52 protein-coding genes, 1 tRNA gene and 1 pseudogene (1 of these 54 cut by a window edge) are annotated in these 56,976 nt (G+C 45.2%); 25 read left to right on the plus strand and 29 right to left on the minus strand.

All coding sequences use genetic code 11. From position 1 onward, the window contains the following. Positions 1–665, minus strand: partial view of a sensor histidine kinase gene (locus R7Z77_RS00260; protein ID WP_064354481.1) — the 5' portion only. 1,396 nt of this gene lie to the left of the window's left edge; only the first 665 of its 2,061 coding nucleotides appear in the window; it begins with the start codon at positions 663–665; its stop codon lies off the left edge, out of view. 171 nt (positions 666–836) lie between these two features. Between R7Z77_RS00260 and R7Z77_RS00265 the strand changes: the two genes are divergently transcribed. After that, a complete protein-coding gene (locus R7Z77_RS00265; protein WP_064354482.1) occupies positions 837–2,186 on the plus strand; it encodes a sigma-54-dependent transcriptional regulator in 1,350 nt (449 codons plus the stop codon). Between the two features lie 43 nt (positions 2,187–2,229). Here R7Z77_RS00265 and R7Z77_RS00270 read toward each other — a convergent pair whose 3' ends face one another. Both R7Z77_RS00270 and brnQ read right to left on the minus strand, forming a co-directional pair. Then, complete coding sequence (locus R7Z77_RS00270) at positions 2,230–3,438, minus strand: GGDEF domain-containing protein (protein ID WP_064354483.1); 1,209 nt, start codon at positions 3,436–3,438, stop codon at positions 2,230–2,232. 103 nt (positions 3,439–3,541) lie between these two features. Continuing rightward, positions 3,542–4,852, minus strand: coding sequence for a branched-chain amino acid transport system II carrier protein (gene brnQ, locus R7Z77_RS00275; protein WP_064354484.1), 1,311 nt, complete (start codon positions 4,850–4,852; stop codon positions 3,542–3,544). Between the two features lie 836 nt (positions 4,853–5,688). On the opposite strand from brnQ, the gene R7Z77_RS00280 reads away from it, so the two are divergent. The 5 genes from R7Z77_RS00280 (at position 5,689) to R7Z77_RS00300 (ending at position 11,093) form a co-directional block, all read left to right on the plus strand. Continuing rightward, positions 5,689–6,699: a TAXI family TRAP transporter solute-binding subunit gene (locus tag R7Z77_RS00280; protein ID WP_005374185.1), complete on the plus strand. Its 1,011-nt coding sequence runs from the start codon at positions 5,689–5,691 to the stop codon at positions 6,697–6,699. 88 nt (positions 6,700–6,787) lie between these two features. Then, the gene (locus R7Z77_RS00285) at positions 6,788–8,911 is read left to right on the plus strand and encodes a TRAP transporter permease (RefSeq protein WP_009705104.1); all 2,124 of its coding nucleotides are present in this window, start codon (positions 6,788–6,790) and stop codon (positions 8,909–8,911) included. Between the two features lie 8 nt (positions 8,912–8,919). Beyond that, positions 8,920–10,152 (plus strand): L-2-hydroxyglutarate oxidase, encoded by a 1,233-nt coding sequence (gene lhgO / locus R7Z77_RS00290; RefSeq protein WP_053307131.1) that lies wholly within the window; start codon positions 8,920–8,922, stop codon positions 10,150–10,152. A 144-nt stretch (positions 10,153–10,296) separates the two neighbouring features. Next, the gene (locus R7Z77_RS00295; protein ID WP_033906247.1) at positions 10,297–10,614 is read left to right on the plus strand and encodes a GrpB family protein; all 318 of its coding nucleotides are present in this window, start codon (positions 10,297–10,299) and stop codon (positions 10,612–10,614) included. After that, positions 10,611–11,093, plus strand: coding sequence for a hypothetical protein (locus tag R7Z77_RS00300; protein WP_033906248.1), 483 nt, complete (start codon positions 10,611–10,613; stop codon positions 11,091–11,093). The genes R7Z77_RS00295 and R7Z77_RS00300 overlap by 4 nt, the downstream gene beginning before the upstream one ends. A 46-nt stretch (positions 11,094–11,139) precedes the next feature. Here R7Z77_RS00300 and R7Z77_RS00305 read toward each other — a convergent pair whose 3' ends face one another. The 3 genes from R7Z77_RS00305 to R7Z77_RS00315 form a co-directional block, all read right to left on the minus strand. After that, positions 11,140–11,532, minus strand: coding sequence for a cystatin (locus tag R7Z77_RS00305; protein WP_151515831.1), 393 nt, complete (start codon positions 11,530–11,532; stop codon positions 11,140–11,142). 173 nt (positions 11,533–11,705) lie between these two features. Continuing rightward, positions 11,706–12,704, minus strand: a complete 999-nt coding sequence (cydB, locus tag R7Z77_RS00310) for a cytochrome d ubiquinol oxidase subunit II (protein ID WP_005374173.1) — start codon at positions 12,702–12,704, stop codon at positions 11,706–11,708. A 10-nt stretch (positions 12,705–12,714) separates the two neighbouring features. Beyond that, entirely contained in the window at positions 12,715–14,103 is a 1,389-nt protein-coding gene (locus R7Z77_RS00315) for a cytochrome ubiquinol oxidase subunit I (RefSeq protein ID WP_017635517.1), read from the minus strand. 159 nt (positions 14,104–14,262) lie between these two features. Between R7Z77_RS00315 and R7Z77_RS00320 the strand changes: the two are divergent. Together R7Z77_RS00320 and R7Z77_RS00325 are read left to right on the plus strand one after the other, a co-directional pair. After that, positions 14,263–15,506: pseudogene (locus R7Z77_RS00320) on the plus strand (NADH:ubiquinone reductase (Na(+)-transporting) subunit B). 298 nt (positions 15,507–15,804) lie between these two features. Next, positions 15,805–17,205: a tryptophanase gene (locus tag R7Z77_RS00325; protein WP_104976313.1), complete on the plus strand. Its 1,401-nt coding sequence runs from the start codon at positions 15,805–15,807 to the stop codon at positions 17,203–17,205. A gap of 78 nt (positions 17,206–17,283) precedes the next feature. Here R7Z77_RS00325 and R7Z77_RS00330 read toward each other — a convergent pair whose 3' ends face one another. Beyond that, complete coding sequence (locus R7Z77_RS00330; RefSeq protein ID WP_005374167.1) at positions 17,284–17,895, minus strand: DUF2913 family protein; 612 nt, start codon at positions 17,893–17,895, stop codon at positions 17,284–17,286. A gap of 32 nt (positions 17,896–17,927) precedes the next feature. Next, positions 17,928–18,011, minus strand: a tRNA-Leu gene (locus tag R7Z77_RS00335). A 559-nt stretch (positions 18,012–18,570) separates the two neighbouring features. Between R7Z77_RS00335 and R7Z77_RS00340 the strand changes: the two genes are divergently transcribed. Further along, positions 18,571–19,779 carry a NupC/NupG family nucleoside CNT transporter gene (locus R7Z77_RS00340; RefSeq protein WP_262645169.1) on the plus strand — a complete coding sequence of 403 codons (1,209 nt, stop codon included), beginning with the start codon at positions 18,571–18,573 and terminating at the stop codon, positions 19,777–19,779. Positions 19,780–19,833: 54 nt separating this feature from the next. Here the strand turns inward: R7Z77_RS00340 and R7Z77_RS00345 are convergent, their stop codons facing one another. Continuing rightward, positions 19,834–20,922, minus strand: a complete 1,089-nt coding sequence (locus R7Z77_RS00345; protein ID WP_064354488.1) for a DUF3541 domain-containing protein — start codon at positions 20,920–20,922, stop codon at positions 19,834–19,836. A gap of 69 nt (positions 20,923–20,991) precedes the next feature. Next, positions 20,992–21,597 carry an alpha-ketoglutarate-dependent dioxygenase AlkB family protein gene (locus tag R7Z77_RS00350; RefSeq protein WP_005374161.1) on the minus strand — a complete coding sequence of 202 codons (606 nt, stop codon included), beginning with the start codon at positions 21,595–21,597 and terminating at the stop codon, positions 20,992–20,994. A gap of 132 nt (positions 21,598–21,729) precedes the next feature. Here R7Z77_RS00350 and R7Z77_RS00355 point away from each other — a divergent pair, with 132 nt between their 5' ends. Next, a complete protein-coding gene (locus R7Z77_RS00355) occupies positions 21,730–23,085 on the plus strand; it encodes a diguanylate cyclase (RefSeq protein WP_213967481.1) in 1,356 nt (451 codons plus the stop codon). 387 nt (positions 23,086–23,472) lie between these two features. Here the strand turns inward: R7Z77_RS00355 and R7Z77_RS00360 are convergent, their stop codons facing one another. Next, complete coding sequence (locus R7Z77_RS00360; RefSeq protein WP_104980353.1) at positions 23,473–25,029, minus strand: DUF3612 domain-containing protein; 1,557 nt, start codon at positions 25,027–25,029, stop codon at positions 23,473–23,475. 174 nt (positions 25,030–25,203) lie between these two features. Here R7Z77_RS00360 and R7Z77_RS00365 point away from each other — a divergent pair, with 174 nt between their 5' ends. Next, complete coding sequence (locus R7Z77_RS00365) at positions 25,204–25,782, plus strand: malate synthase (RefSeq protein WP_005374156.1); 579 nt, start codon at positions 25,204–25,206, stop codon at positions 25,780–25,782. Positions 25,783–25,872: 90 nt separating this feature from the next. Here R7Z77_RS00365 and R7Z77_RS00370 read toward each other — a convergent pair whose 3' ends face one another. Continuing rightward, positions 25,873–26,886 carry a GGDEF domain-containing protein gene (locus R7Z77_RS00370; RefSeq protein ID WP_213967480.1) on the minus strand — a complete coding sequence of 338 codons (1,014 nt, stop codon included), beginning with the start codon at positions 26,884–26,886 and terminating at the stop codon, positions 25,873–25,875. 349 nt (positions 26,887–27,235) lie between these two features. Between R7Z77_RS00370 and R7Z77_RS00375 the strand changes: the two genes are divergently transcribed. Genes R7Z77_RS00375 through R7Z77_RS00385 form a run of 3 tightly spaced genes read left to right on the plus strand, consistent with a single transcriptional unit; the run spans position 27,236 to position 30,839 of the window. Then, positions 27,236–28,588, plus strand: coding sequence for a DASH family cryptochrome (locus R7Z77_RS00375; protein ID WP_064354491.1), 1,353 nt, complete (start codon positions 27,236–27,238; stop codon positions 28,586–28,588). Further along, positions 28,588–30,132 (plus strand): cryptochrome/photolyase family protein, encoded by a 1,545-nt coding sequence (locus R7Z77_RS00380; protein WP_005374147.1) that lies wholly within the window; start codon positions 28,588–28,590, stop codon positions 30,130–30,132. The genes R7Z77_RS00375 and R7Z77_RS00380 overlap by 1 nt, the downstream gene beginning before the upstream one ends. Continuing rightward, positions 30,132–30,839 (plus strand): SDR family oxidoreductase, encoded by a 708-nt coding sequence (locus R7Z77_RS00385; protein WP_064354492.1) that lies wholly within the window; start codon positions 30,132–30,134, stop codon positions 30,837–30,839. The genes R7Z77_RS00380 and R7Z77_RS00385 overlap by 1 nt, the downstream gene beginning before the upstream one ends. A gap of 61 nt (positions 30,840–30,900) precedes the next feature. Here R7Z77_RS00385 and R7Z77_RS00390 read toward each other — a convergent pair whose 3' ends face one another. Further along, on the minus strand, positions 30,901–31,047 hold the full coding sequence (locus R7Z77_RS00390; protein WP_005374142.1) for a DUF2256 domain-containing protein: 147 nt from the start codon (positions 31,045–31,047) through the stop codon (positions 30,901–30,903). A gap of 33 nt (positions 31,048–31,080) precedes the next feature. Then, positions 31,081–32,223, minus strand: coding sequence for a peptide-methionine (R)-S-oxide reductase MsrB (gene msrB, locus R7Z77_RS00395; RefSeq protein WP_005374134.1), 1,143 nt, complete (start codon positions 32,221–32,223; stop codon positions 31,081–31,083). Positions 32,224–32,425: 202 nt separating this feature from the next. On the opposite strand from msrB, the gene R7Z77_RS00400 reads away from it, so the two are divergent. Beyond that, a complete protein-coding gene (locus tag R7Z77_RS00400; RefSeq protein WP_005374132.1) occupies positions 32,426–32,824 on the plus strand; it encodes an OsmC family protein in 399 nt (132 codons plus the stop codon). Positions 32,825–32,953: 129 nt separating this feature from the next. Then, positions 32,954–33,508, plus strand: coding sequence for a sugar O-acetyltransferase (locus tag R7Z77_RS00405; RefSeq protein WP_031780875.1), 555 nt, complete (start codon positions 32,954–32,956; stop codon positions 33,506–33,508). Between the two features lie 87 nt (positions 33,509–33,595). Here R7Z77_RS00405 and R7Z77_RS00410 read toward each other — a convergent pair whose 3' ends face one another. From R7Z77_RS00410 to R7Z77_RS00435, 6 genes are all read right to left on the minus strand, one after another. Beyond that, entirely contained in the window at positions 33,596–33,976 is a 381-nt protein-coding gene (locus tag R7Z77_RS00410) for a hypothetical protein (protein ID WP_005374128.1), read from the minus strand. Further along, a complete protein-coding gene (locus R7Z77_RS00415; protein ID WP_235213034.1) occupies positions 33,964–34,281 on the minus strand; it encodes a hypothetical protein in 318 nt (105 codons plus the stop codon). Before R7Z77_RS00415 ends, R7Z77_RS00410 begins: the two co-directional genes overlap by 13 nt. A 1,064-nt stretch (positions 34,282–35,345) precedes the next feature. Next, a complete protein-coding gene (locus R7Z77_RS00420; protein WP_021035913.1) occupies positions 35,346–35,528 on the minus strand; it encodes a hypothetical protein in 183 nt (60 codons plus the stop codon). Positions 35,529–35,692: 164 nt separating this feature from the next. Next, on the minus strand, positions 35,693–36,379 hold the full coding sequence (locus R7Z77_RS00425) for a helix-turn-helix transcriptional regulator (RefSeq protein WP_005497912.1): 687 nt from the start codon (positions 36,377–36,379) through the stop codon (positions 35,693–35,695). 47 nt (positions 36,380–36,426) lie between these two features. Then, positions 36,427–36,741, minus strand: coding sequence for a hypothetical protein (locus tag R7Z77_RS00430; protein ID WP_029795225.1), 315 nt, complete (start codon positions 36,739–36,741; stop codon positions 36,427–36,429). A 115-nt stretch (positions 36,742–36,856) separates the two neighbouring features. After that, positions 36,857–37,780, minus strand: a complete 924-nt coding sequence (locus R7Z77_RS00435) for a LysR family transcriptional regulator (RefSeq protein WP_053307145.1) — start codon at positions 37,778–37,780, stop codon at positions 36,857–36,859. Between the two features lie 138 nt (positions 37,781–37,918). On the opposite strand from R7Z77_RS00435, the gene yjjG reads away from it, so the two are divergent. Next, positions 37,919–38,593: a pyrimidine 5'-nucleotidase gene (yjjG, locus tag R7Z77_RS00440; RefSeq protein WP_213967479.1), complete on the plus strand. Its 675-nt coding sequence runs from the start codon at positions 37,919–37,921 to the stop codon at positions 38,591–38,593. 51 nt (positions 38,594–38,644) lie between these two features. Further along, positions 38,645–39,184, plus strand: coding sequence for an NUDIX domain-containing protein (locus tag R7Z77_RS00445; protein ID WP_017635078.1), 540 nt, complete (start codon positions 38,645–38,647; stop codon positions 39,182–39,184). A gap of 79 nt (positions 39,185–39,263) precedes the next feature. Here the strand turns inward: R7Z77_RS00445 and R7Z77_RS00450 are convergent, their stop codons facing one another. The 4 genes from R7Z77_RS00450 to R7Z77_RS00465 form a co-directional block, all read right to left on the minus strand. Next, complete coding sequence (locus tag R7Z77_RS00450) at positions 39,264–39,698, minus strand: hypothetical protein (RefSeq protein ID WP_005480927.1); 435 nt, start codon at positions 39,696–39,698, stop codon at positions 39,264–39,266. A 20-nt stretch (positions 39,699–39,718) separates the two neighbouring features. Further along, a complete protein-coding gene (locus tag R7Z77_RS00455; RefSeq protein WP_064354494.1) occupies positions 39,719–40,270 on the minus strand; it encodes a YtfJ family protein in 552 nt (183 codons plus the stop codon). Between the two features lie 79 nt (positions 40,271–40,349). Beyond that, on the minus strand, positions 40,350–41,069 hold the full coding sequence (locus R7Z77_RS00460) for a carbonic anhydrase (protein ID WP_213967478.1): 720 nt from the start codon (positions 41,067–41,069) through the stop codon (positions 40,350–40,352). Positions 41,070–41,147: 78 nt separating this feature from the next. Next, positions 41,148–42,491 carry an OmpP1/FadL family transporter gene (locus R7Z77_RS00465; protein ID WP_213895819.1) on the minus strand — a complete coding sequence of 448 codons (1,344 nt, stop codon included), beginning with the start codon at positions 42,489–42,491 and terminating at the stop codon, positions 41,148–41,150. Positions 42,492–43,262: 771 nt separating this feature from the next. Here R7Z77_RS00465 and R7Z77_RS00470 point away from each other — a divergent pair. Genes R7Z77_RS00470 through R7Z77_RS00480 form a run of 3 tightly spaced genes read left to right on the plus strand, consistent with a single transcriptional unit; the run spans position 43,263 to position 47,795 of the window. Continuing rightward, positions 43,263–44,438, plus strand: coding sequence for an efflux RND transporter periplasmic adaptor subunit (locus R7Z77_RS00470; protein WP_109884591.1), 1,176 nt, complete (start codon positions 43,263–43,265; stop codon positions 44,436–44,438). 1 nt (position 44,439) lies between these two features. After that, entirely contained in the window at positions 44,440–46,404 is a 1,965-nt protein-coding gene (locus tag R7Z77_RS00475; RefSeq protein WP_213967477.1) for a MacB family efflux pump subunit, read from the plus strand. A 14-nt stretch (positions 46,405–46,418) separates the two neighbouring features. Further along, positions 46,419–47,795 (plus strand): efflux transporter outer membrane subunit, encoded by a 1,377-nt coding sequence (locus R7Z77_RS00480; RefSeq protein WP_213967476.1) that lies wholly within the window; start codon positions 46,419–46,421, stop codon positions 47,793–47,795. Between the two features lie 96 nt (positions 47,796–47,891). Here the strand turns inward: R7Z77_RS00480 and R7Z77_RS00485 are convergent, their stop codons facing one another. Next, positions 47,892–48,434 (minus strand): carboxymuconolactone decarboxylase family protein, encoded by a 543-nt coding sequence (locus tag R7Z77_RS00485; RefSeq protein WP_005374097.1) that lies wholly within the window; start codon positions 48,432–48,434, stop codon positions 47,892–47,894. Between the two features lie 111 nt (positions 48,435–48,545). Here R7Z77_RS00485 and R7Z77_RS00490 point away from each other — a divergent pair, with 111 nt between their 5' ends. Beyond that, entirely contained in the window at positions 48,546–49,145 is a 600-nt protein-coding gene (locus tag R7Z77_RS00490) for a TetR/AcrR family transcriptional regulator (RefSeq protein ID WP_005374096.1), read from the plus strand. A 155-nt stretch (positions 49,146–49,300) separates the two neighbouring features. Here R7Z77_RS00490 and R7Z77_RS00495 read toward each other — a convergent pair whose 3' ends face one another. Further along, a complete protein-coding gene (locus tag R7Z77_RS00495; RefSeq protein WP_318136577.1) occupies positions 49,301–50,557 on the minus strand; it encodes an SGNH/GDSL hydrolase family protein in 1,257 nt (418 codons plus the stop codon). Positions 50,558–51,023: 466 nt separating this feature from the next. On the opposite strand from R7Z77_RS00495, the gene R7Z77_RS00500 reads away from it, so the two are divergent. Together R7Z77_RS00500 and R7Z77_RS00505 are read left to right on the plus strand one after the other, a co-directional pair. After that, positions 51,024–53,054: a S8 family serine peptidase gene (locus tag R7Z77_RS00500; protein ID WP_213967475.1), complete on the plus strand. Its 2,031-nt coding sequence runs from the start codon at positions 51,024–51,026 to the stop codon at positions 53,052–53,054. 9 nt (positions 53,055–53,063) lie between these two features. Continuing rightward, entirely contained in the window at positions 53,064–53,426 is a 363-nt protein-coding gene (locus tag R7Z77_RS00505) for an ATPase (protein ID WP_213967474.1), read from the plus strand. Between the two features lie 191 nt (positions 53,427–53,617). On the opposite strand, the gene R7Z77_RS00510 is transcribed toward R7Z77_RS00505, so the two are convergent. The 3 genes from R7Z77_RS00510 to R7Z77_RS00520 are packed head-to-tail and all read right to left on the minus strand — an operon-like array spanning position 53,618 to position 55,674. Further along, a complete protein-coding gene (locus tag R7Z77_RS00510) occupies positions 53,618–54,874 on the minus strand; it encodes a PTS ascorbate transporter subunit IIC (protein ID WP_005384349.1) in 1,257 nt (418 codons plus the stop codon). Between the two features lie 9 nt (positions 54,875–54,883). Next, positions 54,884–55,171, minus strand: coding sequence for a PTS sugar transporter subunit IIB (locus R7Z77_RS00515; RefSeq protein ID WP_005374080.1), 288 nt, complete (start codon positions 55,169–55,171; stop codon positions 54,884–54,886). A gap of 59 nt (positions 55,172–55,230) precedes the next feature. After that, positions 55,231–55,674, minus strand: coding sequence for a PTS sugar transporter subunit IIA (locus tag R7Z77_RS00520; RefSeq protein WP_005384357.1), 444 nt, complete (start codon positions 55,672–55,674; stop codon positions 55,231–55,233). Positions 55,675–55,909: 235 nt separating this feature from the next. Between R7Z77_RS00520 and R7Z77_RS00525 the strand changes: the two genes are divergently transcribed. Next, entirely contained in the window at positions 55,910–56,938 is a 1,029-nt protein-coding gene (locus R7Z77_RS00525; protein WP_005442357.1) for a LacI family DNA-binding transcriptional regulator, read from the plus strand. Positions 56,939–56,976 lie beyond the last annotated feature (38 nt).

Here is a 56,976-nt window from a genome sequence, read left to right on the forward strand (position 1 = left end):
AACTGAACGGCGTTGCTTGGTTCGTTAAACCAGTCTGCGTTATAGAGCGAGCTGCTCGATAGGAAAAAGCGTTGCTGACGGTTCTGCAACGTAATGATGTCTTGGCTAGTAATAGTCTGTTCGGTCAATAAGCTGAGGTTGATTTGCACCACCACAATGCCTGCTATATCCAGACCGTCGTAGATAGGGGCTGCAAGATAATACAACGGACTCGAACCTTTGGTTTTGTTCACCAAGGAAACACCGCCGCCTTGATTGTGAATTTGTTCCACAATGGCTTTTCGGTCAGATAGGCTAAAGCGCTCTTCGATTAAACTCGAGACCAATACTTCGCCAGAGTTAGACAGGATTAGCCAACCTTCCGTATTGGCGGCTTTATCTAGCTGAGTCAGTTGGGTTTGCAATGGCTCGTAATAAGTCCGGTTTCCTTTTACAAACGCGATGGTTTCCGGATTATTGGTGACAAGGTAAGGCAAGTGATAGAAGCGTTTGAGTGCACGGCGAACTTCACCGATATAGTCGAGCAGTTTTTGTTGAGCTTCGGTTTGAGTTTGTACGCTCAACCATTGACGAGCAACCTCTCTGCTGGCGCTATAACAAGACAACATCAGCACTGTTGCAATTACGACCACAAGCCACGTTTTGCCATTCCTTTTGCGCTGCATACTGACTCCGTTCAGCTAGTGCGTTCTCACCGAGAGTCATTAAAGAGTGCGCCTAACTGGTTGGATGTTAAAGACTTGTAAGCAAGAAGTGAGATCTAGCTCCTTTTCTCCTCAGTGGTTTTTGCTACCGTTAGCAAAGAGCGATTTCTATTCCACCTACGGTAGTAACTCATGGCTTTTGACGACACCCCTAAAATTGCACTTATCGAAGACGATGACATTGTTCGTCAGGCTACCAGTCAGTGGCTGCAACTGGCGGGGTTCGACGTGACCGCATTCAGTTTAGGAGAAGAGGGGAAAGCGGCCATTCTTAGCCAAGAATTTGATGCGATTGTCAGTGATGTTCGCCTGCCGGACACCGACGGCTTGTCGATACTAGAAAGCCTGATTGCTAATCACATCCCAACGCCAGTTATTTTGATCACCGGACATGGTGATGTCGATATGGCAGTTGGGGCGTTGCAAAACGGTGCGTTCGATTTTATCGAGAAACCTTTCCAACCTGAGCGCCTATCCCAGCGAGTGACCGATGCGGTCGAGAGTTATCGCGCACAAACGTCTACTCAAGATCGCCAAGAGTATCTATCTAGCGTTAGCGGCTTAGAAGAAGTGCTGATTGGCCGAAGCCGTGTGATGCAACAGCTTAGAGAACAAGTTGCCAAGTTAGCACGCATTGATACTAACGTGATCATTTACGGCGAAACAGGTTGTGGTAAAGAGCTGGTGGCGACCAGTTTGCATAATGAAAGCCAACGCAGATCCTATCATTTTGTGCCAATCAACTGTGGCGCTATTCCTGAGAACCTGTTTGAAAGTGAGCTGTTTGGACATGAAGCAGGGGCATTTACCGGAGCGGGTAAAAAGCGCATTGGTAAGTTGGAATACGCGGATAAAGGCACTTTATTCTTTGATGAAATCGAGAGTATGCCACTGTCTATGCAGGTGAAAGTGTTGCGTTCATTACAGGAACATACGGTTGAGCGCGTTGGGGGTAACCAACAGATCTCGGTTGATTTAAGAGTGATCGCCGCCGCGAAAGAAGATCTCAATGAGCATGACGAGTTTCGTCAGGATTTGTACTATCGTCTTAATGTGGCGCAGATCTATTTGCCTCCGCTACGTGAGCGAGAAGAAGACGCGTTGATCTTGTTCGAACACTTTGCCCTGAAAAGTAACCCTGAGAGTCGTCCGCTGAGTGAAGCCGATAGAAAAGCCATTCTTGCTTACGCTTGGCCCGGTAACGTGCGTGAGCTTAGAAATGTAGCAATGCGTTTTGCTCTGGATGAAACCGTCTCCGTGATGGAAATTCTCTCCAGTCGACCATCTTCTACAACCGAAGAGACACAAGCAGGCGTTCCGTTGGCGATTCAGCTACATAATTTTGAGCGTAAAGTGCTGCATGATTCTTTAGTCAGGCATCATGGACGCATCAATGAGGTGATGCAGGAGTTGGATTTACCACGTCGAACCCTTAACCAAAAGATGCAGAAGTTTGGTTTGAATCGCTCCGACTATACTTAGTGCGATTTCTAGCTAATTCGAAATCACTGGCATAACAAACATGTTATGCGCTTTTGGCAGGAGCTGGGACAAACTTATAATTTAGGTCTTTACCTTCTCCAAACAAGGTAACGAGGTTCCTTCCTGTATGTTTAGAGCTATATAGCGCTTCGTCTGCTTCAGCAAGCGCCTCTTGAAGTGATTGCCCCTCAGATAACTGACTGATACCAAAGCTCATGGTCACTTCAGTTTTAAATGATTGCAAAGCGGTTTCAGTTTCGACCGCAAGGCGAATTTGCTCTGCGAAAATTTTGGCTTGCTGTGCTTTTTCGAGCAAAACAATCATGAACTCGTCACCACCAAATCGCACAATGCAGGCTGACTCAGGAAGATGCTTTTTAAAAATAGTGGAGATCGTTGCCATGACGGAGTCGCCAACCGTGTGACCATAGTGATCATTAATCGCTTTGAACTTGTCGACATCAGTCATAATAATGCTGATTGCTTGGTTTTTTTTATGTGCTTTACTAACCAAGTTTGGAACGATTTCTTCCATGGCTCGACGATTATATAGCCCTGTGAGTGCATCTAAATGAGAGAGAGCATTAATGGATTGCACCAAGCGTCCGTTAATTAACCACAGCATACTAAAGCTCAAAGCAACGATCAGGCAGATGCTAAATAAGAAAGTCAGCTGATGGATAAGGCCTGCGACCATAAAACTTGGTAACTCACCTGAAAAAGTACTCCAAAGCGCCCTAAATCCCATAAAAAAACTAAATCCAAAGAAAGAGTAAGCCATTGCTTTAACAGGGAGCTTTAAGTCCTTTTGGGTACCTTTAAGCATGGCGACACCACTAAAGAAGGTGACGATACAAATATACGTGCTCAGATAAATAATACGGCTTTTGATAGAAGGGTCATGGAAGGTGAAATAGTAAAATGAACCACTAAAAACAGGTGTTAACAAGGTGAGACAGTGAGCCAATTTTAAAGGGTATTGACGAAAAATGCTTACGCTATATAGCGTAAGCAAGAAGCCGACTAATATGAGAGTGTTGGCTATGACGATGGTCAGCCAGTCTGGCGCAGAGCCTCTAAAGCCAAGTAAAAAAGGACCTAAACCAATAAACAGTAGTGATATCGAGAAGGTTTTTAGGCCTTTGACTCTACCCTGAGTGTATTGATAACAAAGCAGACTAATAGAGTAAATGCAAGAGAACAGAATAACGATAAAGTTCAGTGTTCTGATGTCTAGATACTGATTATCCATAGGCGACCCATATCAATCTTTCATTCAGGCAACTCCTTTGCCTGATATCAATAAGCGAGCTACATAGTAACTCACTTATTGAGCGATGTCTTATGTTAAACGGCTATTCATTCACCAGCTCGAATTGTTCGGTTTGGTTGGTTTTCGTCGTAAACAGCAGACCAACAATCATCATAAATACGCTAGGCATAATCCAGCTAGCAAAGTCATTGTACAGAGGCATGTAATTACCCATCCACTCATCGGTGGAATCTGGCATGTAACCTAGGATGTGCAGCGCATCAACACAACCAAACGTTAAAGCAGTGAACGCCGTCGCTACCACCATGATTTGTGACATCTTGTTGCGCACTGGTGCCATGACCATCAACGCAATCGCGACTGGGTGAAGCGCCACAACCGCTGGCAATGTGATAGCCAATAGTTGCTCTAGACCTACGTTAGCGATCAAACCTGCCAATACCATGGTCGTGATAACGCAGCCTTTGTAGTTCACTTTGCTGAAAGTGTTGTCGTAGAACTCACTGCCTGCGGTGGTTACGCCGATAGCAGTAGTCAAACACGCCAATACCATCACGGCCCCTAGTAATAGTGAGCCAAATGCGCCGAAGTGGCTAAAGGTGAATGCCGTTAAGATGTCGCCACCGTTACTGAATTCAGAGCCTAAGTATGAGCTTGTTGAGCCAATGTAAGCCAATGAGATGTAAACAAATGCCATGGCAACCGCGTACATTAAAGCAGCAATTAGTGTGTATTTTGCAGTGGCTTTCGGGCTATCCACACCCATGCTGCGAATCGCGCGGAAGATAATCCAACCAAAACCGATAGAACCTAGCGCATCCATGGTCATGTAGCCTTGGGTCAAGCCTTCAGCAAATGCGCCAGATACGTATGGTCCTGTTGCGGTAGTTAGCTCACCTGCAGGAGAAATCAAAGCCGTCACAGACATGATGATCAAGATACCCATCAAGGCAGGCGTTAAGATCTTGCCTAGGTTGTCGACCAACTTACCCGGATATAGGGCAAATAGAATGGTGATAGCACAGAAGGCAATAGTGAAAGGCACCAAAGCGGCATCACCAAACATTGGTGCAAAGCTAAATTGGTAAGCGACGGTAATCGCACGTGGGATCACGAACGCAGGGCCAATCACGATAAACACCATCACCCAAAAACTGGTCGCCAAAGGTTTAGGTAGGGCAGCGGTTAATTTGTCTGAACCGTTTACGATAGCCACCATCACCAGTGCCATCGCAGGCAGACCTACACCCGTCAAGAGGAAGCCAGACATCCCGCTCAGAAAGTTTTCACCTGCTTGGTAACCCAAAAATGGAGGGAAGATCAGGTTACCCGCGCCTAAGTACATGGCGAAAGTCATGAAGCCCAAAGCGGCGATATTGCGTGCGCTTAACATTGTTATTCCTCTTATGTTTCGCTTGGAAGAAACTGAAAGGAATGGGAGGAGTATGTGGTGTTCCCGTCAGCTTCTTCTCAAGCTGACAGAAAGTTTAGATATAGCCTGTCAGCTCTGAATCAGTTTCAGAGAGAGCAGGAGGATCGCAGCAGCAACGCCAGATGGGCGTTTTAAAGCGAATTGTAATTGCGCAGTTGCTGACATGGGTGATCCTTAAAGACGAAAAAATACCAAGGAATACGTTTGCCTTGGCGTGTTGTTACACTAACGAACATAGGGCCATTGGCACAACCCCAAAGTAGAAAATAAGTTGATACGGTCAATGTTTATTTCTGAACTGGTGGATCGAGCTGCTTTTTAAATTAAAAATTAGAATAAATGACTTTTCATTTTTGTAACATGGCTTTCTTTGCTGTATTTTTGTGCTATTTGTAGTCGTTTAGGCTATAAACCTCAGCTGATAAATTGAGCAGTTTAGAATGATGCGCTTTTTCTTCTTATTGTTAAGACGCTCATTAGTTGCAATTCAATCCAAAATTGCATCGGCAAAATATTGCTTATTAGTGAATCGTGCATTTATTTTGTCTTGATCACATTTTATTAACCTTTTGCGATCTAGGCGTGCAACCTTCTCCTCTTCAATGAGCAAGATCTTGCTCATTACTTTGCTATCAAATCAGCATGATTTTGCTCATTTTTGATGTCTTTCAGCTCTTAGTTCAATAAATACAAAGGGTTAAAAGTTGGCATTTCAATTGCTCTAGGGAATGTGTTGTTAATAAAGGTTTAACATGATGTAAATCCCCAATCGTGAAACGACTACACGGAGAGTAATAATGAAAATGAATAAGCTGGTAAAAGCTTTGGCTGTCGCTGTGACTTCTTTTGGTATTGCTGCTAACGCTGCGGCAGAAGATCGTAGCTATATTCTTGCAACGGCATCGACAGGTGGTACTTACTACCCTGTGGGCGTAGCGTTGGCGACGTTAAGCAAAGTGAAGTTGGCACCAAAGCACCACTTCTCCCTTTCTGCAATCAGCTCTGCGGGCTCTGGTGAAAACGTTAAACTGCTGAATGAAAACGAAGCACAGTTCGCGATTCTACAAGGCCTTTACGGTGCGTGGGCTTGGTCTGGTGAAGGTCCTTATGAGAAGAGCGGTCGCCAAGAACAACTGCGCTCAGTCTCTATGCTTTGGCAAAACGTTGAGCACTTTATTGTTCGCTCTGACCTAGCAAAAACGGGCACAGTGACTGATCTGAACAACCTAGATGGCAAGAAGTTCTCTATCGGTAAGAAGAACTCAGGAACTGAGAACTCTGGTCGCCAAATCATGAAAGGTCTGAAGGTCGACCCTGATAAATTCAATCTTGCTTACATGGGTTACGGCGGCAGTGCGAGCGCACTTCAAAACGGCACCATTGACGGCATGAACACGCCTGCGGGTGTACCTGTTGGTGCGGTCACTCAAGCTTTTGCTGCGTTGGGTAAAGACATTTCGATTCTTTCGTTTACTGACGAACAAATCAAAGAGGCGAACGGCAATTACAACCTATGGACGAAGTACGAGATCCCAGCGAACACGTATCCAGGTCTAGATAAGCCGATCACTACCATTGCACAGCCAAACTTCTTGGCAGTTCGTGAAGATATCTCGGAAGAAGACGTTTACCAGCTAACCAAAGCAATTTACGAGAACCTGCCTTTCCTACAAGGCATCCACAAAGCAACAAAAGCAATGGCGATTGAGAAAGCGATTGCTGGCTTGCCAGTGCCTCTTCACCCAGGTGCGGCGCGTTACTACAAAGAAATGGGCATCGAAATCCCATCAGACTTAATGGCGAAATAACGCCAACTTCGCCCCGAGTTTTGGCTCGGGGCATTTTATCCCTACCGATTTCTAAGATGGAAAAAGCCGCCAGAGCTTGGAGTATGAGATGAGCGACTCAATAGAAAAGGAATTGCAGAAGTTTGAGCTGCCCACGCGCACTGATTTTCCGTGGGTAACCACCACAATTACAGTGTTTGGCGTGGTGTTGTCTGCTTTGCACATTTGGTTTAATACCTTATCGACGTTACCAGAGTTATGGATTTCCGCGACCCACTTTGCTGGCTTTGCGGTGATTTGTGCGCTTTGGTATCCGGCTCATATCTCTCTTAAGCAGAGTAAGATTGCACTCGGCATCGATGTGTTAATTGCTATGGGCGCGGTCGCGTGTTTGCTCTACATTCCCTATGCCGAAGATGCGCTGTATGAACGCGGTGTGAAGTTCGTGACCAGCGATTGGGTCTTCGCCATCATGGCAATCCTGATTGTGATTGAGCTTATCCGACGCACCATGGGTTGGTTTATTCCAGTGCTGATTGTGGTGTGCCTGAGCTACGTTGTGCTTTGGGGTAAGTGGGCGACAGGTATTTTCCACTTCCCGGGTTTGAGCATGGAAACCTTGCTCTACCGTAGCTTCTATTCTTCTGAGGGCATGTTTGGCTCTATCTCGCGCATCAGTTGGACTTTCGTATTCATGTTCATTCTGTTTGGTGCGTTTCTTGTGCGCTCTGGTGTCGGTGATTACATCATCAATGTGGCACGTGCTGCGGCTGGCAAAATCATTGGTGGTCCCGGTTTTATCGCAGTGATTGGCTCGGGATTGATGGGCTCAGTATCTGGATCTAGTGTGGCAAATACGGTTTCAACTGGTGTTATCAGTATTCCTTTAATGCAAAAAGCAGGTTTCCCTTCGCGCTTCGCGGCGGGCGTTGAAGCTGCGGCGTCGACAGGTGGTCAGTTGATGCCACCAGTGATGGGCGCGGGTGCTTTCATCATGGCGTCTTACACGCAAATTCCTTATGTTGATATTATCGCCGTTTCTTTCATTCCTGCTCTTATCTATTTCTTGTCTGTGGCGTTCTTTGTGCGTATCGAAGCCAAACGCAGCGGCGTTCAAAAAATCACGACCAGCGATGAATCTCTACTGAAAGTGTTGATCAGCGGTTGGCACAACCTTATCCCGCTGGCGGTATTGGTTACTTTGTTGGTTCAAGGCTTTACGCCAACTTACGCTGCTGGCTTGTCGATCATTTCTGTGGTGGTGGCTTCTTGGTTCTCGAAAGATCACAAGATGGGACCAAAAGCGATCATCGAAGCGCTATCGCAAGGTGCGAAAAACATGGCGACAACAGCCGTATTGCTGGTGGGTATCGGTTTGGTGATCAACGTGATCAGTACAACGGGCATCGGCAACACCTTCTCATTGATGATCGACGGTTGGGCGAATGGCGACTTGTTCATCATGATCGTTCTGATTGCGCTCGCTTCTCTTGTTTTGGGTATGGGTTTACCTGTTACAGCGGCGTATATTGTGTTGGGCACACTGTCTGCCCCTGCGCTTTACAAGTTGATTGCGGAAAACCAATTGCTTGAATTGATGGTGTCGGGTCAATTGCCTGAACAAGCAAAAGCCATCTTTATGTTGGCGGCGCCAGAAAAGCTGGAACTGCTTAATGCTCCAATGGCGTTGGAAACCGCGAAAGAAATGGTGGCGCTAGTGCCTGCGGACTTTATGGAAACCCTACTAGAGCAAAGTTTGGGTATGGAAGCGGTAGGCTTGGCGTTGCTGGCTGCTCACCTCATCATCTTCTGGTTATCGCAAGACAGCAACGTTACGCCTCCAGTGTGTTTGACCGCATTTGCAGCAGCGACCATCGCTAAAACACCGCCAATGCGCACTGGTTTGATGGCATGGAAAATTGCCAAAGGTTTGTATCTTGTACCGCTGTTGATTGCTTATACAGGCTTAGTCAGTTGGGATGTGACGTCAGTGATTACCGTGGGCTTCTTTGCCATCATCGGTACCTATGCATTGATTGGTGCGATTGAAGGCTACTTGGAAGGTCCTCTAAACATTCTGACGCGTCTCTTGTTGGTAGTGGTAGGTACATTGCTAGTTTGGCACGACATCCCAATGTTGGTTCGTGTGGCAAGCTGCGCGGTATTTGTCGCGGTGTTCATTTACAGTGGTCGCAAGTTCAAATTGCAACAATCTCAACTATCGGTTTTATAAGAGGTCGTATGAAATCAGTCTATGACTACATCATTGTTGGTGGCGGTATCGTTGGTGTGTCGACAGCATGGCAACTACAGCAACGTCATCCAGACAAATCCATTTTATTGGTTGAGAAAGAGTCCGGTTTTGCCCAGCACCAAACCGGACACAATAGCGGCGTGATTCATGCCGGGGTGTACTACGCACCGGGCAGCTTAAAAGCGGATTTTTGTAAGCGTGGGGTAGAGCGAACCATTTCGTTCTGCGCCGAGCACGATATTCCGGTGGAGAACTGTGGCAAGTTACTGGTTGCGACCAATGAGCAAGAAGTCGAACGCATGAATGCCCTCTATGAGCGCTGCCATGTCAACGGCATCGACGTAAAGCTACTCGATGAAGTTCAACTTAAACTGGCTGAACCAAACATCACGGGATTGGGCGCGATTTATGTCAAAACCACCAGTATTGTGGACTATCGTTTGGTCACTGAGCAGATGGCGGAAGAGTTCAAAAAGCTCGGCGGTCAAATCAGCTTGAGAACCAAAGTGGTGGCTGCCGAAGAGAAGGACGAAGAAGTTCAACTGACCTGTATTTCAGACGGTCAAACCATGCAGCTCAATGCTAAGTTCTTGGTTACTTGCAGCGGCTTGATGGCGGATCGCATGACGAAGATGATGTCTATTCCGACCGATTTCCAAATCATCCCTTATCGTGGTGAATACTACCGCTTAGATAGTAAACACGACCAAGTGGTGAATCATCTTATTTATCCAATTCCCGACCCTGATTTGCCATTCTTGGGCGTCCACCTGACTCGCATGATTGATGGCAGTGTGACCGTAGGTCCAAATGCGGTGCAAGGCTGGAAGCGAGAAGGGTACGACAAGGTTAACTTCAGCTTGCAAGATACCATGCAAATGCTGAGCTTCTCCGGTTTCTGGAAGGTGACACAAAAGCATCTAAAAACCGGATTGGATGAGTTTAAGAACTCGTGGTGGAAGCCGGGCTATCTCAAGCTGGTCAATAAATACTGCCCAAGCATCAAGGTAGACGATCTCAAACCATATCCTGCGGGTATTCGTGCGCAAGCGGTGTTATCCGACGGAACCTTGGTTCATGACTTCTTGTTTGCCGAAAGCGCCAGAAGCCTGCACGTTTGCAACGCCCCCTCTCCTGCAGCTACATCTGCAATGCCTATTGGAGAGTACATTTGCGATAAAGTGAATGAGAAGATAGAGGCGAAAACCGAGACGGTTTAACAGTAGAAAGCCAAACCAAAAGTACACCAGAGATGACTCTATTTGTTGAGTAATTAGTGTCGGGTGTGCCGGAAGTTTGGCTTTTACTTTGGTGATTGGATAATTTCCTTCTTATGATATTTGGATTTATTAGGAGAGGGATGGATGAAATTAGGTTTAGCCAATTACAACGTAGGTGTTGTTAAGCATGATCCTGCATGTCGACAGGATTTTGCACGCAGCCGATCTGAACTGGCGTTAGTGACGGAGATGATGTCAACTCAAATCGAGCATATTGGCAGTACTGCCATTTTGGATATGCCTGCCAAACCTATTATCGATATGGTACTAGGTATTGCGCACTTTCCTCATGTTTCTCTAAAACTTTCTTTGATGGAACAAGCTGAAATTACCATCGAAAAATATACGGATGCTAAGGCAAACTTCGTACGTAAAGTCATAGATGAGTTGAAGACAAAATGAAGAAACGGCTTGGATTCATTTTACTTTGTAGTGCATTTCATTCTTTTGCGTATCAACTGCATGAGCGCGACGAGAGCTATGTATTAATTGGTCATGAGCTCAGTGCTGGCTATATCGTTTATGTACCAGGCTCTATGGAAGCAGAAATTACCAATGTGTTTAAATTTGATTGTGAAGGCAGTCGTGTTGAAGCTGTGAAAATTGGTAGCGAGATTAATAACGCTGCGACATATGGCGAGCATCTCCAATACTATTTCTTTCTCGTGAGAGATCATCAGTTTCACGTTCCTCTAAGAATTATTGAATCTTTTAAAACGGTTGATAAAAAGTCAAAAGAGGTTCTATCAGAACATTTACCTTTCACAAAAAATGATGACCTTGGGTTAGCTTGTGATTTAGTTAGGCCTCAGGTTGAAAGCTATTACTTTTCCCAAGCTTTTGAAGCGATACCTAAACATACCAACAATAAAGGCGACTGAATCAGTCGACTTTATTGTGTCGGCTGTAGAGTCGTAGTGTCTATTGCTATTTAGGGCAGAGTTCGCCTTTCTTTGCGTGTCTTTCGATCATGTAATCGCCTCGGGCACTGTGCAATACAATTGCATTCCAGACTTGACCATCTTGCAACTCGAACTCAAACGCATAATGGGTGCCGCCGACCATTTTGGTTCTCACCTCATGAATTGCTTTCAATTTATCATCGGCATTCATTTGATAAAGCACCATGTTTAGTGAGCGTCTTGCGTCAGGAGTTGCTTCAGCAAGTTGCCAATGACCCTGCTCGTTTGTTGCGGAGCAAATAGACCGCATTTTACTTTTCATGGCGGATGACATCTGCTTGTCTACGGCCAATGCATTTGGTGAAAACAGTGGAACCGTCAAAAGAATCAAAGTTACCAGAAACTGCTTTAAGGTCATAAAAACCTCCGTTGTTTTACTCTTGCTTGAGTATAGACCTCAATAGCTTCAGATGTGGTGCAGTTGACTCCGGGCCTACAATATCGCAGTTCGTATCAACGAACTGATAACAAACAAGGCGACCACGCTTGCCAGCCAAATGCCAATGAACCACAAAATGGGTTTTAGTTTCATCAGTGATATCCTTCTCCACGTTTCATCTTGCCGCGGAAAACCCAGTACGAATAAGCCGTGTAGGCTATGATCAGAGGAAGTAATACCACCGCACCGGCAAGTAAAAATGCCAAACTTTTGTCTGGCGCAGCGACGTCTTGATAAGTGAGTGCGAATGGGACCAAGTAAGGGAATGTACTGACACCGAAACCCATCGCGGACACAAGAAACAGGCCGATCGCAAGAACGTAGGCTCGGACGGCTTTGTGGTCGAGTAAGGCTTTGAATAGCTGCCAAATAAGTGCCGCTGCAATAATTGGTAAAATGAAAAACAGTAGCGAGTTTGGTAATGAGAACCAACGTTCAAATACGATATTTTGGCTCAATGGCAGCCACAAACTGGCGATGAATATACAGGCTACCATCGCTAGTCCCCATCGTCGCGCGACCACGTAATAGCGCCCCATCAGCTCTTCTGGAAGCTTGATTAATAACCAGCATGAACCGAGCAGAATATAAGCACAAACAAGCGCCAGGCCACAAAATACGCTAAATGGCGAAAGCCAATCAAACCATCCACCTGCGTATGCTCGTTCACTAACCTCTATACCTTGGAGCAGGGTTCCGAGCATAATGCCTTGCATCAATGCCGCGGTGAGTGAACCAATGAAAAAAGCGCTATCCCATAAAAACTTTCCGCGTTGTGTTCGGAAGCGATACTCAAAAGAAACCCCGCGCAGAATTAACCCGAGCAGCATTAAAATCAGGGGAGCATAGAGTGCTGGCATAATGACCGCGTAGGCGAGGGGGAACACGGCAAAAAGCCCACCTCCGCCAAGAACTAGCCAAGTTTCATTCCCATCCCAAACAGGAGCGATGCTGTTCATCATCATGTCGCGCTCTTCATCGTCATTAGCGCTGAGAAATAGGATACCAATACCGAGATCAAAGCCATCTAACACGACATAAATCAGAACAGCGAGCCCAATCAAAGCGTACCAAATTAATGCGTAATCCATGAGTAAGCTCCTAGGTTAGATGGTTAGAATGTGTGATGGCATCGGTTTTCGTGCCATCAGGAAGTCGGCTATCTAGACCTTCTTCATATCGAGTTGGAGACTTGCGCATCAAACGTAGGAGATAGAAGAAGCCAGCTCCAAAAACCACAAAGTAAACCACGATGAACGCCGTCAGGGAGACGCTCACCGCGGCGGCATCAATAGGCGATGCCGAATTGGCTGTGGTTAAAAGACCGTATACGGTGTAAGGCTGTCGACCGACTTCGGTAGTTATCCAGCCTGCTAAAACTGCAATGAACCCCGCTGGGGCAAACAGCACACAAATACGTTGAAGTGCCCTCGAATCAAAAAGTTTGCGACGTTTTCTTAGCCAAAGGCTCCACAAACCAATAACAAGCATGCCAAAACCAAGCGCGACCATTACTCGGAAAGACCAGAAAACGATAGAGACAGGAGGGTGTTCCTCCTCTGGAAAAGCATCTAATCCCTTCACTTCACCGTTGAGGTCATGAGTTAAAATCAAACTACCGAGTTTGGGGATTTCCAGTGCGTATTCCATGCGTTTTTCTTCATCGTTAGGGATACCGAAGAGGATCAATGGCGCGCCTTGGTGAGACTCATAGTGCCCTTCCATCGCGGCGACTTTGGCGGGTTGATGTTCAAGGGTGTTTAATCCATGCATGTCTCCAGCAACGATTTGAATTGGTGTCACGATGGCAGCCATCCACATTGCCATCGAGAACATAATTCTGGCTAGAGGGTTATGGTTTGCTTTTAGCAAGTGATAAGCGGCAACGCCGGCTACAACAAAGGCAGTAGTAAGGTAAGCGGCGAGCAACATATGAACGAGCCGGTAAGGGAAGGAAGGGTTGAAGACAATCGCCCACCAGTCTTCTGGGATAAACTGTCCGGCTTCGTTGATACTATAGCCCGCTGGTGTTTGCATCCAACTATTAACCGAAAGTATCCAAAACGCAGACAAAAACGTCCCGAATGCAACAATACAAGTCGCGGCGAAGTGAAGCTTCTTACCCACCTTATCCATACCGAAAAGCATCACGCCTAAAAACCCAGCTTCGAGGAAAAACGCAGTAAAAACTTCATAACCCATTAGCGGGCCTAGGATTGGGCCTGTTTTGTCGGCAAACACGCTCCAGTTAGTACCGAATTGATAGCTCAACACGATGCCACTCACCACACCCATACCAAAACTGATGGCAAAGATTTTGAGCCAGTACTTATAGATTTGCATGTACTGTTTGTTGCCCGTTTTTAAGTACAAGCCCTCTAATACAGCGAGATAACTTGCCAAACCAATCGTAAAAGCTGGAAAAATAATGTGGAAAGAGACAGTAAAGGCAAATTGGAATCTAGCTAGGTCAATGGCGAGTGTGTCCATGAGCGGTCCCTTTTTCGTTGGATAAACTGTTCGCCGGATTTAAAGAGGAGACAGAAGAGTGGCGAACAAGGTGAAGTACGAAGAAGGAAGACGAAGAGATTAAAAAACGATCGCTTTTTACACATGTGCGTACCATCTTTTAAATAAAGGAGGAGCGTTATGAGCCTTAAACATTACTTTGAGAAAGCGACACCTAAGTTTGGTCCAGGTGGGAAGTATCACAAGTTCTACCCACTTTTCGAAGCTGTCGAAACCATTTTTACACGCCTGGTAAGGTAAACCAGGGCATGACTCACGTTCGAGATAGCATCGATTTAAAACGTATTATGATCATGGTGTGGTTGGCGGTCTTCCCTGCCATGTTCTGGGGTATGTACAACATAGGACAGCAAGCGAGTGATGCCTTGTTGTATGGAATGGAACAAGCCTCAGCTCAGCAAGCGCTTGTTTCTTCATGGCAACTGAGTTGGGTATGGGGCTCGTTAGATGCGGTTTCACAAGCGGGGTGGGAAAGTAAAATGTGGCTTGGTGCTACTTACTTTCTCCCGGTTTATGCGACGGTGTTTATCGTTGGTGGTTTCTGGGAAGTTCTGTTTGCTATTGTGCGAAAGCATGAGGTGAATGAAGGTTTTTTTGTCAGCTCTATACTCTTTGCGCTGATCCTTCCTCCGACAATTCCACTATGGCAAGCGGCTTTAGGTATCACTTTCGGTATTGTTGTGGCGAAGGAGATTTTCGGTGGCACTGGACGAAACTTCCTAAATCCAGCTTTAGCAGGGCGAGCGTTCTTATACTTTGCCTATCCTGCCAACATGTCCGGTGGTGCTGTGTGGGTCGCGGCTGATGGTTACTCTGGCGCTACTCCACTTAGTCAATGGTATGAAGGCGGGCAAAGTGCTTTGATAAATAATATGACAGGACAAACAATTTCATGGGGAGATGCTTTTGTTGGTAATTTACCAGGCTCGATGGGTGAAGTCTCCACGTTGTTGATCGCACTAACAGGCTTGGTTCTCATCTTTATGAAGATTGCATCGTGGAGAATTGTTGCGGGCGTGTTGGTCGGTTTAATCGGAGCTTCACTACTATTGAATGCGATCGGTTCAGACTCTAACCCCATGTTCTCCATGCCGTTCTACTGGCACTTCGTGATTGGTGGGGTTGCGTTTGGTACCTTCTTTATGGCGACAGACCCTGTCTCGGCAGCTTTTACCAATAACGGGAAATGGGCATACGGACTATTAATCGGTGTGATGACGATTTTTATCCGAGTGCTGAACCCGGCTTATCCAGAAGGCATCATGTTAGCGATTCTATTTGCTAACTTATTCGCGCCACTTTTCGATTACTTAGTCAAAGAAAGTAATATCAAACGCAGAATGAAAAGGGCGAGACCTTCTTAAAATGAGGGTGACCTCACTGAAAATTGATTGAAAACTACACTATATTGAAAAGGTCAGAGACATGGGGTTTCTGACCTTTTATTTTTATCAGGAGGACGAAGACGATGAGAATAAAGGATATTCTCGATAGCCGTTTGGTGCTGTCGTTCTGGTATAACCTAGACTACTGCTTGTCTCTTCTTAGTAAAATCTCTTCTCGTTGATTTCCTCAATGCAATCGCATTGAAAAGCATTCTATCTATTTGTTTTTTAGTCTTACGTGAAACTGCGTAGGGCAATGCGTATAAGGAAATGAACAATGAAACGTATTCCAGAACCTTTCCGTATCAAAATGGTAGAGCCAATCAAAATGACGACTTTGTCAGACCGTGAAGTCGCGTTAAAAGAAGCGGGCTATAATCCATTTCTTCTTCGTAGTGATGATGTTTATATCGATTTGCTGACTGACTCTGGCACTGGTGCCATGAGTGATAACCAGTGGGCTGGCATCATGATGGGGGATGAATCCTATGCGGGGAGTCGAAATTACTACAACCTGTGTGATGCAGTGGAGCACTTCTTCGGTTATAAGCTCACCGTGCCTGCACACCAAGGGCGTGGTGCCGAGCAAATTTTGTTCCCCGCTTTGATTGAGCGTATGCGTCAGGTGCGTGGTGGTGAAACGCCAGTATTTATCTCGAACTACCATTTTGATACCACAGCGGGTCACATTGAACTCAATGGCGGTAAAGCGATTAACGTGGTAACGGAAGAAGCATTCGACACCACTACGCCTTATGATTGGAAGGGCAATTTTGATATCGATAAGCTGGTGGCAACAATTGAAGCGCACGGTTCGCATAACATTTGTGCAATTATCACCACGATTACTTGTAATAGCTCCGGTGGTCAGCCTGTGTCGATGGAAAACATGCGCAGTGTGTACGAGATTGCAACCAAGTACGATATTCCAGTGGTGATTGACTCGGCTCGTTACTGTGAGAACGCCTACTTTATCAAGCAGCGTGAAGCGGGTTACGAGAATAAATCGATTCTGGAAATCATCCGTGAGATGTACCAGTACGGTGATATGCTCACCATGTCAGCTAAGAAAGACCCGATGGTAAACATTGGTGGCATGTGTTGTATTCGTGATCATAAGGAGTTGTTCCAGGCGGTGCAGACGCGCTGCGTACCCATGGAAGGATTTGTAACATACGGCGGCATGGCTGGGCGTGATATGGAAGCGCTCGCTCGCGGTTTGTATGAAGCCGCGGATGAGGATTTTCTTCACTATAGAATTAGCCAAGTTCAATACTTAGGTGAGCGCTTACGTGAAGGCGGTATTCCGATTCAATACCCAACGGGTGGTCATGCGGTGTTTGTGGATGCCGCTAAGATTTTGCCACATATTCCAGCTGATCAGTTTCCTGCGCAGGTATTGTGTAATGCTTTGTACTTGGAAGCGGGTATTCGAGCAGTAGAGATAGGATCGTTGCTGCTTGGTCGAGATCCGGAAACGGGTAAACAAAAAGCGTCAGAGCTTGAGTTGATGCGTTTGACCATTCCACGTCGTGTCTACACAAACGATCATATGGATTACATTGCGGATGCGATTATCGAACTGAAAAATCGTGCACATGAGTTAAAAGGACTCACTTTCGAGTACGAGCCACCAGTGCTGCGCCACTTTACTGCTCGATTTAAAGAGATCGATTAACTCAAGTTTAAATCTAGATAAGCAAAAGGCCGCGAGTTTCGCGGCCTTTTTCGATTCGTTTATTTCTTAGCGTTACAGTTAGGCTAACTCTAACGTGATGCGAACGAACTGGTCGTCTTGATACTGCACTTCATAATTGAAGGTACCACTGGCGTAAATGCTGCCAAGGAAAAGTGAGCGTTGACTCATTGGTCCGCGGAACAGCATCGAAATAGGAGCTATTAGGGCGTTATTATCATCGAAGTGCTGATTTAAGTTCTCAGAAAGCACACACAGCAAACAGCCGTGTTGGTCGTGAGATAAGTCGACGTCTTCCGGTCGAGATAATAACACGGTAGTCCCCAGTTTCTTCTCAATCTCGTTGATCAGCAGCAAGTAGCTATCTAGATCGGGTTGAGGGTTGCTGGGTTTGTCTGCACCGACGCAGCGCTCGAGTAATGCTTCCAGATTTCCGTTCTCACCTTTTGCCTGCTGAGTCAAAGATTTTAACGGCTTTTTAATCAGCTTATAGCGATTACTCTTCAGTTTTGGTTTCAGCCATTTCTGAAGTAAGTCATTACGTTCTTTAAGGGAGAGGCCATGCGAGGACGCGTGAATTTTAAAGTGCAGGTGTAATAAAGCGTGAACCGCAAGCTCACTCAGAAGTTGGTTAGCATCTGTAGACTGTCTTGCCTGCTTAGAACTTTGCATTACACTCGAACAAAATTAGGGAAGAAGGATAATGGTGCCGAGAGAGGGACTCGAACCCTCACACCAAAGGCACTAGCACCTCATGCTAGCGTGTCTACCAATTTCACCATCTCGGCATCATGATGCTCTGAATACTCAGAGGCCTCGAAAGAAGCAACGCGAATTATAACCAAAATCCACCTGTTGGCGAGAGTAAAATGACGAATTTTGGCTCTTTCGAGTTTGATTGCATATTTATTGGTCACTTTTATGTTTTTTACCATCAACGCCTATCCTTATGCCCTTACTTTTATTAATGGTATGACGACAAAAGAGTACTTTTGCCTAAATTTTGAACGCTTGAACGTTTGCGTAAATAAATGTGATGAATATCTCTTTTTGTTGGCTATACTTGCGTCCCGTTTAAGCGGGAATTAGGGTTTAGTTGTTCAGGACCCTTACCCATACAAGCCGTCACATGGAGCAGGCCAAGCAACATGCTCGCCAGCAGTGAATGACCCCACGGACCGGACCAGCTACGTTCAATTGCTTGTATAAGGTAAAAATAAGATGTCGAACTATTCGTTCTGTCTACATTCTGGATCTAAAAGTGAGTTATCACTCGCTGCGTTGTCCCTTTCTTCTGCCAATTCCTTTGGCTCTTTTTTCTTTTTCAACGTTTAGTAGGTCCAGCTCATGAGTGTTCTATTTAGTCTATTTGGTATTGTTGCACTGCTAGGTTGTGCTTTCCTACTTTCTGAGGGTCGTTCTTCCATTAATTGGAAAACTGTATCTCGCGCCTTGATGCTACAAATGGGGTTTGCTGCTTTGGTGCTCTATTTCCCGTTGGGTCAAGCGGCGCTGGCGAGTTTAAGTAATGGTGTCGCGGGGCTACTCAGCTTTGCTGATGAAGGGATTAAATTCCTCTTTGGTGACCTCGCTTCTTCTGGCTTTATCTTCGCTATCCGTGTCCTTCCTATCATCATCTTCTTCAGTGCTCTTATCTCCGCCCTTTACTATTTGGGCATTATGCAAAAAGTGATTCAATTTATTGGCGGCGCTATCCAGAAGTTCTTGGGTACGAGTAAAGCAGAGTCTTTGGTTGCAACAGGGAACATTTTCTTATCTCAAGGCGAGTCACCACTTCTTATTCGTCCATTTCTTTCTAACATGACTCGCTCTGAACTGTTTGCCGTGATGGCTGGTGGTATGGCTTCAGTGGCGGGCAGTGTGCTTGGTGGTTATGCTGGTTTGGGTGTCGACCTCAAATACTTGATCGCGGCAAGCTTTATGGCAGCACCAGGTAGTTTGATGATGGCAAAAATCATCGTTCCTGAGCGTCAAACGCCAAGCGATTACAACAATATTGAGCTAGATAAATCAGAAGAAAGTAACGTTATTGATGCGCTAGCAAGCGGTGCCATGGGCGGTATGAAAGTTGCCGTTGCTGTTGGTACCATGCTTATCGCTTTCGTGAGTGTTATCGCGATGGTGAACACGGGGCTAGAAAACTTGGGTGAGATACTTGGTTTCTCTGGCGTAACGCTACAAGCGATTTTTGGTTATTTGTTTGCACCTCTAGCGTGGTTGATTGGTGTGCCAAGCTACGAAATTCTAGCTGCGGGTTCATACATTGGTCAGAAAGTGGTGATGAATGAGTTTGTTGCGTTTATCGATTTTGTGCAGCACAAAGCGACACTGTCTGAGCATACTCAAATTATTATCACTTTTGCGTTGTGTGGTTTTGCGAACATTGGCTCAATTGCGATTCAGTTGGGTTCTATCGGCGTGATGGCACCTGAGCGCCGCAAAGATGTTGCAAGTCTAGGCCTAAAAGCGGTTGCTGCTGGTACACTCGCTAACCTGATGAGTGCGTGCTTAGCGGGCATTTTTATCTCTCTCTAATTTAGATTGAAGATACACACTAAAAACCCGCCTAAATGGCGGGTTTTGTTATTTCTAAGGCTTGGGCATTAAGCCGTAAGGTATCGATTTAAAAGCCTCTGGGTGCTCTTGATAAGTTGGCGCTTTATGTACCCCTTTCCAATCGAGCAGCATGATGGCTAGCACGTTACGGTGTTCGCCGTACTTGAGATCAAAGTTACCGTCGACCGACGGAATCATCCCTTTTTCTGCGTTGATTGCGTGACGAATGGCTTGGCGGGTTTTCTTTACGACCGGATCATGGTCCAAGCCTGCTAACAAAAACGAAATGCCGACTTCCGCAATCACGTCTTCTTTGGCGCGCAGTAGGATAGTGTCGATATTGTTGCGAAAGTAATCATAAATCCATTGGTGTTTCTTCTCGCTTACTCGCTCCTGATAATACTGTGAATCGGCAAAGATGATGTGCGTCATACCATAGAGTTTGTTCCAATACTGCTGAGCTGAAAGCATCTTATCTTTATCGTCGGGGTAGGTGTCACGGAAGGTTTGAGTGAATTCCTCGACCACATCTTGCTCTCCTAACTGACGAAGCCAGTAGACTTGGTTTGCAAGCTGAGCTGCCCATGCCTCTATCATCTCTTTGTCCGTAACGTAACGCGAGAAATCGTAGCGCCTAATAATTTTTCTCAGCGTTTTGTCTTGTTTATGTTGTAGGCCATATTCGTTTGCTCTTGCCATTGCGCCAAGCAAATCCACACCAAGATAAAGGTACTCAGGATGGTGTTTAGTCACGGTATAGCGTCGCTGCCCTCGTTCGGTTTCTTTCTCTTGATACGTGGTCAGCCTTTGAGATGAATAGAGAATGATGTCTTCTGGTTCAACAACTTCATTAGCAAATTGGTTTAACCGGCTGGCTACTTGTGCCATGTCGGTCCAAATGGCAGAGTGATATTTCTCATCTAATGTTTGGCGGTACATGCGTAAGCCAAAATGGCCCTCTTTAAACGCCGGGAAAGTGAACAGTTCCTGTTCGTAGGTACTACGAATCAACTGCGCTGATTGAGTATTATCGAGAAGCGGTACCTCTTCCTGTGATGCCTGAGCTGCAAAGGTAAGTGAGCAAGAGAGTAAGACCGCTAAGCTAAGAGGTTTAATACGCATAAATCCATTCCCTATGAAGTCCTGAACCTAAACCTACCATCAATATTAATTGAGAATGTAAAAGCTGAGTCAATAGTTAAAAATTTGCCTAAAAGTCAGGTTGATACGTTCATCTTTGGTTTTCGCGGTTTTTGGTACGCAGTGCTTCCAGTGATGCTGGAGCTCGCCAGCCATAATCAGTAAGGAGCCGTGAGAAAGCTCGTATTCAATCTCAGTTTTACAATGTAAATTTCTAAGCAAAAATCGACGTGTTTCACCTAAGTTCAAAGATGCGATAACAGGGTTTCTACCTAACTCTGGTTCATTATCTTGGTGCCAGCCCATTGAGTCTTGGCCGTGTCGATATAAGTTAGCGAGAACAGAATTAAAAGTGACATCAGCAACTGATTCACAACGCACTTTCAACTGAGTTAACTCAGGAGTCCAAGGGTGAGGCTGCATGGTTAAGCCTGAGTAAGTATATGCTGCATCACCGTGCCACGCTTGTAAGCGAGGTTGAAGTACTGACTTGCCGAACATAGTAATGTGTTCTTGGTGCCATGGTAGTGTTTTTCGAAGTTGGTCAAAGTAATTATCCGCCTCAAGATGGCTAAGAAAATGAGGATCATAATAAAGTTTTCCTCTTTCTACTTCTTGCCATAGATCGCCGCCAAATAAATCGCCTTGTTGATGCATCATCTCACACCTAAAACATAAAAGTTGTCAATCACTGTTACCTTTCTGATTATGATTGGTTATTCTTGTGATAATAAGAATTTTAACAATAAATAAAAAATCTCGTAGTTGTATACGAGTTGTGGGGAGAAAATGCGTTATTTACCCAGAAAGCGATGCTATTTTGCATTGTTCTTCCTCACCTTTTTCGCTTTGTGTATTGGGGTTATCGAGCTGTTAAATCGAAACCAGCAAGAGCTTCACAAAGAGCGAGTTCAAGTTGAGGCCAAAGAACAACTTTCCATTCTCCGTTCCAATTTGGAAGCGGTACTTATGGCGGATATCTACAAAGCCAGTACTTTAGCGACACTCATTACTTTACTTCCTAAAAACCAAGAAGAAGAATTGAGTATCGCCGCTCACCGAATCCTAAATAAAAGTAAACATATTACAATCATCGGTATCGCGAAAAATGATGTAATTAGTCACGTATTTCCACGCCAAGGTAATGAGCGCCTAATCGGCCTTGATTACCGCGCAGTGCCACAGCAGTGGGTACAGGTGCAAAAAGCCAAGGATGTACAAGAAATTTTCATCGCAGGGCCCGTTACATTGATCCAAGGTGGCCGAGGTTTGATCGTGCGTGTGCCTGTTTTTCTTGATCCTCCAATGAATCAGGACTACTGGGGAGTGATCAGTGCGGTGATTGATTTCGATGCTCTGATGAGAGAAACCGGCGTAATTGATTTCTCGTATCGTTACCCTTTAATGATCCGTGGTTACGATAGCGGTGGCTCATTTGGTGATGCTTTCTTTGGCGCGCAAAGTGTAAATAGCATGGCATATGCAAAAGAGATGGTTCATTTTCCTTATGGTGGGTGGAGTATGGTGGTTTTCTCTGGAGGCAAAGCTGATCGCCAAATCTCTTGGCATCAGTTGCATTTAGCTAGAGTAATCGGCTATCCCATTATATTCGCACTTAGCCTCGCGCTGCTCGCCATTTATCGACTGTATACCATTGCAGATGACAGAGCTTTACACGATGAACTCACGCGTTTACCAAACCGTCGCTATTTTATGAAGTTTTACAAGCAGCAGTTCGAAATAGCGAAACGTTATAAAAAGCGTTATAGCTTCGCCTTAATTAATATTGACCTAGATAGGTTTAAACACATTAACGACACCTATGGTCACGACGCAGGTGACAAAGTTTTAATCGCTACGGCTGAAAGGGTAAAAAGCTCTCTGCGTAAATCAGACATCGTGGCCAGAATGGGCGGTGATGAGTTTTTAGTTGTAGTCCATCACCCTGGAACGGAAGAAAATGTTCAGTCCCTTCTACAAAAACTTCGATTAGCGCTATGCTCGACGCCCGTCATTTACGATGAAACGCTTATCTATTTGAAAGCCAGTATTGGGTACGCGATATTTGACCCGCAAATGTCATCTCCTGAGCAAATGATGAAAATAGCCGATGAGAGAATGTATCAACAAAAGCATGGCGGATGAGCCTGAACCCAGTTTCAATAAGGGGTTAGAAGAATGGTAAAGTTGGGAGCCCGAAATCTCATCATCATTGAGGTGCAAGAATATGTGACTTCATATGTTCACAGACACTTTGCTGAGAGAGTCGTTATTAGCAGTGCATTTAGTGGCATATTTGCATAATGTTGCATTTTGCAAATGCAGTTTGCGAAATTAATGGTTAATAAAGCAACGATATGCGTCTGGATCTACTAAAAAACGGCTTTTTTAAAGTTGGCACGCATCGTGCATTACTTAGAGTGACCCTTATTAAGCCGAGGGTCACCTAGCCAACTGACGTTGTTAGTGAATACAAATTGTTCACAAGTATATACCGCCAATCACGTTTATTGTGATTGGCGTTTTTTCTTTCTAAAGCCCGATGATATTCACGTCGCTGCCCGTCTCATCAGCTTCTCCGCACTTGCTGTAACAACTAGGTTGTCTTGGACAAACCGCCCCTCTGGAGCAGATCAACCTTGCTTGGGTTTGAATCCCGCGCTCTATCCAGTTGATGTTTAATATCTTAGCGATAGTCGTTAAGTCTTTTTTGATGTGGGGAGGAATAACACTACTTCCGCCGGAAGCGACACAAAGGGACTTAAGTTCTTCCGCTATGGAAACGGCATCGCCACCTTGTGCAGAAATAGCAGGGTTAAGATCAATACCGGCACATAGCACGCGATTATTTCCCGCAGGGTCAAATACGTTGACCGATTCGCAGCAGTAGATACGTGGCTCGTCGCCAACATTTAAAATCGAAATTTGCGCTGAACTGGTATCCAAAGGCTGGGAAAGGCGTCGGAATACCGCCCAGTGCTGGCAAGGGTCGTTTACTTTGCGCATGTTGCCCCAAGGCAATGGAATACCATTTCCTCGATACACTGCTTTTAACTTGCCGGGGCCATAGGCATCAAAATAGTGCCAATGAGGGTAAGGCGAGACCACCGTCATGCGACGCATTGCAACGGAAGGAGAAACGCCGGCCTTTTTGTGAACATCAATTTCGTAACCGGAGCGGTCAAGCAACTGACGAAATGGTACTTTGGGGCAAAGCAAGGCACCAGCAAAAAAGCTGGACTCAAAATCACGCCAAGCTTGCAGGATATCTTGCGAATTGAGTTCAGAGTTCGACACAGGGCTGTCCATTTGCTCCCAATTGTTTTGATGCCCGATAGATAAAACGTTATTCATTGCATCGCTGCTATGGAGCACTCGATGGCCGATATATACCGCCAAGTCATACTTCAATCGGGTTGGATAGTCACGCACTCGTTTATTGAGATAAATAGTCCCAGGTGGCTCCATGAAAGACGTAATCAACTGTTTGGCGCTGACGCCCAGTTCATCAATCACATCTTGTGGCGCTCGATCTACCCAGCGGATATCCAATCCCATACTCTTTGCAATGTCTACGAGATCTTCTACAGATAGATTCAGCCGCTTCAAGCCGACCTCTTCGGCGGCGCGCTCTAAATCAGGAAAATGGTTTTGATGGTTTTCTTGGTGTGCGCGGATCAGTAAGTGGGCAAACTGACGCCCCGTGATACCTGTTTGGGAGAGCATTTCTGGTATCGCGATTTGAAGAATATCATTGGAGAACAGAAAGCTCGGCTCCAACGCCATGCCACTAATCCCGCCACGATTTCCTTTGTTGGGTGTGATGGCTTCTAATTCGGGTTCATCATCTAAAAACCAAGCAGGATCTTTTTGAAAAACTTCCGCGATCACTTCGAGCATATCGATACTCGGTACGCGTTTTCCGCGCTCAATCATTGAAAGGTAAGAAACCGAAGGAGCGTACTCTGGATTAATTCTTACACAACGGGCAGACAAATCTTCCATCGTTAAATGGTTGTTTTTTCTTAGGTTACGAATTTTCGTACCAAGAAAATGAGACTGACGAATAAGGCTTTTTGACACAGACATTTTGTAAAATTCACATTGTAAAATTTTTGTTGTGAAATTGTAGTCAATATTTCGCTAGTCTACATAATGAGCAGGCAAGGAAATTAACCATCCACTTCACAGAATTGCCTGAAACTTAAATAAAGGATTTAAGTTTTTACTCTAGGACGAGTTTTTAAGTGCGAGGATATGACGATGAATATGCTGAACTTCGATAAAAAAGAGATGCAACAACAACAACGCCCATTTATCGCTGAAGCCGTATTTGCCGTCGAAGCGGTAAGTGCTGAGCAGCAGAGTGAGAAACAAGTAAAAGCGAAGCAACTGCTTGACCGCATGTTCCCATTGGAGAACGGGTCGCACCAAGACGTATCAAGTTACGTAATTGATTATCGCCATGTATTGGCTTACTTCAAAGACGGTACGCATAGCGGCCTGAAAAGCCCGAAACATTTTGTGGCGTACACTGGTGAAAAGGAAGATCCAAAGTCGATTTTGTTTAAAGATGATTCGGGCAATCATGTAGAAGTGCTGTTTGGCTGTCACAAAGGCACTGGTTGCGTGGAATTAGTGGACATTGACGATATTCAATTAGAAACTCGCACGACGTTTCATCCTGAACTAACTGGCAATGCACCAACCGCGATGCGCCATTGGATAAGTCTAATCAAAGGCGACAAAAAAGGTAAGCCGATGGCATGCAGTGAAGATAAAGAATATACCGCAAAAAATGGTGACGACTACATTCTAAGTTACTGTTACAGCGTCGATTAAGATACTCATGATTGGATACAAAAACCCCGCACTTTACAGCGCGGGGTTTTCTTTTTCATCATAAAAGTCGTTTTCGCTTAGCCAGTTTATTTAAATTGGCATCACGCGGTTACGACCGAGTTGTTTTGCCTCATAAAGCTGTTTATCGGCTTTATTGATTAAGGCTTCAGGCGTATCACCCGGCTCAAATTCTGCTACCCCAAAAGAAGCGGTAATGCTGTGAGCTTGTGTGCCTGAGCGCTTATCTCTGATACGCAGTTTTTCTATCATCCGGCGTAGTGTGTCTGCATATTGGCGAGCAATTCGCAGAGATTTGTTAGGTACAATTAACGCGAATTCTTCACCACCAAAACGGTACGCACATATCCCATCTCGACAACTTTGTTGTAGCCGGCGGGCAATGGCTTTTAATACTGTATCGCCAAAAAGGTGCCCGTAATTGTCGTTAAATGATTTGAAATGATCGATATCAAGCATGATCAAGGTCATTGCCTGATTTGATGCAATAAGTGAAGAGAGATCTTTGTCAAATGCTCGGCGGTTGTATAGGTTTGACAAACCATCGAACAACGCATCTTGCTGTACTTCAGCCAGTTGGTTTTTGAGGCGAGAAATTTCTTCACTCGCGTTAGTCAATTGGCTATTCAAAAACTTTGTTGAGTGACGAATTTCGTGTGACTCTGCGACAAGTTGACGAATCACTACCATCACTTCTTCAATGCTTAGGCTATTGTCCTCAACTTTTTCCAGTTTATTAAAGCTTTTGTCTACCATCTCAGAAAAGGAGGAAGTATCTGAAATTGTATCGCTCATTGAACTGGATACTTCATGTAGCAGAACTTCTACATTGGTTCTAAGATCTTCAAGGCTGGTTTCTGCTTTGCTGGCCACATAGTTGTTGTAAAGCTGTTTATTGGTTGCTGGCGGGCAAATACCGTAGTTTTCTAACACCGTGTCTAACTCAAAGTTGAGTTCTGGAATGGTCTTGTCAACGTAGGTATACCAAAGCGCGTAGTTGGCTGGCGTGGCAGCAACATGGTTTTTGATCATCAGTGGGACCGCTTTTTTTAAATTAGCGGTTGATTTCTTAAACTCGTCGGTCATTTCTGCGATGGTACTAGCAAAATGGGATTGGGCTTAGATTAACGGATATTAACTAATGTCGCTTTAATTTTTATCACTTTTGCATGGTTTATATAGAAAATGAGTGATTAAGATCGTGATCAATACCGTTGGATTCAAATTTTATAAAATATCAGTATGAAACATGTACAGGCATTTGGTGGTATTGCGTGTTTTGAGATATCCAGCAAATGGATTCCGTGTAAACGCTAGTAACCTAATGATCGTCAAACTCTCGTTTTCGTATAAAAGCAAGTAAATCAAAAGGCTTAACGTCAGGGTCTCCGTGAAAAGAACTCGTAGACGAAGAATTAACATCTGAGGGTGCGAATTGAAAAAGAAAATAGGACTTTATTGGTTCACGAACGACTTGCGATTGCACGACAACCCACTGTTGAAAAGCGCCAGTGTAGAAATGGACGAGTTAATTTGCTTGTATTGCTACCCTTCAATGACGCCTTACTTGCATCACTTTGCGCAGGAAGCCTCTTTCGGGCGCGCGAAATTGCAGTTTCTCGACTCATCGCTTAGTGAACTCAATCAATCTTTGAATCACCTTGGTCAGCGATTATGGGCGGTTGAACTAACGCCCGATCAAGCAATCAAGTATGCTGTTAATCGCTTCGGCGTCACACATATATATGCTGACGCCTTTCCCGGTTCGGATGAGCAACAAGCGTTAGATCGCGTAGCTGAAGGCGCTTCTCATGTAAAAATAAAACAGCAAGCAATCCGGACCCTGTTAAGGGAAGAACAACTGCCATTTGACTTGAGCAATCTGCCTACCACTTTCACGCAGTTTAGAAAGCAAGTTGAAGGTTTAGACATCTCTCGGCCCCACGAGAGTATCCGTTCGTTACCTCCAATTCCTTTAGGTGTGAATCTTCCTTCCGTTACTGCATATTACTTTGACACAAAAGCTGCGTTTCATGGTGGAGAAAGCCGCGGGCTTGAACATTGTCGCCAGTATTTTGCTTCCACACTAGCCAGTGAATACAAACAAACACGCAACGGTTTAGATGGCATGGATTACTCCACTAAGTTCTCTCCTTGGCTAGCTCATGGGTGCGTTTCTCCGAAAACTATTTATGCCATGTTGAAACGTTATGAAGCGGAGAGTGGTGCAAATGATTCAACCTATTGGATTTACTTCGAACTGCTTTGGCGTGAATACTTTTATTGGTATGCCCGTCGATACAAGCGGCAGCTGTTCCGATTCGGTGGCATCCAAAATCAAGCACCACTCACTAGCTTTTACGCGCACCGTTTCCAACAATGGAAGAAAGGTGAAACGCCATTTCCTATCGTCAATGCGTGTATGCACCAACTTAATGAAACGGGTTATATGTCGAATCGTGGCAGACAGTTAGTTGCCAGTTGTTTGGTGCATGAGCTTGGCCTCGATTGGCGTTATGGCGCGGCGTACTTTGAGTCACAACTGGTCGATTACGATGTGGCATCAAACTGGGGAAATTGGCAATACTTAGCAGGCGTTGGTGCTGATCCGCGTGGTTCACGACAATTCAACCTCGAAAAGCAAACCGAAATGTACGACCCGCACATGGAGTTCATCGATAGGTGGCAAGGTCGTTGTCCTGGCGCGCATTTGGATAGTGTAGACATGGTCGATTGGCCGATTGTGATGGGCAGCAGTGACAAAGCTTCGTCATCGGAGAAACCGTAATGCAATTTGAAACCGTACGATTGATCTTGGGCGATCAACTTAACAGTGAGCACTCTTGGTTTCAGCAACCGGATGAGCAAGTGCTTTACCTGATTGCGGAGCTCAAGCAAGAGAATACTTACGTCACGCATCATATTCAGAAAGTGTGTGCGTTCTTTTCCGCAATGGAACAGTTTGCGAAAGAGCGTCAGAGTGAAGGTCACCAAGTTCTGCACCTCACGTTGGATGACACACAATCCTTCGACGATCTTGAGCAAGTCTTGCAACACTACGCGAGTGAAGTTGGTGCAAGTAAGTTTGAATATCAACGCCCGGATGAATACCGTCTTCTGGAGCAGTTAGCCAAACTAAAGCTTGATGGGGTCGTGACGCGTTGTGTCGACTCGGAACATTTTTTGTTGCCGTTTGAGGAAATAGAATCGCAGTTTCCTCAAGGTAAACACATCATGATGGAGCACTTTTACCGCCGTATGCGCAAGCGCTTCGACATCTTGATGCAAGACGGAAAGCCCGTCGGCGGAAAATGGAATTACGATGCCAATAATCGTAACAAGCTCAAAGCCAAAGACATTGAACAACTGCCACAACCTTTGATGTTCAGTACTGACATCCACGGCATTATTGAGCGGCTGGCACGACATGACATCAAAACCATCGGAAATCTCGAAGGGGACTTGTTGTGGCCGATTAATCGCGCGCAAAGCCTCTCTTTACTCGCGCATTTCTGCCAAGTCTGTCTGCCGTTATTCGGACGTTTTCAAGATGCCATGACAGGCCAGCACGACGCTAAGTGGAGCTTGTATCACAGCCGAATTTCATTCTCGCTTAACAGCAAATTACTGCACCCGAGAGAAGTCATTGATGCTTCACTCAAGGCATTTCATTCCAACGCGGACATCGACATTTCTCAAGTTGAAGGGTTTATTCGCCAAATCTTAGGATGGCGAGAGTACATTCGAGGGGTCTATTGGGCGAACATGCCTCATTACCCGAAAAACAACGAATTGGGCGCAGAAAGAAAGCTGCCAGATTTCTTCTGGAATGGTGAAACTAAAATGGCTTGTATGCGCAATGCGATTGGGCAGTCCCTCGATTACGCGTACGCACACCACATCCAACGATTGATGGTCACTGGTAACTTTTGCTTGCTAACCGAGATCGACCCAGATCAAGTGGATGAGTGGTATCTCGGTATCTATGTTGATGCGATTGAATGGGTCGAAATGCCGAACACACGTGGCATGGCATTGTTTGCGGATGGCGGCATTGTTGGCACCAAACCTTACGCGGCGAGTGGTTCTTACATCAACAAAATGAGCGACTACTGTAAGGGTTGCCATTACGACAATAAGGCGAGGAGTGGGGAAGGATCGTGTCCGTTTAACAGCCTTTATTGGCGCTTTATGAACAAGCACGACAAGCGCCTCGCAGCCAATCCACGAATCGGGATGATTTTCCGCTCTTGGGACAACATGGAAGAACAGCAACGCCAAGCGATTCTTGATACCGCAGAGCACTACATAGAAAACGTGGAGAACTTGTGATGGAAATACTCATCGTCGGTGGCAATGGTGGAATTGGTTTGGCAGTGGTGAGAGAAGCCGCAGCTCGGTTCCCTCAAGCGCGCGTGCATGCCACTTATCGTAAGCAGCAACCAGATTGGCAACACCCAAATGTCGTTTGGCATCAAGTGGATGTATCGCAAGACGAGCAGGTAAAAGCGTTCAGTGAGCAGATTGAACACGTCGATTGGTTGGTGAACTGTGTTGGTATGTTGCACACCCAAGAGAAAGGTCCTGAGAAGAATCTTAGCTCGCTCGACGCAGACTTCTTTCAGCAAACCATCACGGTCAATACTTTGCCAAGTTTACTGTTGGCAAAATACTTCACTCCCAAGCTAAAATGCAGTACTGCACCTAAGTTTGCGACCATTTCAGCCAAAGTTGGCAGCATTAGCGATAATCAGTTAGGTGGTTGGTACAGCTATCGAGCATCGAAAGCCGCATTAAACATGTTCCTCAAAACCATGTCGATCGAATGGCAAAGGATGGTCAAACATGGCACGGTGCTGTCACTTCACCCAGGTACTACAGACACCGCTTTGTCGGCACCTTTTCAAACCAATGTGCCAGAGGGAAAGCTGTTCACACCAGAGCGAGTCGCAAAGGATTTATTAGGCTTGTTAGAAAAAGCAACTCCGCAAGATAGCGGGGCGTTTTGGGCTTATGATGGGACGTTATTACCTTGGTAAGAGAACGCGTACAAACGTTAATACAAAGGGAATAACATACTCCAGAGAGGGTCGGAGTGACCTACGTTTTCGTTGATTTATTTCTTCGGCAACGCTCAGAACAATAAACGATTTCCTCCCAATTTCGCGCCCACTTCTTTCTCCAAGAAAATGGGCGCTGACAGACCGGACAGACTTTCATGGGAAGGTTGGATTTAAAACCTTTCATCGCGCTGAATGTTCACTCCTAATTTGGTTAAAACTACTTATCAAATAGGTACAGGTAATCGCCGTAGCCTAAACTCGCCATCTTGTTCACAGGTACAAATTTCATCGCAGCAGAGTTCATGCAATAGCGTAATCCCGTCGGCTTCGGACCATCTTTAAACACATGACCTAGGTGTGAATCACCAAACTTACTGCGGATCTCCGTTCTAGGGTAGAGTAGTTTATAATCGGTTTTCTCCACGATGTAACCCGGGTTAATTGGTCGAGTAAAGCTTGGCCAACCTGTCCCAGATTTGTATTTATCAGTAGAAGAAAATAGCGGTTCACCGGTCACAATATCCACATAAATTCCCGCTTCTTTGTTGTCCCAGTATTCATTATCAAACGGACGCTCCGTGCCTTCTTCTTGCGTCACGTAATACTGTAGCTCTGTTAAGTTTGATTTGATTTCAGACTGAGCAGGCTTACTGTACGCTTTCACTTTCGAAAGCAGCTTTTTTTCTTCAATCAACTGTCGAAGTGTTTTAGGGCTTTCTTTTCGATCTTCACCAAATACTTCGTCGAGATATTTATCGCGACCTGATGCGTAGCGGTAGTATTTGTACTTCAGGCTACTCTTCTTGTAGTAATCCTGATGATACGACTCCGCAGGGTAAAACTTTTCAAACTCGATCAGCTCTGTTTTCAACGGTTTTGGATAGATCATCGCCTTGTCGATTTCCATCATAAACTGCTTAGCAATCTGCTTTTGCTCCGCATTATGATAGAAGATCGCCGGACGGTATTGAGGACCACGGTCAACAAATGAACCTTTATCGTCGGTAGGGTCGATATGACGGAAGAAGTAATCCAGCACTTGTTCGTAGTTCACAACAGCAGGATCGTACTTCACCTCAATCACTTCAATATGACCAGATTTACCAGAAGAGACTTGGCGGTAAGTCGGGTTTTCAATATGACCACCTGAATAACCTGATACAACATCGATTACGCCGGGCAGTTGCTCTAAATCCGATTCTGTACACCAGAAACAACCGCCAGCTAGCGTTGCGATTCTTGTATTCTCTGAAGCCTTCAGCTTATCCATCGTATCGGCGGTACCTGTTTTACTCAATAGTAGAAACAAGACTGGAAGTGCGAAGGAGAAACCGGCCAATAACTTAGACATATTCTTCATAGCTACCTCATCGTTATTTTTGTAGAAAGTGTTACTTGAATAAAAAGTGTTACGTATAGAGAAAGGTAACCGAGCGAAAAAATTACAGTAATGTTGAAAATTCCGTTGCCCTTTTATGCGATAGAGCTAAAGTATCGACAAGAAACACACCGCTAGTAAGGGCAACGATGCCTTGAATGAGCGATGCTAAATGAGGTAAATCATGCAAGCTGAAGTTAAATGGATAGAAGATTTTAAATTTCTTGGGCAATCTCAGTCGGGCCACTCCGTAGTGATGGATGGCAATGGCGGTGCAACCGCACCAAGCCCAATGGAAATGGTACTAATGGCTGCTGGTGGCTGTAGCTCTGTCGATGTTGTTGATGGTTTGAAAACAGCAGGCCAAAAGGTTTCGTCAGTTAATGCCAAGCTAACCACAGAGCGTCGTGAAACCGCACCGCGTATCTTTACGCAAGTGAATATCCACTTTGAAGTGTCAGGTGACGAGCTTGACCCAGAAGTCGTAGCAAAAGTGGCGGCTGACTCGCTAGAAAAATACTGCTCGGTTTGCTTAATGCTAGGCGAAGGTGTTGAGATGACCCACAGTTGGGAAATTGTGTAAGTTGACAGACTCCACAAAATATAAAAACAGGAAAGAGAAAAGTCCGGGCTTTTCTCTTTTTTTATTTCGCAGTTCACGTACCTTGTGAAGAATCTGAAAGCAGTAATTGCAGGTTGTAGGAGTCTTCCAGTGACAGAACTAGAAAAAATGATGTCTGGCCAGGTCTTTGATGGCATGGACAAAGAAATTGACGCCATTAGAAGCCATGCTCTTCAAGCACTTAGAGCACTTAATAATAACACCGACGAAAGTCAGCGCGACGAATTGCAAAAGCAGCTATTTGGCAAGGTAGGCCGTTGTATTGTCCAGTCCCCTTTTCATTGTGAATTTGGTAAGACCATCGAAATAGGTGAAGAAACCTTTATCAACATGAACGTGGTCATGCTCGATGGTGCCAAAATTACCATCGGGAACCACGTGCTCATTGGACCGAGCGTGCAATTCTATACCGCTTCTCATTCTGTTGATTACCGAAGTCGTCGACGTTGGGAAACGTTTTGTAAACCTATCACGATTGAAGATGATGTGTGGATTGGCGGAAATTCCGTCATCAACCAAGGTGTAACAGTTGGCGCTCGCTCGGTGATTGCGGCGAACTCGGTCGTTAACCATGATGTGCCGCCAGATTGTCTATACGGAGGCACGCCAGCTAAGTTGATTCGTCGTCTCAACGAAGAAGAGTAGAGATCAGTATGCAATAACACTGGCGATTAGAGAGTTCTGACTGAGCTCTCTTCGTCGAGTACATCGTTATATTTTAATGTTAATTTCTCATTCAATTGCTAAAAGAACGGCACCAATTGATAAAGTCAGGGCAACGACAACAGAGTTAACAATGATAATACCCAGTAATAGAATCGACAAATAACGATACCATTTTGGTACTTCTCTAGAAATATTAGGTAATTTTCGCTTTTCACCTGAGCTAGGTTGAACGATTAAACGAACAAACATCAATGTTCGGAAAAATGCGTAAGGCCACCCTGTGAATAAAGAAAGCTCAAATTCATTAAAATATGGTTTTTTAAAATAGTTCCCAACAATCTCCTTCGGCATCAGAAAGTGCATGACACCGATAAAAATGGTTTGTAAGAAAATAATAATCACACCAGTCATTAAAGTGTAAAAAAGAAATGTGATTACTTGCTGCATATAGACTCTATTCCAGTACTAGCGACTAAGTTTGGCTTGCTTTCAATTGAATTATAAAAGCTTTTTGCCACTTTACCGGATGCATAACCTACAGCCGTTGAGCCGGCAGCGAGTACAATGGCAGTCACCCAGCCAATAGGGTTTGATACTAAAAATAGACCGACTAACGCGCTGGTACCCATTCCTACAGCTGTGCTAGTTATTGACTCAACAAAAATTTCATTCTTCTCATGTTGGTCTTGTGTATTCGCAATCTGAATGCAGGAAGCCGTCAGACCAACACCGACTAAAACATGTCCGCCCACTTTAGATGCTTGAGCTATTTTATTCAGTTTTTCGGCTTGTTTAACTATATGAGCATTCGCAGGTAACCCTCAACTTCGAGCGATGCGGATAGACTCGTAAGCTTTTTATTATCAAGTGATAAATTTAGCCTTTCATATGGAGTACCATACATGTTTAATATAATTGATGATAAGTTATCATGAGTTTTTATTTTATACTCAAATAATCCCGACACAGAGCACCTCTAGCTAATAATTTGTTTGTGCAGATACTAACAAAAAACTATATTTAAAAAGGTTTATTTTTTGCCTTCTAGACTTTCATTTTAAAAAGTTACAAATTAGCTGATGTATTTATTATTTGTATGAAATTGTTAATGTGATTTTTTACATTTAAAGTGTGATATTAAACTTGGTTGGATAAGTGAAGGTCATCCATGATTTGCTAGTGATAAAAAACCTGCGATAAAAAATACAAGTGCTAACATTGTAGAGTTTATGATAATTACCCATATTATTATGAAGGATAATAGACGGTACCACCTAGGCACCTCTTGGGATACATCGGGTAACTTTCGTTTTTTACCTGAGTTAGGTTGAACGATTAAACGAACAAACATCAATGTTCGGAAAAATGCGTAAGGCCAACCTGTAAATAGAGCTAGTTCGAAAGTGTTAAAATAAGGTTCTTTAAAGTAGCTATTGACAATGTCTTTTGGCATTAAAAGGTGCATGATACCTATAAAGAATGTTTGAAAAAAAATAACTAATACACCAGAGAACATTAAGTATCCAATAATGTTCCAGATCAATTGCATATTGCACCTATCCTTATAATAAACCGATGCTTTTTCAAAGGTTTTATCCTAATTTTTATCATGAAGAAATAAAGAGACTAACAGATAACCTATATCTTAGCTATGAATGTAAGGCCGTTTTGAAGGAGTGTCGAGAACGAAAATAAGAACTATTTTATTGATTTTTATGTAAATATAGTTGGTCGTGTATAAAATTGATAACGTGAAATGGCGAGATGTAAGCCTTGCACAACTAACAAAGGTTGGTTAAACAAGGCTAATAATCGGTTATGGATGAATAACGATTTGTTGCTCCTCTGTCATCACAAGTGTCGCTTTGCTTTGTTCGATAAGTTGGGCAGCATAAGAAGGGGTAACTGCCTGCATATCACCTTTAGATCGAAGAGTTAAAGACTCCCACGCTTGATCTCGATATTTCCCTGCTTGGGTGTATTGAATCAGTACTTTCATAGCTTCACGCTCCGGTGTGGTTGACGTGCTACTTAAGTTAACGATCTTAGGTTGGTTGCGCATCTGTTAAAAATGAAACATTAGTTTAACTAAATGTGCCTTTCCAAATATCTCGCATTGAGCAGAGCAATGTAGAATCCTTGTGATGGAAGGATGAAGAACACTCAATCTTTCGATTCATACTGCGCAATATAATGTTTGAGAGATTTGGTTTCCGCACTCTGAAACTCTTCATCGTGCATACGCAGTGCTTGGATACGGTCGAGGCGGAACTGGCGATAGTCATCGCGCAATTCGCACCAGGCGACCAGCGTCCAGACTTTGCCCCAAAAGAACTGGCCTAACGGTTGGATTTTTCTCTCGGTCACCTGTCCGCTTTCATCTTGGTAATCCAAACTGACCTTAAACTGATGATCAATCGCGTGGCGCAGAAGCTGCCCTCGTTTGGCAGTCTCGGATTGGGTGTGATAATCGGGCACAATCAGCGGACAATCTTCCACTTGTTGTTTGAGCTTATCTGGCAATACCGAAAGTATTTTGGTGGACGCAGAGTGAGACGCTTCGGCGAGTTCGGCGTCCGACCAGGCTCGAACCATCCGCATACCCAGTTCAAGCGCCATCATCTCCTTTTCTGAGAACATCAAAGGTGGCAGATGAGAGCCAGCTTGCAACAGGTAGCCGACACCTGCTTCACCTTGAATCGGAACACCAGAACTGAGCAACGACTGAATATCGCGATAAATCGTACGTTCGCTGACTTCCATTCTTTCTGCGAGCTCTTTCGCTGTCACTGCGTAACGCTTTGCGCGCAAAAGCGTCAGTAGCTCAAACAGTCGTTCTGATTTGCTCATGATGTTCCTTATCTAGACCTACTGGTTGTTAGTAGTAGTGTGGCTGATTACTTCTCTAGCTCACTGCACATTTTTAAGTTGTGATGTATAAGCTCGAAGCTTTCGCAGTCAATCATTGATAACAGAGGCTGAAATTCAGCGGCTTGCTTAAGCTGTTTTCCCGCCTGTTTTGCATCGTCCATTGAACGCCAGTAAATGATGTCTGTCCACACATCGTCCGTCGCTTCGTGACTGAGTGAGCGATACAAAAAGCCCGGCAGATTCTTCACAAACGTTTGTGACTGTTTGGCAGCGGCGATCACGTCTTGCTCTGTTGTGCCTGCGGTTAGACGAAATTGCACAGTTTCGATAACGGTTTCCATATTGTGATTCCTTATTGGTTTTGGCGGATTGCCTGTTGAGTTCCAAATAAGGTTACGCGGATGGAATGTCAGAACATGTCAGTAGTGAAATCTCACTCACTTATCATCAATATGGTTATTTTTCTGGGCTGTTGTAACGATCCCAGTAAGGTAAATCTGTGCCGAGTTTTTCGCTGATAAAATCGATAAAGGCTCTTACTTTCAACGGCATGTGCTTGCGCTCAGGAAAAACCGCATAAATGGCGTGTTCTGGTAGAGAGTACTCTTCCATCACCGGTTTTAGATTTCCTGCGGCAAAGTCTCTTCCTGCAATAAATGTTGGCAGTTGCGCAATGCCCGAACCTCTTAACAGCAACTGGCGAATGGCTTCGCTGTTATTGACGATAAAGTTTCCTTTTGGAAGTACCTTGTATTCGCTGCCGTTGTTGATGAACATCCATTCGACGCCACCACGGAAATAGGAGTAGCGCAGGCAGTTGTGACCGACTAAATCACTTGGTTTTTGTGGTGTTCCAAACTCCGCTAAGTAATCTGGTGAGGCACAAAGCACACTTTTACAAGGGGCGAGACGTTTTGCGATTAGATTGGAAGAGGTGAGTTCACCAATACGGATCCCCAAATCAAAACCGTCTTTAACCAAATCGACCATTTTGTCTTCGAGGTTTAAATCCACTTCAATTTTCGGGTAACGAGCGAGAAACTCGCTGATCAAAGGCGCGATATGCAGCACACCGAAAGACATCGGCACGGTAATTTTGAGCCGACCTTGTGGAGAGCCTTGCAGCTCCGATACCGCGTCCACGCCTTGTTGGGCTAGGTTGAGCGCTTGAGAGGCGTACTCAAAATAGCGTTCTCCCGCTTCGGTCAGGCTCAGCTTACGCGTGGTTCGGTTAAGGAGACGAATGCCCAAATCGTCTTCTAGTTGGTTGATGCGTTTGCTGATCGCCGATTTCGTCAGATTCAGCTGTTTGGCCGCAAGGGAAAAGCTGCCGCATTCGACAACAGCAACAAAAACGGGCAGGGAGGCAATCGCGTTCACATCAATCTCCTATTATCGTGAAGCATTTATTGTTGAGCACAAGGATACAATTAATTTCCAATTATAGAGATTATCTTCAAGAAGAAAACAATCTAGACTATGCACCAGTATTACGACCTTGATTTTGGGAAGAAGAAAATGAAGTACGATTGGATCCTGTTTGACGCTGACGAAACCTTATTCCACTTTGATGCTTTCAAAGGTTTGCAGCTTATGTTTTCTCGCAAAGGCGTAGATTTTACTGAACAAGATTTTGCTCATTACCAAACCGTAAACAAACCGCTTTGGGTGGATTACCAAGACGGCAAAGTAACGGCAGATGAGCTAAAACATAAGCGTTTTACCGAGTGGGCTGAGAAGTTGAATACCACAACAGCAGATCTCAACAGCGCATTTTTAGAAGCAATGGCCGATATTTGCAGCTTGTTGCCAGGTGCAAAAGAGCTGATGGAAGCGCTGCAAGGCAAAGCTAAAATGGGCATCATCACCAACGGTTTTACAGAGTTGCAAGCGATTCGCCTTGAGCGCACAGGGATGACTGAGTACTTCGATAAAGTGGTGAACTCTGAACAAGTGGGCGTAGCAAAACCGGACTTAGGTATTTTTGAATACGCGATGCAGCAAATGGGCAACCCATGCAAAACGCGCGTACTGATGGTGGGTGACAACCTTCATTCCGATATTCTGGGTGGTAATAATTTTGGTATTGAAACTTGCTGGTTAAATACCACAGGCGCAAGCGTCGATGAGCGTATCGCACCAAATTACACCGTTGAGTCTTTGAGTGAACTAAAGAACATTTTGGTGGCGTAACCGAATCCGGTATTATTCCGCAGTAACCCTCAGAAAAATCAAGGAATAACCATGTCAGACATCAAACAGCTAGACAGCAAAGTCGTTTACCAGAATAAGTGGATGACGGTGCGTGAGGACAAAATTTTACGTCCGAGCGGCGCAGAGGGTATCTATGGTGTGGTCGACAAACCTGATTGTGCTGCGATTCTGGCTATCGATAACGGGATGATTCACTTGGTTCAGCAGTACCGTTACACCGTAGGTCAACGTTGTTGGGAGATCCCACAAGGGGCGTGGGAATCAAACCCAGATGCGGATCATCTTGAGCTTGCCAAAGGCGAGCTGCGTGAAGAAACGGGCATGCAGGCGAGCGCTATGGCGTATGTCGGCGCGCAGTTTATCGCATACGGCTTTTTGAATCAGACATGTCACGTCTACTTCGCCACTGATTTAACGGACGTGGGTAATCAACTCGACAGTGAAGAAGAGGATTTGATCACTCGCGCTTTTTCTGTTGAGGAGTTCGAACAGATGATGATCGACGGCACGATCAAAGATTGTGTCACCATCGCCGCTTATGGTTTGGCGAAGCTGAAGAAATTCATTTAGTTATCCATGACGATTTTTTAATGAAAACAGCGGCCTAGTGCCGCTGTTTTTAGTTTGGGTGAGCTCGTTGAGCCATCGCTTACTCGTCGATTTTCTTACCTAAGATTTCCACTTGCGCTTTTTTAGTCACCCCCGCGACTTGCAGCGCAGTGCTGCCAACCGATTCATAGTTCAACTCGATTTTGTCTAACTTCGCGTTATCTTTTGTTGGTAGGCTTAAGCTTCTTGATGACATGCCTTTAGTCAGAACCCCTAAACTGTCGAACGTCTTTTCCTGACCATCTTTCATGATTACTTTAACGCTTTTCAGATCGACCGTACCTTGCGTACATTTGATTTTTATGTGGCTGAAACGAGCGTTAGCAAATGGTGACAGTGGATTGACTGTGTCGGTTTCCGATTTAAAACTGACGGTCTTATCTGCAATCTTATCCCAATCGTTGTCTCCTGCAACCGATTGGAAAGAGGCTACAGCCGCTAAAAGACAGAGTGCGATGGTGTTGAACAGTTTCATAGCTTTTCCTTACCTTCGGTTTAGATATTCTGTTTAATCAGTTCGATGACGTGTGTGACTTCGTCTTGAGTTAAAGCCCCTTCTTTCACGAATAAAATTTCACCTTGTTTATTTTGTACGATAATCGCAGAACTTTCTTGCTGCAGATCCCAAGTTGTTGCTAATACGCCATTCTTGTCTAACACCATGGAAGACCAAGAGAATGTCTTTTTGCTGTCCTCTGCCGACGATTTTACAAATGTACCGGTTCCCCATATGGCGTCTTCTTGGTTGATCACGGTTGTGGTCTGATACTGATCTTCAGGAAAGTGAGCGGCAGTGATTGCTGACATCAGCGGCGCGTTCATCTCTTTGGCTTTACTACGACCTGCAATGGCTTGTATCACATGGACTTTGCCTAACATATGCTGAGTTGCCCAAGGTTGATAAGCCACATCGTTTCCTTGCAGCGTCATTTCGCCATAGGTATCAATGCTGACGGAAGGGGGGGTTTGACCGACAGAAAGGTTATGAGAGAAGGCGAATGTCGGGGCGAGTGCGAGTAAGAGTGACAGAACAGATGGAGTTTTCATTGGGGGTTCCTGTAACGAAGTGAGGTTAGAGCGAATCAAAATAAGGGGCAAATACGATGCCCCAGATCGGATGTGGCGTTTAGTTAGAAAGTACAACGCGCGCATTTAGCGGTTGCAACGGACGATTGTTTTGTCCCATGACTTCCATCAGTTTCGCGGCTTGATCTTTGGATAAGGTTTGAGTGTCTTTAAGCACAAACCAGCGCACACCTTCTGAACATGGTGGTGTGGTTAAAGAGCCGTTAAATCGATAGTAGTTTGCAGTTTTTGGCAGTAAGTCGTTAATCTCAAACGTATCTTTAAAGAAAGTGGTTTGATTCTCTTGTGGGATTGCGTTGATCAGTTTAGACAGTGCTGCGTTTTGACCGCCAGCATCAAACATCACCGAAGTTACCGCCAACTCGCCGTCTGCGTTGGCGTGTACAAAGTGCGCTTCAAGTGGATATTGGCGGCCTTTGATTTGGTTTTCTGAAGGTGTGTGGAAATGGAACTGTTGCAGCTCGAACGTCTCGCCATCGATGGTGAAGCTGTTACGTCCGTTCACTTGCGCTTGCAGCGTATGACCATTGTTGGTTAAACCAATGACCTGACCAGTGTACGAAAGGTTCAGTGCTTCCAGTTTTGCATCGGCTGGGTTGTCGATGTTGATTGGGCTTTGGTTTTTCGTGGTTGCGCAGTCTTTGGCGATTTCTCCCCAGTGCTCTGGCCCGTGTTTGTCATTGCCATAGCCCCATTCTGAAGCCTGAGCCGCGCCTAGAGTGAGAAGTGAGAGTGAAAAAGCAAGTAGTGTTTTGTTCATAATAATGTCTCTGTTCGGTCGCTTTGATAAGCGTTGTTACAAGGCAATGACCTAGAGGTTTGATCACTGCCTGACAAATTAGAAACGGTGGCTGAGTTGGGCACCAATTAGGAACGCATTTGAATGGGTCACGCCCGTTACCATCGGTGCAGGAACACCTTCATACGCGTACTCTTCTACGTTGACATCTTCACCAATCAAGTACGTCATACCGATGTCAACCGTGGTATCTGATGACCATTGGTAAGAGGCACCCGCAGATAACCAGTGACGGTTCGAATCTGGAATAGAAAGCGAAGTCAGCTCATCGACAGGTGTTTTGTCGAACATGTAACCCGTACGAAGTGTCCAACGTTCATTGGCGTACCAAGTCCCACCGATGGAGTAGTGTGCGGAGTCTTGCCACTGAAAATCTTTTAGCAACTGATCATCAGCTTTCAAGCTGTCAAATGCTGACCAACCAATCCACTGCACAGAATAGTGCAGGGCAAATTTAGGTAAGACGCGGTGATAACCGGAAAACTCCGCAATATCCGGTAGCGGCATAGCAAGTGAGTCGTACGATTCGCCAGCAAAGTGGATGTCACCCTTGGCATCGATGTTAGGGCTGTGCTTGTAGCTTAAACCTAAGCGATGACGTTCGTTAAACTCGTACATCATGCCAATATTCGCACCAAGCCCAATGCCGCCTGCTTCCACATCAAGTGCGTTGCCTTTTACGGATCCACAGCGTTGTTCTAGTTCGTTTCCAAGTATGTTCCCACCAACGCAAACACCCACGTCCATATCGCGGTACAGCTCACCAGAGCCGTAAATCACATCAATACCACCACCGATACTAAAACGATCGTTCACCTTGTATGCCAAGCTTGCGCCAAGGTTGACACTCGCTACGCTGGTGACACCGCCAAAAACAGGTGCGCCATAGTTTGGTTTAAACTCCATGTCGGTTCCGAAGTTGGAATATGCCGATAAGCCTAGATACCAGTCGTCGTTGATAGGGTGAATAAAGTAAAAATTGGGTACAACGGCTGGTTGACCAACGCCATCGACGTCATCAATGTCGGTCACGGTTTGAGAGAAGGACGGGGTAATGTCAACTTGAGGGGATGGAGGGAAGCCGCCCATACCAACATTGACATCTGCATTAATGTTAGCTCGATGATATTGCGCATTTTTAACGGTAACGTCAGGTTTGACGTAAGTGACACCGAACGATAAGGCATTTTGTTTAAACAGCGTCATCGCTGCGGCGTTGCGGCTGACTACAGACGCATTATCACCAATAACAGCATCACCAGCAAAAGCACGACCAAGACCCGTCGCCGAATGTTCGTTAATTTGAAAACCACCGGCATACGCCGTCGAGGAGGCTAAACCGATTAATAAATAAATCGGTGAAAGAGTGAATTGTCGCTGCATGTTTTTTCTCATGAATTAATTAGAGGTTGTATTGCAACGAAAAGCAGTAAAATAAACAAATCTGACCAGTATATTTAGGAGTAAAACTAACAGTATGTTGACAATAAATAAATTTAACTTAATAAATATTTATTGATAAATTTATTAATGGTTCATGTCGTGAATGTGGTGATTATTTTACGTGTAAATTAAACTCAGAGCCCATATTTTTATTTTTGCGGTATTACTTCTCTATTTTTATTGTGCTGACTGTTCCCTAACAAACAGAGGCAAATCCAGCGATAAAGTGTCCGTGATGGAAACTCTGAGTCATTTGTATTTCCATTGCATCCCAACGTTGGTAGTTCGAATCAGCAAGAGAACTATCGTTTTAAACCCACATGACACACTCCTCTCGGTCTTACCTGTGTTATGTGGGTATTTTTTATTTAACTTGCCACTTAACTCCTCTTGAAATTCAATCATCAAAATGACCATAATGAAATTTAAATGGATGGCATATTGAATAAGCTTAGATTTTACTGGTTTGTTGGTATTTAAAAGTTTTGTTTATAATACTTATAACTTGAATTTCTATATTAAAAATGATCTTTGTTATATTTATTGAATGATAAAGTTTTGAAGTGACTATAATATCTCGGATTTTTCACGTTAGTGAAGTTATTCCTTCAGTATCTTGACGTTAATTTACCTATCTTTACGTCTCGTACCCTGTACGGCTAAGACAAATAGCAGTATAAAATCAAAACGATTATTTACTTCACTCCTGCTATGAAACTCAATAAAAAATGGCTCGTTTTGTGTGGCCTACTTGCTATTGGTGCTGGTGGTTATCATTATCTGCAACGTCCAGAACCCATTTTTTCTTACGCGACAGAAGTCGTTCGCAAAGGCAATATCGAAAAGGCGGTATTAGCCAACGGCATGTTGCAAGCGTCCAAATTGGTGAATGTAGGTGCGCAAGTATCTGGGCAAATTCAACGCCTCGCTGTGAACTTAGGGGATGAGATCAAACAGGGGGACTTGATTGCACAGATTGACAGCCTGACTCAGCAAAACAGCCTCAAAGAAGCCCAAGCGTCTCTTAATAGTCTCAACGCTCAGTACCAGGCTAAGCAAGCGCAGATTAAACAAGCAAACTATGAATACGTGCGCCAAAAAGGCATGTTGGCAGCGAAAGCGAGCTCACGAGCTGATTACGAGAATGCCGAAGCGACGCTCGCCATCTACAAAGCCGAGTTAGCGCAACTGGATGCCGAAATCGAGAAAGCCAAAATCAACGTCGACAATGCGCAGTTAGATCTCGGTTACACCACCATCAACGCACCGATGGATGGCACGGTGGTCTACACCGCGGTGGAAGAAGGACAAACCGTAAACGCCAATCAAACCACGCCAACTATTATCGAGTTAGCTAAGTTAGATACGATGACGGTGAAAGCCGAAATCTCGGAAGCCGATGTGATTTTTGTTCACCCAGGCCAAACGGCGCTGTTCACCATTTTAGGCAAACCGAATCAGCAGTTTAAAGGCACATTGCGCGCCATTGAGCCGGGGCCAACCATCATGGATGGCGATGACAGCGATTTGAGCATTTCAGATAGCGACGCCATTTACTACAACGCTGTATTTGATGTGAAGAACCCGCAAGGTATTTTGCGTATTGGCATGACTGCGCAAGTTTCGATTGTCCTTGAGCAATCGGAAAATACCTTGATTGTCCCTTCACAAGTGCTGCAAAAATCTGGCGGCAAAGGCAACTATACCGTGCCAGTGCTTGAACAGGGCCAAGTGGTGCAAAAGCCCGTGACAGTGGGTATCAACAACAAAGTGAACGCAGAAATTCTCTCAGGTTTGAAGGAGGGCGACCAAGTTGTTCTTGGCAATGCTATGGATGGAGAATCATCAAGCCGAGGTGATCGTCGTCGACCTCCAATGAGGTTCTAAGATGAGTGACGTGCTTTTAAAAGTTGAGGATTTAACTCGACGTTTTGTCTCTGGCGACGAGTCGCTTACTGTGTTGAACCACATTAATTTAGAGATAAAACGCGGTGACATGGTCGCGATCGTGGGTGCATCGGGCTCAGGTAAATCGACGCTGATGAATGTGCTCGGCTGCTTGGATAAACCGTCCAGCGGTCGATACTTCATTAATGGGCAAGATGTCTCGACGTTGGAATCCGACCAACTGGCGGAACTGCGCCGCGAGTATTTTGGCTTTATATTCCAGCGTTACCATCTGCTGGGGGACTTAACCGCGGTGGCAAACGTGGAAGTACCTGCGGTTTACGCGGGAGTTCCTCATCGTCAAAGAACGGAGCGAGCGCAGTCACTATTGGCTCGCTTGGGGCTGGAAGATCGTTTGACTCACAAGCCCAGCCAACTGAGTGGTGGCCAGCAACAGCGCGTGAGTGTTGCTCGTGCACTGATGAACGGTGGTGAGGTGATTCTCGCCGATGAGCCCACTGGCGCATTAGACAGTCACAGTGGGCAAGAGATGATGGCACTGCTTACAGAGTTGCATCAACTTGGGCATACGATCATCTTAGTGACTCATGATATGAACGTGGCGAACTTTGCGGATCGCATCATTGAAATCAAAGATGGTGAAATCATTGCAGATACGCCAAATGCACAAGTTGTAATCAATGAGCAAGCAGTACAGACACCGAGCGCGTCTTTTCATCGCCCAGCGCAAGTCGCCAGTAAGTGGTGGAAGTGGGACAGTTTTATTGACGCGCTCAAAATGGCGCTGCTGGCGATGTCTAGCCACAGAATGCGCACGTTTTTGACCATGCTCGGCATCATTATTGGTATAGCTTCGGTGGTTTCCGTGGTGGCACTAGGTAATGGTTCACAACAGCAAATTTTGTCGAATATTTCATCCATGGGAACAAACACCATTGATGTCAGGCCGGGCAAAGGGTTTGGTGACCGCCGATCCGGACGAGTGAAAACGCTAACCGCCAACGATGCTAAATCGTTGGAGAGTCTACCTTTTGTCGACAGTGTCACGCCGTCTTTATCCAACAGCTTAACCGTGCGTTACGCCAATCAGGATGCAACCGCGTCTGTGGAAGGGGTTGGGGAAGATTATTTCCGTGTGCGCGGTTATGAGATCGCCAAAGGTCAGTTTTGGGATGAAGAGAGCGTGAACTCACTCGCCCAAGAAGCAGTGATTGATGACAACACCAGAAAGGAAATGTTTGCGGATAGAAATCCGATTGGTGAAGTGATTTTTCTTGGTTCATTGCCAGTGCGTATTGTGGGTGTCACGCAGAAAAAAGAAGACGCGTTTGGCAACAGCGACGCGCTGAAAATTTGGGTGCCATACACCACCATGTCGGGACGAATGATGGGACAACGTTACCTCAACGGCATTACTGTACGGATTGATGAGAACGCCCCAAGCGCAGCGGTAGAACAGAGCATCATCAACTTGTTAAAAATGCGTCACGGTACAGAAGATTTCTTCACGATTAACACTGACACCATTCGTCAGAGCATCGAGAAAACCACCGCCACCATGACGTTACTGATCTCAGCGATTGCGGTGATCTCCCTAATTGTCGGCGGAATTGGCGTAATGAACATCATGTTGGTGTCGGTGACAGAGCGCACGAAAGAGATCGGTGTGCGAATGGCAGTGGGGGCGCGGCAAGCGGATATTTTGCGTCAGTTTTTGATTGAAGCGGTACTAGTGTGTTTGTGTGGTGGTATTGCTGGTATTGGGTTGGCGTTTTTGATTGGTTTTTCATTCAGTACATCTGGCAGCAGCTTCCAAATGATTTACTCAATGAACTCGATCATCTGGGCGTTTATTTGCTCAACGTTGATTGGCATCGCTTTCGGCTTTTTACCCGCTCGCAATGCCGCCAAACTCGACCCGATAGAAGCGCTAGCGAGAGACTAAAAATGAGTAACACAATGAAATTCAAGACTCGATTGGTCGCGGCTGCCTTAAGCGCAGTGTGGTTGTCAGGTTGTGGTTCGCTTATGCGTAGCGACTATCAAGCTCCTGAGGTGCAAGTGCCTGCAAATTGGCAACAGATGCATGTTGCGGGTGATGTCAGTATGGATCCTTGGTGGTTGGCGTTTAACGACCCAACTCTTAATCAATACATTACTCAGGTGTTGGCTCAAAATAACGATTTGACGCTGGCAACGCTAACGCTAAAGAAAGCGCGTTTACAGCTGGGTTTAGCGCAAGATGACCTTTTCCCTACGTTGAGTTCTTCCACATCAGGACAAGTTCAAAAATCTCTTGATAGCGGGGAATCGGCAGATAGTTACAGCACTAACTTATCCGTCAATTACGAGTTGGATTTATGGGGAAAAATCTCGGCAGACGTTGACCAAGCCAAGTGGTCGGCGATGGCAAGTCAACAAGATCGCGAGGCGACCGCACAAAGTTTGGTAGCAACGACGGCATCGCTATATTGGCAAATCGGCTATCTGCAACAGCACTTAAACCTCAGCCAGCGTAATGTGGTAGACGCAGCTCAAACGCTACAATTGATTGAAAAACAGTACCAACTTGGCGCTGTGGATCAGTTAGATGTGCTTGAAGCCAAACGTACGTTGGCAAGCTTACAAGCGCAGCAAAGTGAGTTTGAACAGAGTTTACTTGAGGCAAACAACGCCTTTGCGATTTTGTTCAATCAACCGCCGAAGAGCATCAGTGCAAACATCCAAATGCTGCCTGAAGGCGATATGCCATCGTTGAGTGTTGGTGCTCCGTCTGATTTATTGATCCGCAGACCCGACATTAAAGCCGCGATTTATGACGTCAAAGCCGCGCTAGCAAATAAAGACGCAGCAGATTTGGACTACTTGCCTAAGCTGACGCTCACTGGGGCTTTGGGTGGATCGTCACAAGCGCTCAAAGACCTGCTTTCCAACCCGATCGGCAGTTTAGGTGCAGATATGACGTTGCCGTTTTTGCAGTGGAATGAGATGAAAAATAGCCAAGCCATTGCCGATTTAGACTATCAATCGGCTATTGTAAGTTATCGCCAAGTGTTGTACGCCGCATTCCAAGATGTCGAAAATGCCTTGTCGGCACGCGAGAAATTGAAGTATCAGGCGGCGCGTTTACAAGAACAATATGATGCCGCAAGTGCCGCTGAGTCCATATATGCCGCGCGGTATCAGTATGGCTCGACATCGATCATGGACTATTTGAATGCTCAAGAAGACACCAGAAACGCACAAGCTTCTTTGTTGGAGAACCGCTACAACCAGTTTCTCACTCAGGTTACGCTTTACCAGTCTTTAGGAGGAGCCGACGTTGCGCCGTTGTAATTAGGTGTCAGCTCACACTAGCGAAGCGCCATGCAACAAAGCCTTTTTTGAAGGTATTACTGGTCCCATGAATGGGACCAGTAATAAAAGCTTAAGTTACTTGGCGAACTTCTTGAAAGGTGCATCAACCGGGGTGTCTGCTAGGTGATTGGTGTAGTTACTCATCACTTTTTGCGCTAGACCAAGAACAATTTCAAGCAGTTGCTGCTGTCCGTAACCTGCCGCAAAGAATTTCTCTATCTGAGACTCTTCCACTACACCACGTTGACGCACCATTTGAAGCGTTGTTTCTCGTAGTGTTTCAAGTTTTTCGTCTGCCAATGGTGTTTGGTTGACGAGAGCATCGACAATCTCCTGATCCACTTTCATTGACGCCGCGATCGCACTATGAGCAGGAACGCAGTAGTGACAACCATGTTCAACGTTGATGGTTTGCCATACGACGGTCAATTCTTCTGCGTTAAATGATGTTTGTTGAAAGAGCTCATGCACAACTTGATAACCCTCAAGCAAGGTTGGCGCTTCAGCCATAACAGCATGAAGATTTGGTAGCATGCCAAACGCTTTGACTGAATTTTCAATCAGATGCTTTGATCCTTCGGGTGCGTTTTCTGCGGTATACAGTTTAAATTCTGCCATGTTTAAATCTCCTGTAGTTGGATATGAGCGAATTAGGCAAGAACAGGATAGTTGATTTTGAGCGGTCGCTCAATATAAAATTGAGCATATGTTCAAAATTGATAATTGCTCATGGCGAATACAAAGAAATTCCAACGTGATGAAGTGGTGAAAGCCGCCTCGGATCTATTCTGGAAGAAAGGTTTTCATGCAACATCTACACGTGATTTACAAGATAGCGTTAATCTGCGTCCTGGAAGTATTTATGCGACGTTTGGGTCAAAAGAGGGGCTATATTGTGAAGCGCTAAAAATGTACGTTGCGAACTTACAAGCCCTGTTTGAGTTGCATTTAGCTCAGAACACAACGGTTCTAGATGCAATAGAAGCTTTCGCGATTGATGTGGTTATCAATCAGCGAGACTCCAATCCCAGTGAAGTGTGCATGTTAGTCAAATCAGCAAGTGAATTTGCTGAGGATTTTAATGCGCTGCGCAATCAAACAAACAGCTTAGCAAACCAATTTGAATCTTTTCTTGCAAAGCTGTTTGAGCGAGCAATCGAGAATGGCGAAATTGAAGCTCAGGATACATTGCTTCTTGCTCAGTTGTTCCAGGTTCAGTTTACGGGTATACGAGCCTACTCATACCGTAGTGATGATGTAACCTTAAAGACGTTGATCTCTATTATGGTGGACAGCTTCCGCGGTAACGTACCAAAAACAGAAAGCTGAATGAGGCTGCTCAAAGTCAACGTCTCTAAATCAACGGCTTGAACTAAGCGAGCTCAAATAAACCCGTTATCGGGGGTCGATATCGATAAAAAATGACCACGAAGCATCGTGGTCATTTTTATGCAGATTAACTTGCAATGAACAACAACGGCTTATTAAAAGCGAAACTCTTCTAAGTTATTGCTGCTTTCTAACATTTTTTCAGCCACATAACGATGCGTTGCTGTGGTTGGGTGAGTCACATCCCAGAACACGAACTTATCTGCGCCAGATGCTGCACATTCAGAACGTAATGAGTGAGTGTACATGTAGTCAACAGAGGATGAACGGTTGATGTCTAAGCAAGGGTCGCTTGCATTTACGAAACCGTGTTCTTCTGGTGCCGAGGTTAACTTCTCAAACAGTGCGTGTGTATCAAACAATGCGATGTTGTAGCCTTGGGCTTTGTAGTACATCGCTTGTGCTTTGATGAACTCGTTCATTTTCAATACTTTCGCACGAATCGTTTCAATTTCTTCCTGTGTTGAGTATTTGAACTGTGGTGCTTTGGTTGCATCAGGCAGTGTCATCAACATGAAGTTCTTAGCGCCAGCGTCTGTTAAACGAATCAGAGCTTCAGCGTAATCCGCTTTTACTTCCGGCACGCTACGGTTGTAGTTCATGAAATCATTTAAACCAAACTCTAACGTAAACAATGTGTTAGCAGGGTTGTAGTTCTTCGTCAGCTTTGTGTAGGTTAAGTAAGAAGAAACTTGTTCGCCGACACCAGTTAGCGCGATGTATTGGTTTTCACCTGCTGCGCCACCAACTGCCCAGTTGTATAGCGGTAAGTTTTTGGCTTTAGCAACGTATTCCGTCCAAACAAAACCGTTTGAGAAGTGACCCAAGAACCAGCTATTCGGGTTAGGAAAGCGCCATTGGGACGCGTTAAAGATGTTGCCTGTATCAGACAAGCTATCGCCTAAAGCCACTACTTTGTTTATCTGATCTGGTTGCATTGCAGCATCATTGCTCCAGATCGTGTGGTTATAAGAATAACGATTGTCAGCAGCAAAAAATGTAATGTCTGCGTTCTCGTTCGCTAGATCTAGTGTTTCTTCACAACGCTGACGAATTACGTTTTGTGAGGTATTGGTGTAGAACATGTTTTTAAATGAAACAGAGCTCCACCAATAGCCATCGATAGTGAAGTCACTACCATCTTGGTTTTTTGCCCATTTCCAATCGGTAGCCGCATCGTCCTTAGAGTGGCTCGTACGATACCAGCATCGAACGTACGTATAAGTTTGATTTTCTTGCGCGCTAACCACTTCAGCCGCAGAAACCATTGCTGGTGATAAAGTTGGCTCCTCTGCAATGGCGGAGGCAAGCGGAAGTAATGCAGTTAATAGTGTGATTGTTTTTTTCATCATTCACTCTTCTTGTAATGGTTATTGTTCCGAATGCGTGAATACGCTCGGCTATAACAGTATTTAGATGAGAATTTTTCTCACTAAACCTTCTAATTCTGAGTAAATGCTCAAGACAGTCAACAACTAAATATTCAATATTTCAGTTTTGGCACCACGGTCAAAAAATCCATTCAGCATAGCAATCGATTAAATGGGTGATATTTAGAATAATTACTCACTAACATTAATTTAACATTCACTTTTTGTTAATTAAGTAATTGCTTTATAAGGTTTTGTCGGTGATTTTTGATGTTAACTTAAAGTGTTTATTGAATGATCTTTTGTACAAATTTGTATATTCATGAAACAAATTGTTTGGCATTTTTGCTCTGTAAACTATAGCTGAAGTTCTCATGTAAACATCATGATGATGACTTTTCATGAGAATATAGTGAATAAAAATTAGCTCAAATAAGGAATAGGGCAAATGCACTACACAACAAGTAAAAAACAAGGCTTATTTTCGTTGTCTGCCGTAGCAATAGCACTGACCACTTCGATGTCAGCGTTTGCGGCTCCACCAATGGGATTTGATGAATCTAAGTTACCGACGAAGTACATCGTCAAATTCAAAGAAGATGCAGTCAGCCGTTCTTCAATGGGGGGTAACTCATTCTGGGGGCCACGAATCGCGCAGGAGTCTGTTCTAGAACAGGTGAAGGCACGTAAGGTGGAAAAACTGGGCAATCGCGCCATTTACAGCGTTGAATTGGATGGCGATGACTTAGAGCCGCTTCGCAACCGTAGTGATGTGGAATACGTGGAAGTCGATCCACCTCGCTATTTGCTCAGCGAAACGACCCCATGGGGATATGAAGCGGTTAATGCTCAACTGCTAGCCGACTTCAATGCGGGTAATCGCACTGTATGTATTATCGATTCAGGGTACGACATTTCGCACAACGACCTAAGCGGTAACCGCGTTGCTGGTACTAACGATAGTGGTACGGGATCATGGAGTGATCCGGGTAACAACAATGCCCACGGTACTCACGTCGCGGGTACGATTGCTGCGATTGCCAACACCGAAGGTGTAAAGGGTGTGATGCCAAACCAGAATGTGAATTTGCACATCGTGAAAGTATTTAACGAATCGGGTTGGGGTTACTCATCTGGGCTTGTTAAAGCAATCCAAACCTGTGCCGATAATGGTGCTAACGTTGTGAACATGAGCCTTGGTGGTAGTCAATCAAGCCGAACTGAGCAAAATGCACTGCAAAATATTTACGATCAAGGCATTCTATTGATCGCCGCAGCGGGTAATGATGGCAATACAGCGCACAGCTATCCAGCTTCTTATGACTCAGTGATGTCTGTTGCGGCTGTTGATAATCAAAATGATCATGCAGCGTTCTCACAATCTACTAATCAAGTTGAGATCTCAGGCCCGGGTGTGGCGATCTTATCAACGGTTACGGTAGGTGAAGGTAAACTTTCTGATATTACCTTGAATGGTGTCAGTCAGTTTGATCGTGGGATTGTTCCTCACAATCGTTTGATCAATAACGGTTCTTCGTATGTTCCGGATCCAATCGCTGGTTCAGTAACGGCAACGCTAGATAGCTGTGATGTATCTGGCGGTAACGTCAACTGTGGTGATATGTCGGGCAAAATTTGTTTGACTGAGCGTATTGGTAACCAGTCTTCAGGAAACTACCCTGAAGTGGATGCGGTTCAGGCTTGTTACAATGCGGGTGCGCGAGCTGCAATCGTATACAGCAACTCTGAACTACCTGGTTTACAAAACCCATTCTTGGTAGACACAAACAACGCTTATCGTATGGTTTCGGTAACGGTTGATCGTGCATTTGGTCAAGAGCTGTTGGGGTATGTTGGTCAGGAAATTACTGTTGCAACAACCTCTGGTGAAGATTACGAGTACTACAATGGTACATCAATGGCGACACCGCACGTAACGGGCGTAGCTGGCTTGGTGTGGAGTTACCACCCAACCTGTACAGCAGCGCAAGTACGTAATGCCCTAGTGAAAACTGCAACAGATATTGATGTTGCTGGTCGAGACAACCGTACTGGCCACGGCCTAGTTAATGCTGAAGCGGCTAAGCTGTTCTTGGACGCTGGCTGTAATGGACCTGATGGTGGTAGCTCTTCGGACTCTAGCTTCTCAAATACCAGCCCTGTTGCGATTCCAGATAATAAATCTTCTGGCGCAATCAGTGCAGTAGAAGTCGAACGCTCTGGTGATTCAGGCACAGTAAGTATTGACGTTGATATTAGCCACACTTACATCGGTGATCTACGAGTGACTTTAACGTCACCGACTGGTGGAGAAGTTGTACTTCACAATAATACCGGCGGCAGCGCTAACGATATAAAAAACACGTTCCAAGCGGATTTTTCTGGTTTTGAATCGCAAGGTACATGGGAACTAAAAGCGGTGGACAGTGCCAGAAGAGACACAGGCACCATCAACAGTTGGACTCTGACCTTTCAATAAGGAGTGGCTATGAAGAAGTTGACCTTACTTTCTTTGTCTGCGGTAGGCGCTACCGCACTATTGGCAATCGGACTGAGCTCAAGCAGCTTGGCAAACAATCAAGGATTTCCTCTCGTGGATGAACGCCAAGATCAAGCCGAGCAGCAACCTGCACGTTACTTTGTTAAGTATCATGAAGGGAAAGAGAGCGAAGTGAGAGCGCTTCTTCGTCAGCACAACATTGAAGTGGTCGACGCTCTGGTGAAACAACACGTCTTGGTTGTCGTGGGTGGACAGGCGGAAGTCGATAAACTCGCGGAACATGATGCGGTCGAATACACCGAGCAAGAGCCGACAAGAAAGCTGCTATCTAACGGAACTACGCTTCAATAAGCCAAACTTCCTTGAGATAGTGCCAAAAAGAAAAACGCCCCTCACGTAAGGGGCGTTTGTTTTCTTTCATGCTCCGGTTCTTCTAAAGTCAGTCGCTTGCTATGACTAGAGACTCTTTAGGATTGATGCCGATGAGCCTATTCCCGCATCAATCAAGTCAGTTATCAGCTAGTCATATTCAGACTAACTACTTAACGAACAATCAGACCCAGTAGGATACCAACGGCGCCGAAGTCTGCGTCACTAAAGGTCGTGTTAGCAAAGCCTAGGTCACCCAGTACTGGCATTAGGAATACTGGTAGGAAGGTAATCAGTAGACCTTGTGCAAAAGCACCCAAGATTGCACCGCGACGACCACCTGTAGCGTTACCAAATACACCTGCCGCTGCACCTACAAAGAAGTGTGGAACGACACCAGGGATAATCACAGTAAGCCCCATCACGTAAAGTAGGAACATACCCAAAAGACCCGCCGCAAAGCTCGATAGGAAGCCAACCAATACTGCGTTTGGTGCGTATGGGAATACAACCGGACAATCAAGCGCAGGTTTCGCGTTTGGTACTAGTTTGTCTGAGATGCCTTTAAACGCCGGAACGATTTCTGCGATAACCATACGTACACCTTGAAGGATAACGTACACACCACCGGCGAATGTGATGGATTGCATCAGCGCGAACATGAACCAGTGCTTACCACCGCTAACTTCGCGTACAAAGTCACCGCCAGCAAAGATACACGTCACCATAAAGATGATGCCCATGGTGAACGAGATTGCTACAGGCGTATCACGTAGGAACAACAAGCTCTTAGGTACGTTCATCTCTTCAGTAGAGTGTTCTTTGTTACCGAACTTGCTGCCAATAAAGCCCGCTAGTACGTAAGAAAGGGTAGAGAAGTGACCAATCGCAACGTCGTCAGAACCTGTTACTTGCTTCATGTACTTGTGAGCAATCGCAGGGAAGAACACCATCACAGAGCCCACAACCAGAGAGCCAAGCGCGATCAGTGGAACACCTTTCATGCCGCTAGAAGCAAGGATCGCCGCTACCATCATCGACATAAATAGCGTGTGGTGACCTGTTAGGAAGATGAATTTCCATGGCGTGAAGCGAGCGATCAAGATGTTCACTAACATACCGAAGAACATGATCATCGCCATCTCTTTACCAAACGCTTCTTGCGCGATAGAGACGATAGCTTCGTTGTTTGGAACCACGCCAGTGATGCCGAACGCGTGTTGGAAAATCGTCGCAAAGTCACCCAGAGAAGTTACAACCAGACCCGCACCCGCGCCAAGCACGATGAAACCAAGAATGGTTTTTACCGTGCCTTTAATGCACTCGGTGACCGGTTTTTTCTGGGCAATTAAGCCGATTAGGGCGATAAGACCTACCAGAACCGCTGGCTCTGATAGGACATCGTTCATTAAGAAACTGAAAAATTCCATAACGCCACCTTATAGAGCGCCAAGCTCTTGAAGTGCTACAGATAGACGCTCTTTCATTGCCACTTTGTCGACCATGTTATCAAGCGCAACGATGCGTGGTTCAACGCCAAGTGCGTTCAACTGTTCAACGATGTCGTTAGTACCGATGAATATGTCGCAATCCGTACCTTTTGCAGAACCTAGATCGATATGATCCACTTCTGCGTTTACATTCAATTCTTTCACGATGCCTTTGATGCTCATTTCCATCATTAGGCTAGTACCAAGACCGTGACCGCAAACAACCATAATTTTCATAATTCAGACCTTTTCTTTTTATAGGGGTGTATGCCCATTTTTTAAGGGCACATCAGGAGTTAGTATTTTTCGATGATCGCGAGAACATCTTGTGTGTTTTGAGCGGTGCAGATGGCTTCTACATGCTCTTCATTCATAAACAACTCAGCCAGTTTAGAAATCGCATCCACGTGCGAGTTACTGTCTGTCGCGGCTAGCGTAACCAGCATTTTCACTGGGTCGTTACCTTCAGAATCGAAGTTCACGCCGTTTTGAATCACTGTGATGGCAAGAGACAAACGGTTAACGCCATCTTCAGGGCGAGCGTGTGGCATTGCCATACCAGGACCTACCACGTAGTAAGGACCGAGCTCTTCGTGTGAGCGGTAAATAGCGTCCACGTAGCTTGGCTCAATCGCGCCATTTTCAATCAGTGCTTCACAGGATTTACTCACCGCATCTTTCCAGTCAGTAGCATCAGAATGGATGCGAATCACATCAGAGGTAATCAGTTCACGTAGCATTGGATCTTTCCGGTTTGTTGTTTTGTTGATGGGTACTTTATCGATCAATTTGTCAGAAAAACCTGAGAATGATCACAAATGGTAGCGCTATCATAAATTGTGATAGCGCTACCATTTTTATCAGTCATCCGAGTTTCATATGCTTGTGATCGACTTCTAATGCGCTAATATCAAAACCACTAAAACGCTGTGGTAAGATGTCGCGGCAGAAAATAGAGAACACTAAATAAAAACAATGAGCGAACCTCGCAAACGAAGAAGTACTGGCAATGTCACCTTGGCGGACGTCGCTAAAAAAGCCGGCGTAGGCACCATGACGGTGTCGAGAGCATTACGAACGCCCGAGCTAGTATCTGACAAGCTGAGAGAAAAGATTCAACAAGTGGTTGATGAGCTCGGCTATATCCCGAATAAAGCGGCAGGGGCTTTAGCGTCTGCTGAAAGTTACTCCATCGCTCTTATCATTCCTTCCCTGTTTGAAAAAGCGTGCGCGCTTTTCTTACCGAGCTTTCAACAAGCGTTGAACAAAGCGGGTTATCAGTTGCTGCTTGGCTACAGTGATTACTCGGTAGAGCAAGAAGAGAAACTGCTTTCGACATTTCTTGAGAGCCGCCCAGCGGGAGTGGTGTTGTTTGGTAATGAACACAGCCAGCGAACCAATCAGCTTTTGGAAGCCTCGAACACGCCAGTATTGGAAATTGCAGAGTTAAGTTCGAAAGCCAGTTATCTCAATATCGGCGTTGACCATTTTGAGGTGGGTAAAGCCTGTACCAAGCATGTGATTGAACAAGGCTTCAAGAACGTGGGCTTCATTGGTGCGCGTGGCGATCACTCCACTTTGCAACGTAAGCTACACGGCTGGCAAAGCGCGATGATTGAGAACTATCTTGCGCCGGATCATTTCTTAACCACGCACGAAGCACCATCTTCACAATTGGGTGCGGAAGGGTTGGCAAAGCTATTGCTGCGCGATTCAAGTTTGAATGCTTTGGTATGTAGCCATGAAGAGATTGCGATTGGCGCGTTGTTTGAGTGTCACCGCCGAGTGCTGAAAGTCCCGACCGACATTGCGATTATCTGTTTGGAAGGTTCTTCCATGGGTGAGCACGCCTATCCAAGTTTGACCTGTGCGGAATTCGACTACGAACGCATGGGGACGAAAGCTGCAGACAAGTTACTGCAAGCCATTAAAGGTGAGCCTGTAGAGCACGCAACGGACATGGGCTTTAAGCTAAAACGCCGAGCGAGTACTGCGATCAACTAATTTGATTTGGTTAGAAACAAAACGCGATACAAAAAACC

The sequence above is a fragment of the Vibrio sp. 1401 genome (assembly GCF_033340295.1).

Excerpts from the sequence above, each read along its gene's own strand:
- brnQ (WP_064354484.1), bottom strand. The coding sequence starts at position 4,852 with ATGTTAAGCGCACGCAATATCGCCGCTTTGGGCTTCATGACTTTCGCC.
- R7Z77_RS00365 (WP_005374156.1), top strand. The coding sequence starts at position 25,204 with ATGAATATGCTGAACTTCGATAAAAAAGAGATGCAACAACAACAACGC.
- R7Z77_RS00495 (WP_318136577.1), bottom strand. The coding sequence starts at position 50,557 with ATGATGAAAAAAACAATCACACTATTAACTGCATTACTTCCGCTTGCC.
- R7Z77_RS00420 (WP_021035913.1), bottom strand. The coding sequence starts at position 35,528 with ATGAAAGTACTGATTCAATACACCCAAGCAGGGAAATATCGAGATCAA.
- cydB (WP_005374173.1), bottom strand. The coding sequence starts at position 12,704 with ATGGATTACGCATTAATTTGGTACGCTTTGATTGGGCTCGCTGTTCTG.
- R7Z77_RS00465 (WP_213895819.1), bottom strand. The coding sequence starts at position 42,491 with ATGCAGCGACAATTCACTCTTTCACCGATTTATTTATTAATCGGTTTA.
- R7Z77_RS00475 (WP_213967477.1), top strand. The coding sequence starts at position 44,440 with ATGAGTGACGTGCTTTTAAAAGTTGAGGATTTAACTCGACGTTTTGTC.
- R7Z77_RS00330 (WP_005374167.1), bottom strand. The coding sequence starts at position 17,895 with ATGCAAAGTTCTAAGCAGGCAAGACAGTCTACAGATGCTAACCAACTT.
- R7Z77_RS00325 (WP_104976313.1), top strand. The coding sequence starts at position 15,805 with ATGAAACGTATTCCAGAACCTTTCCGTATCAAAATGGTAGAGCCAATC.
- R7Z77_RS00485 (WP_005374097.1), bottom strand. The coding sequence starts at position 48,434 with ATGGCAGAATTTAAACTGTATACCGCAGAAAACGCACCCGAAGGATCA.
- R7Z77_RS00295 (WP_033906247.1), top strand. The coding sequence starts at position 10,297 with ATGAAATTAGGTTTAGCCAATTACAACGTAGGTGTTGTTAAGCATGAT.
- R7Z77_RS00305 (WP_151515831.1), bottom strand. The coding sequence starts at position 11,532 with ATGACCTTAAAGCAGTTTCTGGTAACTTTGATTCTTTTGACGGTTCCA.
- R7Z77_RS00390 (WP_005374142.1), bottom strand. The coding sequence starts at position 31,047 with ATGAAAGGTTTTAAATCCAACCTTCCCATGAAAGTCTGTCCGGTCTGT.
- R7Z77_RS00350 (WP_005374161.1), bottom strand. The coding sequence starts at position 21,597 with ATGCATCAACAAGGCGATTTATTTGGCGGCGATCTATGGCAAGAAGTA.
- R7Z77_RS00340 (WP_262645169.1), top strand. The coding sequence starts at position 18,571 with ATGAGTGTTCTATTTAGTCTATTTGGTATTGTTGCACTGCTAGGTTGT.
- R7Z77_RS00525 (WP_005442357.1), top strand. The coding sequence starts at position 55,910 with ATGAGCGAACCTCGCAAACGAAGAAGTACTGGCAATGTCACCTTGGCG.
- R7Z77_RS00460 (WP_213967478.1), bottom strand. The coding sequence starts at position 41,069 with ATGAACAAAACACTACTTGCTTTTTCACTCTCACTTCTCACTCTAGGC.
- R7Z77_RS00355 (WP_213967481.1), top strand. The coding sequence starts at position 21,730 with ATGCGTTATTTACCCAGAAAGCGATGCTATTTTGCATTGTTCTTCCTC.
- yjjG (WP_213967479.1), top strand. The coding sequence starts at position 37,919 with ATGAAGTACGATTGGATCCTGTTTGACGCTGACGAAACCTTATTCCAC.
- R7Z77_RS00515 (WP_005374080.1), bottom strand. The coding sequence starts at position 55,171 with ATGAAAATTATGGTTGTTTGCGGTCACGGTCTTGGTACTAGCCTAATG.
- R7Z77_RS00265 (WP_064354482.1), top strand. The coding sequence starts at position 837 with ATGGCTTTTGACGACACCCCTAAAATTGCACTTATCGAAGACGATGAC.
- R7Z77_RS00270 (WP_064354483.1), bottom strand. The coding sequence starts at position 3,438 with ATGGATAATCAGTATCTAGACATCAGAACACTGAACTTTATCGTTATT.
- R7Z77_RS00425 (WP_005497912.1), bottom strand. The coding sequence starts at position 36,379 with ATGAGCAAATCAGAACGACTGTTTGAGCTACTGACGCTTTTGCGCGCA.
- R7Z77_RS00345 (WP_064354488.1), bottom strand. The coding sequence starts at position 20,922 with ATGCGTATTAAACCTCTTAGCTTAGCGGTCTTACTCTCTTGCTCACTT.
- R7Z77_RS00510 (WP_005384349.1), bottom strand. The coding sequence starts at position 54,874 with ATGGAATTTTTCAGTTTCTTAATGAACGATGTCCTATCAGAGCCAGCG.
- R7Z77_RS00400 (WP_005374132.1), top strand. The coding sequence starts at position 32,426 with ATGCAAGCTGAAGTTAAATGGATAGAAGATTTTAAATTTCTTGGGCAA.
- msrB (WP_005374134.1), bottom strand. The coding sequence starts at position 32,223 with ATGAAGAATATGTCTAAGTTATTGGCCGGTTTCTCCTTCGCACTTCCA.
- R7Z77_RS00490 (WP_005374096.1), top strand. The coding sequence starts at position 48,546 with ATGGCGAATACAAAGAAATTCCAACGTGATGAAGTGGTGAAAGCCGCC.
- R7Z77_RS00315 (WP_017635517.1), bottom strand. The coding sequence starts at position 14,103 with ATGGACACACTCGCCATTGACCTAGCTAGATTCCAATTTGCCTTTACT.
- R7Z77_RS00445 (WP_017635078.1), top strand. The coding sequence starts at position 38,645 with ATGTCAGACATCAAACAGCTAGACAGCAAAGTCGTTTACCAGAATAAG.
- R7Z77_RS00470 (WP_109884591.1), top strand. The coding sequence starts at position 43,263 with ATGAAACTCAATAAAAAATGGCTCGTTTTGTGTGGCCTACTTGCTATT.
- R7Z77_RS00300 (WP_033906248.1), top strand. The coding sequence starts at position 10,611 with ATGAAGAAACGGCTTGGATTCATTTTACTTTGTAGTGCATTTCATTCT.
- R7Z77_RS00480 (WP_213967476.1), top strand. The coding sequence starts at position 46,419 with ATGAAATTCAAGACTCGATTGGTCGCGGCTGCCTTAAGCGCAGTGTGG.
- R7Z77_RS00285 (WP_009705104.1), top strand. The coding sequence starts at position 6,788 with ATGAGCGACTCAATAGAAAAGGAATTGCAGAAGTTTGAGCTGCCCACG.
- R7Z77_RS00360 (WP_104980353.1), bottom strand. The coding sequence starts at position 25,029 with ATGTCTGTGTCAAAAAGCCTTATTCGTCAGTCTCATTTTCTTGGTACG.
- R7Z77_RS00380 (WP_005374147.1), top strand. The coding sequence starts at position 28,588 with ATGCAATTTGAAACCGTACGATTGATCTTGGGCGATCAACTTAACAGT.
- R7Z77_RS00520 (WP_005384357.1), bottom strand. The coding sequence starts at position 55,674 with ATGCTACGTGAACTGATTACCTCTGATGTGATTCGCATCCATTCTGAT.
- R7Z77_RS00385 (WP_064354492.1), top strand. The coding sequence starts at position 30,132 with ATGGAAATACTCATCGTCGGTGGCAATGGTGGAATTGGTTTGGCAGTG.
- R7Z77_RS00500 (WP_213967475.1), top strand. The coding sequence starts at position 51,024 with ATGCACTACACAACAAGTAAAAAACAAGGCTTATTTTCGTTGTCTGCC.
- R7Z77_RS00450 (WP_005480927.1), bottom strand. The coding sequence starts at position 39,698 with ATGAAACTGTTCAACACCATCGCACTCTGTCTTTTAGCGGCTGTAGCC.
- R7Z77_RS00410 (WP_005374128.1), bottom strand. The coding sequence starts at position 33,976 with ATGCAGCAAGTAATCACATTTCTTTTTTACACTTTAATGACTGGTGTG.
- R7Z77_RS00370 (WP_213967480.1), bottom strand. The coding sequence starts at position 26,886 with ATGACCGACGAGTTTAAGAAATCAACCGCTAATTTAAAAAAAGCGGTC.
- R7Z77_RS00505 (WP_213967474.1), top strand. The coding sequence starts at position 53,064 with ATGAAGAAGTTGACCTTACTTTCTTTGTCTGCGGTAGGCGCTACCGCA.
- R7Z77_RS00280 (WP_005374185.1), top strand. The coding sequence starts at position 5,689 with ATGAAAATGAATAAGCTGGTAAAAGCTTTGGCTGTCGCTGTGACTTCT.
- R7Z77_RS00430 (WP_029795225.1), bottom strand. The coding sequence starts at position 36,741 with ATGGAAACCGTTATCGAAACTGTGCAATTTCGTCTAACCGCAGGCACA.
- R7Z77_RS00455 (WP_064354494.1), bottom strand. The coding sequence starts at position 40,270 with ATGAAAACTCCATCTGTTCTGTCACTCTTACTCGCACTCGCCCCGACA.
- lhgO (WP_053307131.1), top strand. The coding sequence starts at position 8,920 with ATGAAATCAGTCTATGACTACATCATTGTTGGTGGCGGTATCGTTGGT.